The following is a 55,293-nucleotide window of genomic DNA, read 5'->3' on the forward strand; positions in this document are numbered from 1 at the left end:
CGGCCGCCGCCCCCGGCCGGCGCGCGGCCCGCACGGCGTTCCAGAGCCGGGCGTTAGATCTGTCCAACGGGTTGACCGGCGCCCCCGCTCGCGGGGCCGCCGATCAACCATATGGACAGGGGTCAGTCCTGGTTGCCGATGCGGAGCCAGACCTCGTGCCGTCTGGCGTGCAGCCACCTCGAGTAGACCAGGGCGCCGACGAAGACGGCCACGACGAGTCCGATGGAGACGGTCGCCAGGGTCGCGTTGCCGCCCATCATGACGTTCTTGTTCAGGGTGGCCTGGGTGATCACGTAGGCGAAGCCGAGCGTCGCGAGGCCGGGGGCGATCAGCGCCTTCCACACCGACGGTTCGAGCCCGGTGTTGCGGCGGAAGGACCGGACCACCGACAGCGCGGTCCCGCCCATCAGTGTGATCAGGGTCCACAGGCCGAGACCGGAAGTCGCCAGGTAGGTCAGCACGGGATCGAGCCGCAAGGCCAAAACGGCCAGAGTGAAGACCCCGAGGGACGCGCCGATGGCGCCCGCGGCCCGGGTCGGCGCGTGGAATCGAGCGTCGACCTTGCCGAGCCAGGCCGGCAGCACACCGTCCCGGCCGAGGGCGAAGACGTAGCGTGCCGAGATGTTCTGCATGGCGAGCAGTGAGGCGAGTGCGCTGGTCACCATGATGACCACGGCGAGGTCGGCGATCGTCCTCCCGGCGTAGTGGGCCAGGCTTTCGGTGAAGCCGCCCGCCGGATCGGCGGCGGTCGCGATCGCGGCGTCCGTCCCGAAGGCGACCAGGTACGCCCACGAGCTGAGGGCGTAGAAGGCCGCGAGCAGGGCCACGGTGGCGTAGCTGGCCCGGGGAATGGTCCGCAGCGGGTCGTGGGTCTCGGTACGGAAGACCTGCAAGGACTCGAAACCGGCCAGGCTGGCGACGCCGAAGAGGAACGCCATGCCGGCCGACCCCGTGCCCAGCTGCGCGGTCACGTCCAGGCCCCGGCCCTCGGGGCCGCCGTCGAGGAAGACGCGCAGGTTCCAGAGCAGGACGATGGCGACCTCGACGCACAGGAAGACACCCAGCACCTTGGTGGACACGTCGATGTTGAAGAGGCTGATCGCCGTGACCAGGACCCACATCCCGAGGGCGCCCACCCACCAGTCGAGGTGGATGCCGGGGACGTAGGCGGCGACCAGCTTCTGGATCAGGATGCCGGTGAACACGTACGAGCCACCGGCCAGCAGTATGTAGCCGACGAGCGCGCACAAGCCGGCCCCGAGACCGGCGGATCGTCCGAGCCCCGCCGTGATGTACGTGTAGAAGGCTCCTGGCTGGCGCATGTGCCGGGCCATGGCCAGCACACCGACGGCGAACACGAGCATGAGCGCCATCACCAGAACGAACACGAGCGGCGTCGCCGCCCCGAGCCCGAGCCCGATGTCGAACGGGATGTAACCGGCCATCATCGCCAGCGGAGCGTTCAGGGCCAGCGCCGTCAGCACCAGACCGCCCGTTCCCAGGTGGCCCTTCAGGTGCGTCGCTTCCACCTTCGCGTGGCCGGCGGTCGCTTCCGCCGAATCGTTGTGAGGTTGCACGTCGGATCCTCTCTTCCCGCAAGGTCCCACGAAGCTAGAGCGCGTCGCACCGACTCCTCGGGCCGCCGGTGAGCGCTGTCCCCCGGCCGGGGGAGGACGGATTCCCGGGGGAGACCCCCCGGTTGGGCACTCTTCGGGGCCCGGCCCGTTCCGGGGCCGCGTACGGCTCCAGCCTGGTCGCCGGACCCGACGGAACGCACGGGCCAGAACGCAAGGAGAGCCCTCATGGCGCTGACACTCAAGATCGACCTCGACGGATGCACGGGCTGTGCCTGCTGCATGATGGAGTGCCCCGACCTCTTCGACATCGACGACGAGTCCGGGCAGGCCGTTCTCCTGGAGCCGCACCCCGGGGACGACCGCCTGGAGGAGGCGGAGCGCGCCGTGCGCTCGTGCCCCGAGGGCGTCATCGCCCTCGAGCGGGGCTGAGGCCGTGGACCGCGTGGTTGTGGTCGGAGGCTCGGTGGCGGCGGTCAACGCCGTCGACGGGCTCCGGCGTGCGGGACATCAGGGGGACATCACGCTGGTCAGTGCGGAGCACCTGCTGCCGTACGACCGGCCCGCACTGTCGAAGGAGGCGCTGCGGGAAGGCCACCCGCACGACAGCCTGCTGATCAAGAAGCCCGGCTGGTACGAGGAGAACGCCGTCGAGGTCCGTCTCGGCGCGGCGGCGGTCGGGCTCGACGCCGCCGCGAAGACGCTGTTCCTCGCCGGCGGCCGGGAGTTGTCCTACGACGGCCTCGTGGTCGCCACCGGATGCCGGCCCCGCCCGCTGGGGATGCTCGACGGCGTGCCTCAGGTGCACGAGGTGAGGTCGTTCGGCGACGCACAGGTCCTGCACGAGGAGCTGCGGCCCGGCCGCCGACTGGTGATCATCGGGGCCGGCTTCATCGGTCTCGAGGTCGCCGCCACGGCCCGGAAGCTGGGCTTGGACGTCTCGGTCGTGGAGATCGCCCCGGTCCCGCTGACCCGGGTGCTCGGCGCGGAGCTCGGGCACTGGTTCCAGGACCACCACGTCGCACAGGGGGTGGACTTCTACTGCGGCAACGGAATCGACCGGGTCGAGGTCACCTCCGGCGGGAACCGGGTCCGTCTCGCCGACGGCACCGTGCTGACCGCCGACCTCATCGTCGCCGGTGTCGGGGTCCAGCCCGAGTGCGGCTGGCTCGAGGGCAGCGGCGTCGAGGTGGCGAACGGGGTGCTGTGCGACGAGACGCTCAGGACCACGGCCCCCGACGTGGTCGCGGCCGGCGACCTCGTGCGCTGGCCGAACCGGCTGTTCGGCGAGACCATGCGGGTCGAGCAGTGGCTGAACGCGGTCGAGCAGGGCAACCACGCGGCCCGCACGCTCCTCGGCGAGAACGAGCCGTACGCGCCCGTCCCGTACTTCTGGTCGGACCAGTTCGACGCCAAGATCAAGTTCGTCGGCCAGGTGGACGGCCGGGACCAGGTCAAGATCGTCCAGGCGGACGACACCTCGCTGGTCGCCCTGTTCGGCCGCGGGGAACGCCTGCGCGGCGCGCTGTGCATCAACGCGCCGCGTCAACTGGCGCTGAGCAAGCGGGACATCCTGAACGGCGTGTCCTGGGCCGAGGCCGCATCGCGCGCCTGATCCGCGAGCACAGAAAGGCATCGGCCGGTGTGAGCGACGAGCTCACACCGGCCGATACGTTCGCGGGCTGACGGGTCACTGAGTGGAGTAGCCACCGTCCACGACGAGCACCTGACCCGTCATGAAGTCCGACGCCGAGGACGCGAGGAAGACCGTCGGACCGGCGTACTCCTCGGGCTGCGCGGCGCGGCCCATCGGGGTCTTCTTCTTGACGTACGCCTGGAGGGCCTCGTTCTCCTTGAGGTTGCCGATCATCGCGGTGTCCACGAAGCCCGGCGCGATGGCGTTCACCTGGACCCCGGCACGGGCCCACTCCAGAGCCACCGCCTTGGTGAGGCCGATGAGACCGTGCTTGGCGGCGATGTACACGCTGTCGTCGAGCATGCCGACCAGACCGAGTACCGAGGCGATGTTGATGACCTTGCCGCCCCCGTCCTTGAGGTACGGCGACGCCGCCTTGGTCATCACCCAGCAGGACTGGAGATTGAGGTCCATGACCCGCTGGTACACCGCGAGGTCGGTCTTCTCGATGGGTGAATCGTGGTCGTCGGCGGCGTTGTTGACGAGGATGTCGAGCCCGCCGAGGATCTCCGCGGCGGAGTGGATCGCTGCCTCCGCGGACTCCGGGGTCCGCAGGTCCGTGGCGAGGATGTCGATCCGGCCCGGTGCGCCGGAGGCCAGTGCGGCGGTTTCCTGGAGGGCCTTCTCGGTGCGGGCCGCGGCGACCACGTGGGCGCCCGCGCCGGCGAGGGCGACGGCTATGGCGCGGCCGATGCCGCGGCTGGCTCCCGTGACGAGCGCGCGCTTGCCGGTGACGTCGAAGAGCTGGGTGGGTGCTGAAGTCATGCGCCGACCATGCACGCAGTGGGTCATGAGCCACCGTGAACGGCAGGCGAGGACTGCCCGGTTGGGTGATGTCGCGAGGGGTGGCGGCCGACGGCGACGGGCCCTTTGTCGTCCTGGACGGCCCTCCCAGGTGGGTGTACCTCGCCGCACGTTGTACCGACGCCTGAGCTTCGAGGCCACCATGGTCCGCCCGACCGATCGACGAACAGGAGTGGGAATGGCACACGTCCCGGCCGATGAGCGGCGCGAGCAGTTCATCACCGCGGCGGTCGCGGTGATCGCCGAGGTCGGCGTCGAGGGCGCCGGCCAGGACTGGATCCGCGAGATCGTCGTCACGGTCCTCGACCGCCTCGATGCCGCGGAGACCTGCGACCTGGTGAGCGCCGTCTCCCAGCCGGTCGTCGCGCGGGTCGTCCACCGCTTCCTCGGCATCCCGGAGGAGGAGGACGTCAAGTGGGCGAACTACATGAAGCGCTACATGGGCCGCGACGACCCGGACCTGAACCCGGGCGGCATCGACGCCTACGTCAATGAGCTCCTGCCGACCCTGATGCAGGAGGTCACCCACATGATCGACGCGCGCCGGGCGAACCCCACCGACGACCTGATCAGTGTCCTCGTGCACGCCGAGATCGACGGGCAGACGTTCTCGGCCGAGGAGATCATGTACGGCACGCTGCTCCTCATCGGTGCCGGCAACGACAGCGCGATGGCGACGTACGTGAGCGCGATGAAGGCGCTGATGGAAAATCCCGACCAGCGCCGCCTGGTCCTCGACGACATGTCGCTCGTGCCGAACGTCGTCGAGGAGGCCCTGCGGATGTACCCGGCGTTCTCGATGATGCGGCGCACGGCGACCAAGGACGTCGAGATCGGCGGCCGGCTGATCAAGGAGGACGACAAGGTCGTCATGTGGTATCCGTCGTCCAACCGGGACGAGGACAGGTACGAAGGCCCGCACTGCTTCGACGTGACCCGCAACCCCGAGCTCCAGGCGTTCGGAGCCGGCGGCCGTCACTTCTGCCTCGGCAACGCGCTGGCCCGGCTCGAGCTGCGGCTGATGATCGAGGAGACGCTGAAGCGCTATCCGGAGATGGAGATCGCCGGCGAGGCGCCGCATGCCGAGTCGTTCTTCATCAACCAGGTCAAGGCGCTGCCGGTGAAGCTGGGCCGCCGCACCTTCGGCGCAGGTAGCCGAAACAGGTAGTTTCACGGGTGCTCGCGCGCGCGTCGGCGACGACTGTGCACATAGCAGGCGAACGCCTGGCGAACGAGACGTCGAACGAGGTGCTGCGATGACGATGGCCGCGACGCGATGTTCCGAAGCCACGGACCGGCGAGTGGAGGACGGGACGGACGGCCTGCGCCCGCAACGGGTGCTCGTGGTCGACGAGCACGAGTTGCTGTCGGCGGGGCTGCGCGCGGTCCTCACCGACGCGTCGTGGGTCGACACCTGCCTGGTGGCGAGCTCGGCGGACACGGCCCTGCGGGTGGTGCGTCGTCACCTGCCGCAGATCGTGCTGGTCAGTACGTCGCTGGGGGACTGGTCCGCACCCGAGCTGTGCCGGATCCTGCGGGAGCAGATGCCGCACGTGAAGGTGGTGCTGATGTTCGCCGAGGGCCGGGTCCCGGCAGCGCCCGCGGCGGCGCTGGGCGCGGTGGCGGCGCTGTCGAAGCGGATGGTGCCGGGCGCCCTCGTGCGGGCGCTGCGGCATGTCGCCGAGGGCGGCCGGATCTTCCCGAAGGCACTGGTGTCGGCCCCGAAGGTCCAGCTGTCCCGGCGGGAGCTCGACGTCCTGCGGCACCTGGCGTCAGGGTTGAGCAACCCGGAGACCGCCGCCACCCTCCATCTGTCCCGCCACACGGTGAAGCAGCACACGAGCGCGGTGTACCGAAAGCTCGGCGTGCGCAACCGCGCCGAGGCCGCGAGCCGCGCGCAGGAACTCGGCCTGCTCGGCCGCGCCGGCACCGGCCTGCCGGGGACGCCGGTGACGCGGCCCGGGGCACCGGCGACCGCTCCGGCATGGGCAGGTGCCCGGTGAATCCGCGATGGACGACCGAGCTCGAACTGCGCGAGGAGTACGTCGACTACCTCGGGCACGTGACCGCCGCCGCCCACCTCACGCTCTTCGAACTCGCGCACGGGCACTGGCTCGCCGAGCTGATGGCCGACCCGGCGCCCGCGTTCGTTCTCGTACGCCTCGAACTGGACTACCGGCGCGAGCTGCTCCTGGCGGACGGCCCCGTCATCGCCTCCCTCGCGCCCGTGCGCCTCACCCGCAGCACCGTCGTGATCCAGGAGGAACTGCGCACGGCGGCACGCGGTGTGCACACCGAGGCGACGGCGACCCTGGTCAGATGGGACCGGGTACGCCGTCGGTCGATGCCCTTCCCCGCGTCGGAACGCGCCGGGATCGAGGCGTGGCTCGCGCGGTGACCGCTGCGGGGGCAGGGGAGCGGGAAGTCCGCCTCCCCCGACCGGGCGGGCGGGGCAACGACGGGAGCCCGGTATCGCAGAGTTGGCGGGGACGATTCCGTCATGCCTTCCCAGGACAGCATCCTCTCCGTCATCCGTACCGCAGCCGCCGAGGACCCTGACCGCGAGTTCCTGCGGATCGGCGGCCGGTCCTTCACCCGTCAGGAGACCCTCGACCACGTCGAGCGCGTGGCGCGAGGCCTGCGCGCCCTCGGTGTCGCACCCGGGGACCGCGTCGGCGTGATGTGCGGCAACCGGCCCGAGTCCCTCTTCGCCTGGCTCGGAGCGAACGCGGCCGGGGCGATCGACGTGCCCTTCAACATCGAGGCCCGCGGCCGGCTCCTGGACCACTTCGTGCACGACGCCCGACCTCGGGTGCTGGTCGGCACTGCGGACTGCCTGCGGATCCTGGCCGACACGATCACCGACGATCCCGTGTACGTCGTCTGCGTCGGGGAGGCCGCCGGGACCCCGTTCGGTGACCGCGCCCGGCAGCTCGGATTCGACGAACTGCTCGCGCTCGGCGCGGACTTCGCGCAGGAGCTGCCCGCGCCGCGGGCGAGCGGCACGGCGACCATCATGTACACCTCCGGGACCACCGGACCCTCCAAGGGCGTGATGCTGCCGCAGCGTTACTACCCGGCCCAGGGCGAACACGCGGTGCGCCTGACGGGCCTGCGGGCGGACGACGTCGTGCTCTGCGTCCAGCCGCTGTTCCACATCGACGCCCGCGCCTTCGTCGCCACGACCTGGGTCGCCGGCGGAGTCGTGGTGATCGGCCACCGGTTCAGCGTCACCGGATTCTGGGACGAGGTCCGCGAACACGGCGCGAGCGTCTTCTCGACCATCGGCACCATGCTGTGGATGCTCTTCAAACAGGCGCCGCGCGCGGACGACGCCGCCCTGCCGGCGAGGCTGGCGATCTGCTCATCCACCCCGGGCGAGATCCTGCGCGACTTCGAGCGCCGCTTCGGTGTGGACCTCATCGAGGCGTACGGCATGACAGAGTGCGTGCTCATCACCTCGGCGCCCGCGGGCTCCACGGTGCCGGGCCGCATCGGCGACGCCGTCCCCGAACTCGACGTGCGGCTGGTCGACGACACCGACATGCCGGTCGCGCCCGGCGAGGTGGGGGAGCTGGTCTGCCGCCCGCGTGAGCCCTTCTCGATGATGCAGGGCTACTGGGGCAGGCCCGAGGCGACGCTCGAAGCATGGCGCAACCTCTGGTTCCACACCGGGGACCTGATGCGGCGGCACCCGGACGGGCTCGAGTACGTCGGCCGCCGGAAGGACTCCATCCGCCGACGCGGCGAGAACGTGTCCGCCTGGGAGGTGGAGGAGGCCGTCGTGGCCCACCCCAAGGTCCTGGAGGCCGCCGCGATCGGAGTGCCGTCCGAAGTCGGTGAGGAGGACGTGGCCGTCCTGGTCGTGCCGCTGCCGGGCCAGGACCTCGAGGCACGGGAGCTGGTCGCGTTCGTCGCCGAGGACCTGCCGCGGTTCGCGGTTCCGCGCTACGTCGAGTTCGTCGGCAGCCTCCCGAAGACACCCTCGGAGCGCATCGAGAAGGCGAAGGTGCGCGAGCGCGGCATCACGGCCGCCGCCTGGGACGCGAACGTCGAGCTCGGCCGTAGGTGAGGAGATGTGTGGGGCGTGCACCACGGGTGCGCGCCCCACAGCCGACGTGTCGGTGGAGCTTCAGGCGCCGGTCCGGATGAGCTTGCGGTTGACGAACTCCTCGGCGCCGAACCGGCCCAGCTCGCGGCCGAAGCCGGACAGCTTGACGCCGCCGAACGGGAGGCCGGGCTCCTCGGCGCCGACGACGTTCACGTAGACCATGCCGGCCTCGATCCGGTCGGCGACACGGCGCGCCTGCTCGGGGTCGGTCGTGAACACGTACGAGCCGAGACCGAACGGGGTGTCGTTCGCGACCTCGATCGCCTCTTCCTCCGAGTGCACCCGGTACACGTGCGCGAACGGCCCGAAGAACTCCTCCTTGGCCGCCTCGTTGGCGGGGTCGATGTCGACCAGGACGGTGGGGTCGACGAAGGCTCCGTCGCGCGTGCCGCCCAGCGCGATCCTGGCGCCGCCCTCGACCGCACGGTTCAGCAGCTTCTCGAGCCCTTCGGCCGCGCCGACCGAGGAGACCGGGCCGAGTACGGTGTCCTCGGAGTCAGGTGCTCCCGGCCGGAGTCCGGCCAGTGTGGCGACCACCTTCTCGACGAAGGCGTCGTAGAGCTCGTCGATGACGATGTAGCGCTTCGCGCCGTTGCAGGCCTGGCCGGCGTTGTCGTAGAAGCGGGCGCCGAGCGCGGCCTCCACGGCCGCGTCGAGGTCGTCGGTGCTCAGCAGGACGAACGGGTCCGAGCCGCCGAGTTCCAGGACTGCCTTCTTGAGGTGACGTCCGGCGCTCTGCGCGACCGTCGCACCGGCCTTCTCCGAGCCTGTGACCGAGACACCGGCGACCCGTGGGTCCGCGATGACGGTGTCGATCTGGGCGTAGGTGGCGTAGACGTTCTCGTAGGCGCCGGCGGGGAAACCGGCGTCCAGCAGCAGCTGTTCGATGGCCGCCGCGGACTGCGGGCACTGCGAGGCGTGCTTGAGCAGGATGGTGTTGCCCGCCATCAGGTTGGGCGCGGCGAAACGCGCGACCTGGTAGTAGGGGTAGTTCCACGGCATGACACCCAGCAGGACGCCCAGCGGCTGGCGCCGGACCACCGCGGTGCCCTCGCCCCACGCCAGCGGAACCGGCTCGTCGGCCAGGAACTCCTCGGCCCGGTCCGCGTAGTACTCGAAGATCGCGGCCGCGAAGTCCACCTCCAGGACACCCTGGTTGGTCGGCTTGCCCATCTCGCGGCTGATGACGGACGCCAGTTCCTCCCGGCGCTCGACGAACAGCGCCGCGGCGTTGCGCAGCAGCGTCGCACGGTCCGTGACCGACGAGGTACGCCCCCAGGTGCGGTACGCGGCGCCGGCGCGGTCCAGCTTCGCGGCAAGCTCCTCGTCCGACAGTGCGGCGTACTCCTTGACGGTCTCCCCGGTGGTGGGGTCGACAACCGCGTAGGTACTCACGGCATCCCTCTTTCTCGATGGCTGAGCGCTTGCCACCCACCTTCGGCGCCCCGGCGCGGCACCGGCCGGTGCCGGCCGAAAGGACCCCCTAGTCGGGGGAGGGAGGGTGCGGAAACCGGCGCGGGAGGGGCGTCAGCCCTGCGCGGCCTGCTGGGTCAGCCAGATCGCGATCTGCGCGCGTGAGGTGAAGCCCTGCTTGGACAGGATCCGCTCGACGTGCCCCTCGGCGGTCCGCAGGGAGATCACCAGCCGGGCGGCGATCTCCTTGTTCGACAGGCCCTCGGCCACGAGACGCGCCACCTGCTGTTCGCGCGGGGTGAGCCGGGTCGCAGGTGCGGGCGGTTCCGGCGACTCGTCGTCGGCCGACTCGCGCAGAGCCACCGCGATCACCTCGTCGACACCGAGGCGGCTGCCGCGCTCGCGGGCCACCTCGAACCGGGCGTCTCCCACCCGCTCACGCGCCATCGCCTCGTAGCGCTTGCGGAACGCGCGCATCTGGCGTGCGCCGAGCGTGCGCCAGATCTCGTCGGTGGCCCCGAAGAGCAGCGCCGCCCGCTCCGCCTCACCCCGGACCGCGGCGGTCCAGGCGACGCTCTCCAGGGTCAGCCCGAGCCCCAGCGTGTCGCGGAAGACCTGCTTGATCCGCAGCGCCTCGAACAGCTCCTGCTCGGCCCGCTCGGGGTCCCCGTCGAACAGTGTCAGGATGCCGCGCAGCCAGTGGGCGTAGGACAGGTTCCACCGCTCGCCGCGCGCGGCGCAGCGTTCTCGCAGCTCGTCGGCGACCGAGCGGGCGTGCTCGTGGTCGCCCAACATGAGGAGGGAGGCGCCGAGTTCGACCATCAGGCTCTCGGCGTACTGGGCCTCCATGCCGCTGGCGGTGTACTCGGCCAGCGCCTCGGTCAGGAGCGGCACCGCGCTCGCCAGGTCCGCCGTGCCGCCGAGCGAGCGGCGGAATCCGCGCACGTGATCGGCGTAGGCGCGGGCCCGGTCGTCGAGGCCGGCGGCCAGTTCGTGGGCCAGGTCCGCGTGGGTGGCCGAGGCGTCGTCGTCACCTTGGAACCCGGCGATGTACGCGGTGGTCGCCAGGGCCCAGACGCGTTCGTGGGTCGGCTCCCGGTGCAGGGCCAGACCGCGGTCCAGCCACAGGCGCGCCTCGGTGAGGTGGTCCATCGCACCCCAGAACCAGGGCACCGCCGCCATCCGGAGGCCGGTCGCGGCCTCGCCGGGCACGGACATGCAGTACTCGAGCGCCTGCCGGATGTTGGCGTGCTCCAGTTGGAGACAGGTCGCCCACTCCTCCTGCAGGGGGCCGGCCCACTCACGTCCGGCCGTGGCGATCAGCTCGGCGTAGCGGTCGCGGTGGCGCCGTGCGGTGTCGGCGGCCTCCGCGGCCTCCGCCAGCCGGGCCCGCCCGTACTCGCGCAGCGTCTCCAGCATCCCGAACCGTGTGTGGCCCGCGTGCTCCCCGCGGATGAGGATCGACTTGTCGACCAGGCGAGCCACCGTGTCGAGGACGGCGGCGACAGGCAGGCGTTCGTCGGTGCACACCCCCTCGAGCGCGTCCGTGGTGAAGCCGCCCGCGAAGACCGATGCGCGGGCCCACAGGAGCTGCTCGACCGGCGTGCAGAGGTCGTAGCTCCAGTCGATGAGGGCGCGTAGCGTCTGGTGCCGCTCCGGGAGGTTCCGGCTGCCCTCGCGAAGCAGCTCGAACCGGTCGTCGAGCCGGCTCGCGAGCTCGTCGACGGTCAGCGCGCGCAGGCGCACACAGGCCAGCTCGATCGCCAGCGGGATGCCCTCCAGCCGGCGGCAGAGCCGGACGACCGCCGCCTCGTTCCGCTCGGTGATCGTGAAGCCCGGCAGGACCGCGGCGGCCCGGTCGGCGAACAGCGCGACCGCCGGGTACCGCTTGGCGGTGCCTGACTGAAGAGCGTCGGGCTCAGGCGTCCGCAAAGGCGCGACCGGATAGATGTGCTCGCCGACGGTCCGCAGTGCCTGGCGGCTGGTGACCAGGACCTTCACCTCGGGTGCGGCGCGCAGCACCCGGTCCACCAGATCGGCGGTCGCGTCGACGAGGTGCTCGCAGTTGTCCAGGACGAGCAGCAGGCGGCGCTTGCCCAGGAAGTCCTCCAGCGCGCCGAGCGGATCCACGGCGGGCTGTTCGCGCAGCCCGATGGCGTCCCTGACCGTCTGAGGCAGCAGATCGGGATCGGTCAGCGAGGCGAGCTCCACGAGGTAGACCCCGTCGGGGAACGCGCGGCGCATGGTGTGACCCGCCTGGAGCGCGAGACGTGTCTTGCCGACCCCGCCCATGCCGGTCAGCGTCACGAGCCGGCTCGCCGAGAACAGCTGCCGCACGGCGGCCAGATCGTCCCGTCGTCCCACGAAGCTCGTGAGGTCGGCGGGCACGGCCCGCGGGGAACTCGCCGACGGTGATGCCAAGGTGTTCCTTCGTGGTGCGGCTGCGGTACGGCTGGCGAACCTACCAGCGCATTCGCGCCACCGGAAGTGATCGCGCGGGTCCTAGTTCGCCGCCGCGACCAGCGGTTTCGCGCCCCGCCGCCGTTGCAGGACCTCGTCCGCCGCCCGCTCGCCCGAGCGCAGCGCGCCGTCCATGCCGGTGGCCCACATCTCGGCCGTGTGCTCACCCGCGAAGTGGACCGGGCCGACGCTCTGGGCCAGCAGGCTGGGGAGCCTCGGGAAGTCACCCATCAGGGTCGACACGACGCCGCCGGCGTACGGCTCCCGCGTCCAGTCCTGCACCAGTCCCGCGAGGCGCCGAGGCCGCAGCCCGGTGGCGGCCTCGACCAGCCGGTCCAGGGCGCCCAGGGCCCGAGCCTCATCGCGGAGCACGCCGTCGGCGCGGTCGGCGAGCAGGCCGAGCACGACCACCGAGTCCCGCGGCCCGACCGGCCGGGCCCAGATCAGCGAGATCGGGCCGTCGCTCAGCGCCGACCGGCCGAGGCGGCGGACGAGCTCCGCGCCGTCGGCGTACTGGCCGATCACCTTGCCGCCCTGGGTCATCGGGGTGCTGAGCAGCGCGTCGGTCTTCCATTCGGGCAGCACGGGGGCGAACCCGATCCGCAGCGTGGGCGTGACCGGCGTCGCGACGACCACGTCCTGGCCGGTGAACCGGTCCGTGTCCGTCTCGACGACCAGCCCGCCGCGGCCCCGGCGCACCAGCCGCACCGGCTGCTCCAGTCTGATGTCGACCCCCTCGGCCATCGCCCGCGCGAGCGAGTCGGTGCCGTCGGCCAGCATCCAGCAGACCCGTCCGACGTGCGGTGGTTCGAGCATCGACATCCGGATCTGGGACGCCTCGTGCACCGGGTTGTATCCGGTCTGCCCGCAGAACAGCCGGCGGGCGACGGGGGAGAGGCCGGCACGGGCCGCCCAGGCCGGGATCGTCTCGGTCGGCGACGGCGGGGCGCTGTCGAGAGCGGCGCGGACTTCGTCGGCGATCCGGTCTCGCGCGTCGTCGGCGAGCCGCAGCCCGTCGACGACGACGGTCTCGCGCAGCGGCGAGGCCGCGGTCAGCCGGCCGTCCGGATCCGTGGGGAACAGCGCGACCTGCGGGGTGATGGCCACCTTGAGGTCGGCGCAGTACTCGAGGATCTTGTCCTGGCCGATGTCGATGAACGAGGCGCCCAGGTCCGCCGGCTGCCCGTGGCACAGGCGGTCACGCACCGTACGGGTGCGGCCGCCGACGTACGGCTGCGCCTCGAGGACGACGACCTCCTCCCCGTGACGGGCCAGTCTCCGCTCGGCCGCGAGCCCGGCGAGGCCCGCGCCGATGACGATCGTGCTCATGCGCGCACCAACCTCTCGTTGATCTCGGCGAGTGACATGCGGGTGGGCAGCCGGAGCACCTCGTCGGCCGCCCGAGCGCCGGACCGCACGGCGGCCTCCAGGGTGCCGCCCAGGTGGGCGTCGGTGTGGTCACCGGCGAAGTGGACCCGCCGGTCCGGTGTCGCGAACTGGGCGGCAAGGGCGCCCCGGGCGGTGTGCCGGGCCGTCGCACCCATACCGAGCGCGAACGGGTCCGCCGTCCAGTTCTTGCGGGCGCTCGCGATCCGGGTGACCGGTGCGCCGATGGCGACGCCCACGAGGGCGTCGAGGGCGTCGAGCGCCGTGCGATCGCTCTCGATCACGTGCCGTTGCGTGCCGGAGACGAACCCGCTGACCACGGCGGGACCGTCCGTGACATGGGGATTGCCGACCCACGCGGTGTTCACCGGCCCGTCACTGAAGACGCCGCGGGTGAGCGCGGCGCGGACCGCGTCGCCCTCCGCGTACTGGGCGATCACCTTGCCACCGGCCGCGCGCTGCAACGAGGTGAGCGCCCCCGTGAGCGTCGCGGGGAGCGGCGGATCGAAACCGATCGTCGGCAGCACGAACGCCGGTACGGCCATCACGACCTGGCGCGCGAGCAGCCGCTCACAGCTCTCCAACTCGACCTCGACCCGGCCGCCGGACTGCCGGACGCCCCGTACCGGGGCTTCGAGGCGTACGTCGAGATCGTGGGCGAGTCGGTCGGCCAGCGCCTGCGCACCACCCAGAATGCGCCGGACCGGGCCGAGATGAGGGCCGAGCAGGTACTGCGTGTCGGTCTGGAAGGGGTCGTACTGCACCGGCATCCGGGCGATCCCGGCCAGCGCCCCGCGGGCGAGCGCGGAGAGCCCCGCGCGACGGATCCACTGCTCGGCGACCTCGTGCGGCTCCGGGGGTGTGGCGAGCAGCGCGACCCGGATCTCGTCGTCGACCGCCGCGAATCGCGGCCCGGTCAGCAGCTCGGAGCCCACGACGATCCGTTCGTCGGCGAGCAGGCCCTCCAGCGGCGTCTCGTCGGGCCGGGTGTCCGGGCGCTCGATCCACACGGGGTCGGACAGTTCGACGCCGACCTCCGCGCACAGGCGGATCAGCGCGTGCGCGCCGGTGCCCACCAGCTCCGCGCCCAGGTCGCCGTACTGCCCTGCGGCGAAGCACTCCCGCACCGTGCAGGTGCGCCCGCCGACCCGGTCGCGGGCTTCGAGCACGGTCACTTCGGTACCGGCCGCGGCGAGTGCCCGTGCGGCGGTGAGGCCGGCCGGCCCCGCCCCCACCACGAGGACCCGGGCCGGGTCGTGGTTGCTCAACGTCATGGCGTCATGATCGGTGCCGCGGCCGGTTCCCGGACCGGCTCGGGGCGCCGATACCGCCCGGCTGGGGGAGAACGGCAGCGGTGGTCAGACCAGCAGGCCCAGTTGCTGGGCGCGGCTCGCGGCCTGAGCCCGGTTGCGCACCCCGAGCTTGCGGTAGACCGCGCTCGTGTGCTGCTTGACCGTGTGCCGGGAGAGGTTCAGGGAGGCGGCGACCTCGGGGTTGCTGAGCCCTGAGGCGACGTGCTGCAGGATGTCCAGCTCGCGCGGGGACAGCCGCACGGCCGGCGGCCGGGCGTCCACCGGGAAGACCCGGGCGCCTTCGGCGACGCGGCGCAGAGCGGCCGCGATCGCCGCGCGCGGCATGTGCTTCGACAGAGACGCGACCGCGCCGTGCTGGAGCGCCATGGACGCGGACATGCGCCCTTCGCCGGACATGAGCACGACGCGGACGTGCGACATGTGCTCCTTGAACATCCGGCACAGTTCGAGGCCCGACCGGCCGCCGAGGGAGGAGCTCACGAGGACCAGTTGCGGACGGTGCCGCTGGGCCACGTGCCAGGCCGTCTCGGCCGACGGCGCGACCAGGCACGACGCGACCCACGGCTCGTCCGTGAGGATCGAGCGCAGCCCGGCCTGGACGAGTTCGTTCTCGTCCACACAGAGGATCCGCTGGGATCGACATCGGTCCTCGGGGGCCGGTCCGGCCGGCATGACGCCGATGGCGCTCCGTGAACGGGTCTGCAGGAGAACTTCACTCATCGTTCCTCCTCGGGGGCGGCTCTGTTTCCCACGTGTTCGTGCCTCCGAGACTGCTTCCGGGCCGCCCCCCGGAGCACCGGGGGAACTACCTGCACCAGTACCTGTTCGTGTGAGCGGGGTCACTCGCGGGTCACTCCAGGGGCAGCCCCCGAAGCCGTTCCGGCCGGGAAACGGAACGGCGCGGTGCGACCGTGTGGGGCCGCACCGCGCCGGACTGTGAGGGAGGAGTACCTCAGTGTTCGTGGATGATCACGCCTCGGATGTTCTTGCCGTCCACCAGGTCCTGGTAGCCCTGGTTGATCTCGTCGAGCCGGTAGCGCCGGGTGACCAGCTCGTCGAGCTTGAGCCGCCCCGCCTGGTAGAGATCGAGGAGCTTGACGATGTCGTACTGGGGGTTGCAGCCGCCGAACAGGGACCCGGTGATCGTCTTCTCCCAGAGCGTCAGCTCCGCGCCGGAGACCCGCACATTGAGCGCCTCCATGCTGCCCAGGCCGGTCACCACGACGACGCCGCCCTTGCCGATAGCCGAGAAGGCGGACTGCACCACGGTCTCTTCGAGGGTGCCGACGAGGACGAGCGCCTGGTCGGCCATCTTGCCCCGGGTGAGCTCCCGGATCGTCTCCAGCGCCGGCTCGGCGTCAGCGAAGACGTGCGTGGCACCGAACTTCAGCGCCGTCTCCCGCTTGAACTCCTGCGGATCCACCACGACGACGTGCTTCGCGCCCGCCTGGACCGACGCCTGCACCGAGTTCATGCCGAGACCGCCGGCGCCGTAGATCACCGTGGTGTCGCCGGCCCGTACGTTGCCGCTGTTGACGGCGGTGCCCCAGCCGGTCGGGACGCCGCAGCCGACCAGGACGGCGGTCTCCAGCGGGATCGACGGGTCGATCTTGACCACCGAGTACTGGGACACCGTCGCGTACTGCGAGAAGGAGCCGAGGGAGCACATGCCGCCGACGTCGGTGCCCTCGTGGTGGAAGCGGAAGGTGCCGTCCAGCATCTGTCCGTCCAGCAGGAACTCGCCGAGATCGCACAGGTTCTGCCGGCCCGTGGAGCAGTAGCGGCAGATTCCGCAGCTCGGGATGAAGCTGCACACGACATGGTCGCCGGGCTTGACCTTGGTGACGCCGGGGCCGACCTCCTCGACGACGCCGGCTCCCTCGTGCCCGGCGACGATCGGCAGGCGGGAAGGGAGATCGCCGCTCGGCAGATGGAGATCGGAGTGGCACAGACCGGCCGCGACGAAGCGGATCAGGACCTCGCCCGCACGCGGCCCGTCCAGGTCGAGCTCAAGGATCTCGAACGGCTGGTCGAGGCCGGTCAGGACGGCGGCTTTCGTCTTCATGGGTGTCTTCCTCAGTCTGGACGGTGAGCAGATCGCGGTGCGGTGGGACGCAGGGCGAACGAAGCCCCTGAAGTAAGCAGCGCGCGTCGCGGCCGTTCCCGCCGAGCGGGGAAAGACCGCCCACCTGGGGGACCGGCCACCGTGCGCGGGCTGGTCCCCCAACCGGGTGCGGGATACGGCGGCGCCGATCACCGCACCGCGCTGGCACGCTTTGCTGCCCCCTGAGCCGGGGCGGCGGAGTCGCGCCGCCCGATCCCTTGCCGAAGGAAACCCGCATGTTCCGCACCGTGTACGACGAAGACCACGAGTCCTTCCGCCAGACCCTCCGCTCCTTCATCGAGGCGGAGGTGCTGCCCGTCTACGACGAGTGGTACGAGGCGGGCCAGGTGCCCCGCGACTTCTATCGCCGACTGGGCGAGCTGGGCATCTTCGGCATCAGCGTGCCCGAGGAGTTCGGCGGCGCGGGCGTGGACACCCACAAGTTCGAAGCGGTGCTGACCGAGGAGACGGCCCGTGCCGGCGTCCTGTTCGGCTGCACCGGCGCACATGTGCTGCTCTCCCTGCCGTACATCAAGATGCTCGCCACCGACGAGCAGAAGAAGCGCTTCCTGCCGAAGTTCGTGACCGGCGAGGAGATGTGGGCGCTCGCGATGACCGAGCCGGGCACCGGTTCCGACGTCGCCGGGGTGCGGACCACCGCGAAGCTGTCCGAGGACGGCACCCACTACCTCCTCAACGGCGCCAAGACCTTCATCACCGGTGGCGTGCACGCCGACCGCGTCATCGTCTGCGCCCGGACCGCCCCGGCGCCCGAGGACGACCGCCGCCACGGACTCTCGCTCTTCGCCGTCGACACCAAGTCGGAGGGTTATTCGATCGGCCGCAAGCTCGACAAGCTGGGCCTGCGCACCTCCGACACGGCCGAGCTGGCGTTCGTCGATGTGAAGGTGCCGGTCGAGGATCTGCTGGGCGAGGAGCACCAGGGCTTCTCCTACCTCGGCCGGAACCTGCCCTCCGAGCGCTGGGGCATCGCGCACAGCGCCTACGCGCAGGCCGCCGCCGCGGTGCGCTTCGCGCAGGAGTACGTGGAGCAGCGCACCGTCTTCGGCAAGCCGGTCGCCTCCTTCCAGAACACCCGGTTCGAACTGGCCGCCTGCCGCGCGGAGGTGGACGCCGCGCAGGCCGTCACCGACCGAGCCCTGGAGGCCCTGGACGCGGGTGAGCTGACGCCGGACGAGGCCGCGAGCGTCAAGCTGTTCTGCACGGAGACGGCGGACCGGGTCATCGACCGCTGCCTGCAACTGCACGGAGGCTACGGCTACATCAACGAGTATCCGATCGCCCGCCTGTACGCGGACAGCCGGGTCAACCGCATCTACGGCGGCACCAGCGAGGTCATGAAGATGATCATCGCCAAGGCCATGGGGCTCTGACGCACTGCGTGCGTGTTCCCGTTGACCCGATCTGAGCGACCGCTTAGTATCCCGGCTCGCCGACCGTTCCGCCCGCCCTTCCGATCGGATGCCCGACCATGGACTCACTGATCCTCTCGCGCCGCGACCTCGACTTCCTGCTGTACGACTGGCTGGACGTCTCGGCGCTGACCCGACGCCCCCGTTATGCCGACCACGACCGGGACACCTTCGACGCGGTCCTGGATCTCAGCGAGGCCATCGCCACCCGGCACTTCGCCCCGCACAACAAGAAGAGCGACGCCGAGGAGCCCCGCTTCGACGGCGAGCGCGTGCACGTCATCCCGGAGGTCAAGGAGGCCCTGAAGGTCTTCGCGGACTCCGGACTGATCGGCGCCGCCATGGACTACGACATCGGCGGACAGCAGCTGCCCGCCGTGGTCGCCAATGCCTGCACGGCCTGGTTCCAGGCGGCCAACGTCGGCACCTCCGCGTACCCGTTCCTCACCGTCGGCAACGCCAACCTGCTTCAGGCGCACGGCAGCAAGGAGCAGATCGACACCTTCGTGCGGCCCATGGTCGAGGGCCGCTTCTTCGGGACCATGTGCCTCTCGGAGCCCCAAGCCGGCTCCTCACTGGCCGACATCACGACCCGCGCGGTGCCGCAGGACGACGGGACGTACCGCGTCTCCGGCACCAAGATGTGGATCTCCGGCGGCGACCACGAGCTGAGCGAGAACATCGTCCATCTGGTGCTGGCGAAGATCCCCGGCGGCCCGGCGGGCGTCAAGGGCATCTCGCTGTTCATCGTGCCCAAGTTCCTCGTCGGACCGGACGGCAGCCTCGGGGAGCGCAACGACGTGGTGCTCGCCGGCCTCAACCACAAGATGGGCTATCGCGGCACCACGAACACCCTGCTCAACTTCGGCGAGGGCAGGCACACCCCGGGCGGCGCGCCCGGCGCCGTGGGATACCTGGTGGGCGAGCCGCACCAGGGGCTCGCGTACATGTTCCACATGATGAACGAGGCCCGCATCGGCGTCGGCCAGGGCGCCGCCGCGCTCGGCTACACCGGCTATCTGCACGCCCTCGACTACGCCCGCACGCGTCCCCAGGGCCGACCGCTGACGGACAAGGACCCCGGTGCCCCGCAGGTGCCGATCATCGAACACTCCGACGTGCGACGGATGTTGCTCGCGCAGAAGAGCTACGCGGAAGGCGCCCTGGCCCTCGTCCTCTACTGCAGCCGGCTCCTCGACGACGAGCGCACCGCCGAGAGGGAGTCCGTGCGTGCCCGAGCCCGGTTGCTGCTCGACGTCCTGACGCCGATCGCCAAGAGCTGGCCGTCGCAGTGGTGCCTGGCCGCCAACGACCTCGCCATCCAGGTGCACGGCGGCTACGGCTACACCCGCGAGTACAACGTCGAGCAGTTCTACCGCGACAACCGGCTCAACCCCATCCACGAGGGCACCCACGGGGTCCACGGCCTCGACCTGCTCGGCCGCAAGGTCGTCATGGGCGGCGGAGCCGGGTTGAGGCTGCTCCTGGACACGCTCGCGGCGACGGCCGCCCGGGCCGCGGCCGCCGGCGGCGAAGCGGCCGAAATGGGCGCACGGCTGGAAGCGGCGGCGGCCCGCGTCGAGCGGACGACCGCCACGCTGTGGTCGACGGCCGACCCCGAGACCGCCCTGGCCAACGCCTCCGTCTACCTGGAGGCCGTCGGCCACGTGGTGCTGGCCTGGATCTGGCTGGAGCAGTTCCTCGCGCTCGGAGACGCCACGGACGACTTCCGCGCGGGCAAGAGGCAGGCGGCCCGGTACTTCTACCGCTGGGAACTGCCGCGCACGGGACCGCAGTTCGACCTGCTCGACAGCCTGGACGGGACGACCCGGCACTGCGCCCCCGAGTGGTTCTGATCCACCCGCCGGCTCCGTGAGGGGTGCGGGAGCGGGCCGCCGCCTCAGTCGCCGGCCTGTCCCGGCCCCCTCACGAGCAGTTTCATCGACTCCTTCATCGCCTCGCCCGCGGCGTCCAGCGACCCCCCGGTCCGCAGCACACGATCGGTCAGCTCCGACAGGCCCCCGACCAGGATGACGGCCTTTTCCCAGGACAGCGGCTGCACGCCCGCGCGGCGCATCATCGGCCCCCGCGACAGCTCCATGTAGAACGCGGCGTAGAACTCGATGTCCTTCTCGAACAGTGCGAAGTACTGCCTGCCGAGCGCAGGCAGCTCCCGCGGGATGGCCGCCGACAGCGCGGGGTCGTGCGCGATCGCGGCGAGGAAGGAATCCACTGCCGTGTCGATCTGCGCGTCCCAGGAGGCGCTGCGGTCGACCGCCGTGACCACGGCCTGGCGCAGCCCGTCGGCCCACGCGTCGGCCAGTTCCGCGAGGCAGGCCTCCTTGTCGGCGAAGCACTCGTAGAACGTCCGCTTCGACGTGCGCGCGTTGCGGACGATGTCGGAGACCTTGGTGTTCTGCACGCCCTTCTCGCGGATCGCCTCCGCCAGGCCGTCGAGCAAGCGCTGACGGCGGGCCTCGAGACCCTCGGACGTGGGGGGTTGCTGCGCGGACTGCTGCTGCTCGCTCATGTCGATTCGGTCGTTCCCGATCATTGACGGCGTTGCGGTACTCGTGGTTACCATACCGTGCAAAGTTTGGTACCCACGGGTACCACGATGGTGCGGACACCAGCACCACGATCTCGAGGGCCCCTGTCGAACCCGCACCCAGAGGCGGCCGAGTCGCGCCCCGTCACGCCTTTCGTGCCGCCGCGCGCCCTCGGGGCGAAGCCTCTTCATCAACGGCCATGACCACGACGTGCACTCCGTGGGGCCTTGTGCGACGCGAACGAGGAGAAGATGCCATGCCGTTGGAACCATCGTCCCTAGCTCTCCTGGCGGAACTCGCCGAGGCCGGAGGTCCGGCTCTGCACGAGTCGACACCCGCGATCGCCCGGCTCGGCGACATGATCGCCGCCGGCCTGAGTGGGGCCGGACCGGAGGTGGACTCGGTCCGGAACCTCGAACTGGACGGCAAGGGAGGTACGTTCCGCACCCGCGTGCTGCGGCCGTCCGACCCGCCGCAGGCGATCATTGTCTACTTCCACGGCGGCGGATGGGTGCTGGGCGACATCGACCTCCAGTACGACCACGTCGGGCGCCGCCTGGCCAACGAGACCCGCTCGACCGTCGTGCTCGTCAACTACCGCAAGGCGCCCGAGTATCCGTTCCCCACGGCGCTGGAGGACAGCTACACCGCGCTGTGCTGGGTCGCCGACCACGCTACGGAGCTCGCGCCCGAGGGCGTGCCGCTGATCGTCGCGGGCGACAGCGCCGGCGGCAACATCGCCGCCGTGATGACCCATTGGGCCCGGGACAAGGCCGGGCCGCGCATCGACCAGCAGGTGCTTGTCTATCCGGTCACCGACTGCGCCACCGACACCGAGTCCTACCTCGCGCCCGAGAACCAGCTGATGCTCGACCGGGACAGCATGCTCTGGTTCTGGGGCCACTACCTCCCGGACGAGGCCGCGCGCACCCACCCCGACGCGTCTCCACTGCGCGCCGAGAGCCTGGCAGGCCTCCCACCGGCCCTGGTCTACGTCGCCGAGTACGACCCCTTGCGCGACGAGGGAGTCGCCTACGCACATGCCCTGCGCGCGTCCGGGGTGCCGGTCACGCTCCGCGAGGCCGAGGGGCAGATGCACGCCTTCTTCCAGATGGCCGGCGTGCTGCCCGGCCACGAGGAGGGCCTGCGGCTCGTGGCCGACCACATCAACGACTTCGCTTCTTCCTACGACAGCAAGGAGATCCGCCGTGTCTGACCACGACGTGCTCGTCATCGGCGCCGGATTCTCCGGCCTGTACCAACTGCACAGCCTGCGCGCGCTGGGCTTCGACACGCACGTCGTCGAGGCGGGCGACGACGTCGGCGGCACCTGGTACTGGAACCGCTACCCCGGCGCCCGCTGCGACATCGAGTCGATCGAGTACTCCTACTCCTTCGACGCCGATCTGGAACAGGAGTGGAACTGGAGCGAGCGCTACGCCGCACAGCCGGAACTGCTGTCCTACGCACGCCACGTCGCCGACCGGTACGACCTGCGCAAGGACATCACCTTCGGCACCCGCGTCGAGAAGCTGGAATGGGACGAAGCCGCCACGCACTGGCGGGTGTCCACCGACGACGGCTCCTCGCGGACGGCCCGCCACGTGATCGCCGCCACGGGGTGTCTCTCCAAGCCCTCCCGGCCCGACTTCGCCGGGCTCGACGACTTCCGCGGCGAGATCTTCTGGACGTCGAGCTGGCCTCATGAGGGCGTCGGCCTGGCAGGCAAGCGGGTCGCGGTGGTCGGTACCGGCTCCTCGGGGCTGCAGACCATCACCGCCATCGCGCCCGTCGTCGGGGAGCTGACCGTTTTCCAGCGCACGCCCTGCTTCGCCGTGCCGGCGCACAACGGGCCGATCACCGAGCGCCTGGCCGCGGCCAAGCAGCGCTATCCGGAGATCCGGCAGCACAACCGCACCTCGCCCGACGGGTTCCAGTGCAACGGCGGATCCGCGTCCCTGCTGGACACCGAACCCGGCACCGTACAGAAGGAGTTCGACAAGCGCTGGGCCGAAGGAGGCCTCTGTTTCGACCGCTCCTTCCCGGACATCCTGACCGACATCCGGGCCAACGAGGTCGCGGCCGAGTACGTACGGAGCCGGATCCGGGCCAAGGTCCATGACCAGGAGGTGGCCGAGAAGCTGTCACCGCGCAGCTACCCGATCGCCACCAAGCGCATGTGCGTCGACACCGGCTATTACGAGGTCTACAACCAGAGCAACGTGTCGCTGATCGACATCAACGAACAGCCCATCCACCGCTTCACCGAGCACGGCATCCTGGCCGGCGAGACCCTGCACGAGTTCGACGTGATCGTGCTCGCGACCGGCTTCGACGCGATGACCGGCGCCCTCGACGCCATGGAGATCCGCAACGGCGACCGGACCTTGAAGGACAAGTGGGCGCACGGGCCGCGCACCTATCTCGGCCTGATGTCGGCCGGCTTCCCGAACCTCTTCACCGTCTGCGGCCCGCAGAGCCCGTCGGTGCTCTCCAACATGCTCACCTCCATCGAGTACCACGTCGAATGGATCAAGGCGGCGCTACGGCACCTCCGCGATCGCGGCCTGAGCCGTATGGAGGCGGTGCCGGAGAACGAGGACAACTGGGTCGCCGCCACGAACGACCTGGCCGATCTGACCCTCATGCCCCGCGCCGCGTCGTGGTACATGGGCGCCAACATCCCCGGCAAGCAACGTGTCTTCATGCCGTTCGCCGGCGGTGTCGGCCTCTACCGGCAGATCGCGGACGGCGTCGCCGTGGCGCGCTACCACGGATTCGAGCTGGCATGAGCGACCACCTGAACGCACCCGAGCTCGCGAAGGAGTTCACGGGCAGGACCGCGCTCGTCACCGGCGCCGCCTCCGGGATCGGTCTGGCGGTGGCCGAGCGGTTGGCGGCGGGCGGCGCCGCCGTGGTCCTCGCCGACCACAACGCCGAGGGGGCCCGCGCCGCCGCCGACAAGCTGGTCGCCGACGGCGCCCGGGCTGCCGCGACTCCGCGTGTCGATGTCACCGATCCGACGAGTGTCGAATCGGCGGTGAGCTTCACGGTCGACACCTTCGGCAGCCTCGATCTGGCGGTGAACAACGCCGGTATCGCCGGGCCCACGCAGCCCACCGGCGAACACGACATCGACGCGTGGAACGAGGTGATCGCCACCAACCTCAGCGGCGTCTTCCACTGTCTGCGCCACGAGCTGCCCGTCATGGTCGCCCAGGGCACGGGAGCGATCGTCAATGTCGCGTCGATCCTGGGCACCAACGGGTTCGTCGGCTCGCCCGCCTACGTGGCCGCCAAGCACGGCGTCGTCGGACTGACCAAGACGGCCGCCCTGGAGTACGCGACGCAGGGCGTCCGGATCAACGCGGTCGGGCCGGGATTCATCGACACGCCGTTGCTGGCCGATGCCTCCGACGCTGAGCGCGACCAGTTGGTCGCGCTCCACCCGCAGGGACGCTTCGGATCGTCCCGGGAAGTCGCTGAGCTGATCGTCTTCCTGCTCTCGGACCGCGCCTCATTCATCCAAGGCAGCTACCACCTTGTCGATGGCGGCTACTCGGCCCAGTAGCGCCGACGTTCCCGCCGGCAGAAGGAGATACCGCTCATGAAGGCTCTGCAATATCGGGCGATCGGCGCCTCTCCCGAGGTCGTCACGGTGCCTGACCCCGAGCCCGGCCCGGGACAGGTGCTGCTGAAAGTGACCGCGGCAGGCGTCTGCCACTCCGATCTCGCGGTGATGTCCGACCCGGATGTGCCGACCGAGTTGCTCCCGTTGACGCTCGGCCACGAGGGCGCCGGCACCGTGGCCGCGCTCGGTGAGGGTGTCACGGGTCTCGGCATCGGAGACCCGGTGGTGATGTACGGCGCCTGGGGGTGTGGGGCGTGCCCGGCCTGCACCGTCGGAAAGGAGAACTACTGCCCGCACGCGAGGGATCTCGGCATCCATCCACCGGGTCTCGGCGCCCCGGGTGCCCTAGCCGAGTACGTGATCGTCGATGATCCGCGCCACCTGGTCCTGTTGGACGGCCTGGACCCGGTGACCTCGGTGCCGCTCACCGACGCCGGACTGACGCCCTATCACGCCATCAAGAAGTCGCTGCCGAAGTTGGTCCCTGGGACGACCGCCGTGGTCATAGGTGTGGGCGGGCTGGGTCACCTGGGCATCCAGTTGTTGCGTGCGCTCACGTGTGCGCGCGTGATCGCGCTCGATGTCGGAGAGGACAAGCTCGAGCTGGCGCGGTCCGTCGGCGCCCACGAGACGGTGATCTCCGATGAGCACGCTGCCGGCCGCGTGCGGGAGTCGACCGGCGGGCGCGGCGCCACCGCCGTCTTCGACTTCGTCGGCGCACCCCCGACCGTGGCCACCGCCGGGGCCTGCGTGGCGATCGAGGGAGATGTCACCATCGTCGGTCTCGGCGGGGGCACCCTGCCGGTCGGGTTCGAAGCGGTGCCGTACGGGGTGAACGTGATGTCGCCGTACTGGGGCAGCCGTGGCGAACTCGTCGAAGTACTGGATCTCGCCCGAGCAGGCTCGATCGAGGTGCACGTCGAGACGTACTCGCTCGACGAGGCGCCGCTGGTCTATGAGCGTCTGCACGCGGGAAAGATCAGCGGACGGGCGGTGATTCTCCCCAACGGCACTGCTGCAGCCCTGGGTTCTGGTGTCGAGGGTGAAGTCCGTCAGCGGCACTCCTTCAGCGCACCGAGCCCGGTGTCGAGCAGCGGCTCCACGGCGGCACCGACCAGCTCGAAGCCGGCGCCGACAGTCTGACCGCGCAGGTGGCGGTGGTGGATGCCCTCGGAGACGGCGGCCAGCTTGAACGCCGCCAGCCCGAGATAGAACCCGAAACGGGACAGGTCGCGCCGGCTTCGGGCGGCGTACCGGTCGACGATCTCGTCCTCGGTGAGAAATCCCGGTGCCGAGGACGCGTCCGGGGCCACGGCACTCTCGCCGAGCAGCGTGCCGAGCCGCTGGTAGAGCACCAGCAGCGCCACGTCGGTCAGCGGATCGCCCAAGGCGGCCATCTCCCAGTCGATGACCGCGGCAGGCCGGTCCAGTTCGTCCGTCAGCACGTTGTCGAGCCGGTAGTCGCCGTGCACGATGCCGGGTGCGGACTGAGGGGGCACGCCTGCGGCGAGCCGGTCGTACAGCTCGTCCGCGGCAGGCAGGTCTCGGCAGTACGAGGCATCCAACTGGGTTTTCCAGCGCCGGAGTTGGCGGGGGAGGAATCCCTCGGGGCGGCCGAAGTCGGCGAGTCCGACCGCGGCGGGTTCGACCTCGTGCAGTGCGGCCAGGGTGTCGACAAGTCCGGTCGAGATCACCCGGGTGCGCACCGGGCCGAGCCGCGCCAGCTCGAAGGCGCTGCGGTACGGCGTACCGGTGATGCGCTCCATCACGTAGAACGGGGCGCCCAGCACCCCGCCGTCGGAGCACAGAGCGTGCGTCCTGGGGACCGGCACCGCGGTGTCCCGCAAAGCAGACATCACCCGGAACTCGCGGGCCATGTCGTGGGCCGTCGCGAGGACGTGACCCAGCGGGGGCCGGCGGACGATCCACGTCGAGATCCCGTCGGTGACCTCGTACGTGAGATTGGACCTGCCGCCGGCGAGCAGCCGGGCGGTGAGGTCCTGCCCGGCCCCCGGCACCGCCTCGGCCAGCCACCGGCCGAGGCGGGGCAGATCCAGGCCCGGCAGGTCGTGCTGTGTCGTCGGCATCAGGCCACCACGCTCAGCGTCTCGGCCACGCAGGCGGGCCTGCTCGCGCCCTGGCGCTCGACGGTGACCCGCGTCGTGACGCGGTAGCCACCGCCGCCGGGCTCCACCGACACGAGCTCGACCCCGGCGCGCACCTTGGAGTCGACCGGTACGGGAGAGATGAAACGAACCTTGTTCGCACCGTAGTTGACGCCCATCGAGACGCCCTCGACCTCGTAGACCTGCCAGGCCAGCATCGGCACGAGTGACAACGTCAGATAGCCGTGCGCGATGGTGCTGCCGAAGGGCCCGGCCGCCGCCCGCTCCACGTCGACGTGGATCCACTGGTGGTCGCCGGTGGCGTCGGCGAAGGTGTCGATCTGCTGCTGGGTGACGGTGTGCCAGTCCGAGTGCCCGAGGTGGGTGCCGACCGCCTTCTCCAACTCCGCGATGCTCTTGAACACCTTCATCCCTGCGGCCCTCCGGCGACGTAGAGCACCTGGCCGGAGACGAATCCGGCGCCCTCGCCGGCGAAGAACGACACGGCGTTGGCGATGTCCTCGGGCAGGCCGCTGCGCGCCACCGGGATCTGCGCGGTCACGGCCTTCCTGAAGTCGTCGAACGACACCCCCATCCGCTCCGCGGTGGCGGCGGTCATCTCCGTCTCGATGAACCCGGGTGCGATCGCGTTGGCGGTCACGCCGAACTTCCCCAGCTCCAGCGCGAGCGTCTTGGTGAAGCCCTGCAGCCCGGCCTTGGCGGCGGCGTAGTTGGCCTGGCCCTTGTTGCCGAGAGCCGACGTGCTGGAGAGGTTCACGATGCGGCCCCAGCCGGCCTGGGTCATGTAGCCCTGCACCGCGCGGGACATCAGGAACGAGCCGCGCAGGTGCACGTTCATCACCGCGTCCCAGTCGGCGACGCTCATCTTGAACAGCATGTTGTCGCGGATGATCCCGGCGTTGTTGACGAGCACGGTCGGTTCGCCCAGTTCTTCGGCGATCCGCTGCACGGCTGCCTGTACGCCCGGCTCGTCGCTCACGTCGACGCCGACCGCGAGCGCCCGGCCTCCGGCGGCCTCGATCCGCTCGACGACCGGCTTGCAGGCGCTCTCTTCGAGGTCGAGGACCGCTACGGCGAGGCCGTCGGCGGCGAGCCGTTGGGCGACACCGGCCCCGATGCCTCGGGCCGCGCCGGTGACGACGGCGGTACGGGTGGTGGTCATCAGTTTCGCTCCTGTCGAAAGAGGGGTGGGGCGCCGTCAGCCGGCGCCGGTGAGGGTCACGCCGCCGTCGACGACCAGGACCTGCCCGGTGATCCAGGCGGCGTCGTCGGAGAGCAGGAATGCCACGGCGCCGCCGATGTCGTCCGGGACGCCGAGCCGCTTGAGCGGGTAGGCCGCGGCGGCCTCGTCCTCGCGGCCGTCGTAGAGCGCGGTGGCGAACTTCGTTTTGACCACGGCCGGGGCCACCGCGTTGACCCGGATGTCCGGGCCGAGCTCGACGGCGAGTTCCTCGGTGAGGTGGGTGAGCATCGCCTTGCTGGCGCCGTACAGGCCGATGCCGGGCGCGGGCCGGATGGCGGCGACCGAGGAGACGTTGACGACGGCGCCGCCGTGCGCGGACATCCACGCCTGGTGCACCGCTTGCGTCCACGACAGCGCGGCGAGGCAGTTGACTTCGACGATCTTGCGGGCGGCCTCGAGGTCCAGCTTCATGAGCGGGCCGTACACCGGGTTGATGCCGGTGTTGTTGACGAGCAGATCGGCGCTGCCGAACGAGTCGACCGCGCGCTCGACGACCTCGGTCTGGTGGTCGAGGTCGGCCGTGTGCCCGGCCACGCCGATCGCGTGCTCCGGCCCGCCGAGCCGCGCGACCGCCTCGTCGAGCGCCTCCTGCTTGCGAGCGGTGATGACGACCTTCGCGCCTTCGGACACCAGCCGCTCGGCGATAGCGAGCCCGATCCCGCGGCTGGCCCCTGTCAGGATCGCCGTCCTGCCGTCGAAGCGCCGGGTCACGACAGCCGCTCCAGCACCATGGCCATGCCCTGACCGCCGCCGACGCACATGGTCTCCAGGCCGAACTGCTTGTCGTGGTACCGGAGGGAGTTGATCAGGGTGCTGGTGATGCGGGCGCCGGTCATGCCGAACGGGTGGCCGACGGCGATCGCGCCGCCGTTCACGTTGAGCCGGTCGAAGTCGATGCTCAGCTCCCGGGCCGAGGGGATCACCTGGGCGGCGAACGCCTCGTTGATCTCCACCAGGTCGATGTCGCCGATGGTCAGCCCGGCCCGGCGCAGCGCCTGCCGGGAGGCCTCGATCGGTCCGAGTCCCATGATCTCCGGGGACAGACCGGTGACCCCGGTGCTGACGATGCGCGCCAGGGGCGTGATGCCGAGCTGCTTCGCCTTCGTGTCGGACATGATCACGAGTGCAGCGGCGCCGTCGTTGAGGGAGCAGCAGTTGCCGGCGGTCACGGTGCCGTCGGGGCGGAAGACCGGCTTGAGCGCGGAGACCGCCTCCAGGGTGACGCCGGGGCGCGGGCCGTCGTCATGGGTGACCTGACTGCCGTCGGGCAGCGTCACCGGGGTGATGTCACGCGCCCAGAAGCCGTCGGCGATGGCCCGCTCCGCCAGGTTCTGCGAACGCACGGCGAAGGCGTCCTGGTCCGCCCGGGTCACCCCCATGGACTGCGCGACGTTCTCGGCGGTCTGTCCCATGGCGATGTAGGCGTCGGGCAGGGAGCCCTCGACGCGCGGGTCGACCCAGGTGCCTCCGTCGGCGGCGAGCTTCTCCGTACGGGCCTGCGCTTCGGCGAAGACCGGGTTCTCGGTGTCCGGCAGACCGTCCGCGCTGCCCTTGACGAACCTGCTGACGGTTTCGACCCCGGCGGAGATGAAGACGTCGCCCTCACCGGCCTTGATGGCGTGCAGGGCCATCCGGGTGCTCTGCAGGCTGGACGAGCAGTAGCGGTTGACGGTGGTTCCGGGAACCGAGTCCAGACCGGCCAGTACCGCGACGATCCGGGCCATGTTGAAGCCGGACTCGCCACCTGGCTGTCCGCACCCCAGGACCAGGTCGTCGATCTCGGCGGGGACGAGTTGCGGCACCTGTGCCAGTGCCGCCCGCACCATCTGCACGGTCAGATCGTCCGGACGCATCTCCCGGAGCGAGCCCTTGCCGGCCCGGCCGATGGGCGAGCGGGCGGTGGCGACGATGACGGCCTCGGGCATGAGCACTCCCTGAATGACTAAGCGCTTGCTTGTGGTGGGGGGAACGTACGTGAGAGCGGACGGCGCGACCGGGGCGTGGCGGGAACCTTGCCCGCCTGGGGGATGGCTGTGTCCCCATCCGCCGTGGGGAAGAAGAGGCGGAGGGGGCCGGCCCCGGTGGCCGACCCCCTTCGCATCACCGACGGCCGGCAGGGAAGCTCCCGGCGGGCGACTCGCTACGCGGCCGCGGACTCGGCCGTCAGCTCGCCGCGATGACGAAGCCGGGAGATGAGCGTGACGACCAGGACGAGCAGCGCGAGCCCGACGGTGACCTCGTAGCCGGCCGTGTAGAGGTATTCCTTCGGCAAGCCGATCTTGGGGATGGTGTCGAGGGTGAGCAGCGTGGTGACCACCGCAGATCCGAGCGCGAAGCCGATGGCCATGGTGGTGCCCGCCATGCCGGCGGCCATCCCGGCCTTGTCCTCGGGGACGACCAACTGCGGCACGGCGAACGCGCCGCTGTACCCGATGCGGCTGCCGAGGCCGACGAAGGCCGCGCCGACGAGGTACTGCCACTTCTGCTCGTGGGCGAAGACGAGCCAGCCGAGTCCGACGATGGAGACCGCTGTGCCGATGACGAGGACGGTCGCCGGACGACCCTTCTGGACGGCCTTCTCGGCGGCCTTGCCACCGACGAACATCATCAGCGCGAAGGGCAGCATGAGCAGGCCCGTGCCGAGAGCGTCGACGCCCAGTCCGTAGCCGACCTCCGCGGGGGTCTCGGCGTAGTAGGCCACCAGCAGCAGGAACGCGGCGTCGATGGCGCCGAACATCCCTGCGGCGAAGCACGCCGGTGAGACCAAGGGCTTCTTCAACAGCTTGATGTCGAAGACCGCCGTGGCGGAACCGCGCTGGACCAGGGCCCACAGAACGCCGCCGACGACCCCCGCGCCCAGGACCGCGACGATCGCCGTGTCGCTCCAGGTGAGGCCCTGGGTCAGGGCGAGCAGGACGGCGGTGACCCAGGCGATGAGCCACACGGTTCCGAGGATGCCGATACGTCCGGACGACGTCGGGCGGGACGAGGGGACGATGAGGAGCAGGGCCACGGTGGTCGCCGCGAACGCCGCCGCCAGGATGTAGAAGAAGCTCGTGAGCGAGAGGTACTTCACCGTCAGCCCGCCGCCGACCATGCCGAGGACCGTTCCGGAGCCCGTGGCCATGATCAGCACGCTGACCGCCGTCGCCACCGCGCCGTCGGCGAGGTGCCGGCGCAGGAAGCTGAGCGGCAGCAGCTGCGCGGCGCCGCCGAACCCGAGGAGCACGGACCCGGCCAGAAGCGTCGGGTAGGAGTCGCCGACGGCCGGCACGAGCGCACCCGTGATCAGGAAGCCACCGGACAACAGCGACGTGGTGCGGTCGTCCAGCACGTCGGTGAGCCGTGGAAGCAGGACGAAGCCCGCTCCGCCGCCCAGGGTGAGAGCCGTGAAGATCCAGGCCGACGCCGCCACCCCCAGGCCGAACTGCGCCTGCATCAGCGGCAGCAGCGGCGGCATCATGAAGGCGACCGCGTTGGTCACGGTGGCCAGGACCGCCGCGACGGCGATCAACGCGCCACGACGGGGCGTGGCGCCGGGTGGAGCTGCTCTGGGTATGTCAACCGACTCGGTGAATTCAGTCATGCCCGTCTCCCATGGTCGATCGCCGCATCTGCGGACAGGAACCAGCCGAAGCCGGGCGAACGTACGGCGACTTCAGGCCATACCCTGATGCGATTGACCGGAACCCGCCCGGGTGGGGGATGCCCCTCGGCCCGGAGCATGGCGGCGGGACGGCTTCAGGCGGCGAGCGGCAGGTCGGCCCAGTGAGTGGCTCCTTCCCCGCAGGCGCGCGTGCCCCGGGCGGTGGCCAGGAAGCCGACGATGGCGCTTCCGCGACCGTGCTCGTCGAGTTCGCGGTCGGCGCCGGGGGCGCCGGCCTCGTGTGCCGGACCGCCGTCCGTGACCGCGACGTGGATCGTGTGGTGATCGCCGGGCGGCACGAGTTCCAGGGCGACCGGGGGCAGCGCGTGTTCGACGGCGTTGGTGACCAGTTCGGAGACCGCGAGGACGACCTGGTCCGCCTCGTCGCCCAGGACTCCCCAGCCCTTCAGCGTGTCGAAGGCGAGGCGGCGTGCGATGCCGGCCGCCTGCGGCGCGTGGGGCAGATCCCACCGGAAGGCTTCGCGGCGCGGGACAGGAAGGGTGACCGTGATGCCGGAAGGCGCCATGGCGCCGAAGCCGCTGTCATGGGGAGGGGGAGTGACGTACATGGCCATCGTCTCCGATTACCTGCGTTACGAGTGGAACTGCCTCCAATCTGCCGTGCGGGCAGCGATCCGCTGAGAGTAGAACTACCTGTTCCGATACCTGCCCGACGGCCGCCGGGGCGGTTCACGCACGCCCGGACTGCTGCTGCGCGATCCAATTCGCCACCTGTGTGCGGGTGTTGAAGCCGAGCTTGGTGAGGATCTTCTCGACGTGTCCTTCCGCGGTCCGCAGGGAGATGACCAGCCGTGCGGCGATCTCCTTGTTCGACAGACCCTGTGCCACCAGTTCCGCCACCTCGCGCTCACGCCGGGTCAGCGTCGAAGCAGGGCGTGACGCCGCACTCGCGGGCTGTGCGCGCTCTCGCAGGGCGAGGGCGAGTGTTTCCGCGACCGTCAGGGCGCTGCCCCGCTCGAAAGCCGCGTCGAACTCGGCGTCCCCGATCTTCGTGCGCGCCATCGTCTCGAACCTGGCTCGCTGTGCGAGCAGGAGCGTCCAGCCGAACAGCGGGGCCCCCAGGCCCTGCCACAGGGGATTCGCCCCGCCGAACAGAGTGGCGGCCCGCTGGGCATTGCCCTGCGCCGCCGTGATCCACGCGAGGACATCGAGAGCGAGCGCCATGCCCAGGGTGTCGTGGAAGAACCGCTTGATCTTGAGCGCCTCGCACAGGTCAGCCTCCGCCCCGTCGAGGTCGCCGTGGATCAGCCGCAGGAACCCGCGCCCCCACAGGGCCCAGGACAGCACCCACTGCTCGCCGGCCTCCGTGCAGCGCCGGAACAGCTCGTCGATGATGTCGGATGCCTTGTCGAGTTCGCCCAGGAGGATGAGGGCCGCCGCCAACTCCGTCTGCAGGTTGTTGGGATAGTGGGCCGGTGCCTCGGTCTCGGCGTACCGCTTGAGTGCCTCGGTGAACAGAGGGATCGCGCCGGACAGATCCGTACTGAGGAACTTGCTCAGTCCGCGCACATGTGTGGCGTAGGCGAGCGAGGGAGGGTCGTCCAGCTGGACGGCGACCGTCCAGGCATCCTCGGCCGACGCCGCTGCCGCCGCCTCGTCTCCCTGACACGCGGCGATGTAGGAGACCGTGGCCAGCGCCCAGGCCCGCTCGCGGCTGGGCTCCGCGTCGAGCGCCAGGGCCCGGGAGAGCCAGAGCCTCGCCTCGGTGGGGTGCCCCATCGCAAGCCACAGCCAGGGTGCCGCCGCCATGCTCAGCCCGACGCGGGCCTCGCCCGGTTGGGACAGGCAGTACTCCAGCGCGTGCCGGAGGTTCGGGTGCTCCGTCTGGAGCCTTCGGGCCCACTCCTGCTGGTTCGGGCCGCTCCACTCGTCTCCCGCCGTCTCCATGAGGTGGCGGTACCAGTCGCGGTGCCGCCGGCGGAGGTCCGGTTCCTTCCCCGACTCCCCGAGGCGGGCCTGGCCGTATGCGCGGATGGTCTCCAGCATGCGGAAGCGGACGTGTTCTCCCTGTTCCTCGCGAACGAAGACCGACTTCTCGACAAGTCCGGCGACGGTGTCGAGGACCATCGGCCGGGGCAGCGCCGCATCGGTGCACACGGCTTCGAGCGCGTCGGCGTCGAATCCGCCGACGAAGACGGATGCCCGGGCCCACAGCGTCTGTTCGGCCGGGGTGCACAGGTCGTAGCTCCAGTCGATGAGCGCCTGGAGCGTCTGGTGCCGTTCCGGCAGGTTGCGGTTGCCTTCGCGCAGCAGCTGGAACCGGTCGTCGAGGCGACTCGCCAGATCATGGACGGTGAGGACCCGCAACCGCACCGAAGCCAGCTCGATGGCGAGGGGAATGCCTTCCAGACGACGGCACAGACGGACGACCGCCGCCTCGTTGTCGGGCGAGACCGAGAAACCGGGAACGACCGCAGCCGACCGGTCGGCGAACAGCGTGACCGACGGGTACTGGGTCGCCGTACCGGGCTCGACGGAGTCGCCCGGAGGGGGAGTCGGCAACGGTGGAACGGGGTAGATGTGCTCCCCGGCGATGCGCAGCGCCTGCCGGCTGGTGGCCAGAATCCTGACCTCGGGCGCTGCGCGCAGTACCTGGTTCGCGAGGTCTGCGGCTGCTTCCACCAAGTGCTCACAGTTGTCCAGGACCAGCAGCATGTGCCGTTGCTCCAGGTGATCGCGGAGAACGGTCATCGGGGAGCGGGCCGACTGCTCTTTGATCCCGAGGGCGTCGACCACGCTGTGGGGGAGCAGAGCCGGGTCCTTCAACGACGCCAGCTCGACCAGGCAGACACCGTCCGGGAAGGCCCGCTGCATCTCCGCGGCGACGCGGAGCGCGAGCCGTGTCTTGCCCACGCCTCCGATGCCGGTCAGTGTCACGAGACGGGTCGTGGCGAAGAGCTGCCGGACCGCGGAGACATCCTTGCGCCGCCCCACGAAGCTGGTGAGATCCGCCGGCACGGCGTTCTGCTTAGGCATCGAGTCCCCACGTGCGGAGGTTGGGAGCGGTGATCCGATCGTACCGCCGCACACGTCCCCGGCCGAGGCTCCGGGAGACCCCCGGCGGGTACGTGTGCGCGTGGTTCCCGTCGACCCTGCTCAAGAGACGGTGTCGGTGCGCGGTCGATGCCGGGCCACCAGATCCACGAGTTCGGCCACGGCTTGCCGGAGGAGCCGTCGGCCCTCGTCCGCGCTCGCGCCGGCGGGGTCTCCCAGCACGCCGTTGGCGGTGACGGCCGCCAGACCGGACTCCTGCAGGCGCGGCAGGAGCGTGTGGACCGGGGCGGTGTTCCCGGCCCGCGCCGACTCCAGACGCACCGCGTGCGGGGCCAGCTCCAGCATGACGGACGTCTCGGTGCGGCCCGCGTGGGCGTCACCGTCCCAGTGTGGACCCCAGGCCAGCACATGCCGACCCTCGGCACGCAGCCGGCGCACGGACCGGGTGACAGGCTGTGCGTTGCCGCCGTGGGCGGAGACCAGAACGACCAGCGAGAACGTCTCGGTCGCCGAGCGCACCAGCTCGGTCAGGAGCAGTTCGACAGCCTCCTGGCCGATGGACAGCGTGCCGGGGAACCCCTGGTGCTCCCCGCTGGAGCCGAACGCCACGGCCGGGCTCACCACCGCGGGCACCTGCTCGGCAAGGCGCTCGGCCAGGGCGACGGCGATGTCGGTGTCGGTGGACATCGGCAGGTGTGGCCCGTGCTGCTCCGTGGCGCCCACCGGCACCGCCAGGACGGTCGACCGCCGCACCCGCTCGGCGACATCGGTCCAGGTCAGCGACGCCAGCGCGGTCATCAGACGGACCGGGTCCGCCGCGGAGCCCCGAGGGACCGTGCGAAGCCCTGGGGCAGCACCACGTCGTCGGGGGTGAGGTCGTGGACGGACGAGCGCCCGAGCCCGAGGAGCGCGGAGTCGATGCCACCGCGCAGGACGTCGAGCACGTTCTCCACGCCCGCCTGACCGTTCGCGGCCAGACCCCACAGGTAGGCCCGCCCGATCATCACGGCGCGGGCGCCGAGCGCGAGGGCCTTGACCACGTCGCTGCCGCGCCGCACCCCGCCGTCCAGGAGCACCTCGATCTGGTCGCCCACCGCTTCGGCCACGGCGGGCAGCGCACGGATGGTCGCAGGGGTGCCGTCGAGGTTGTTCCCGCCGTGGTTGGAGACCGAGACGGCCTGGGCGCCGATGTCCACGGCGCGCTTGGCGTCGTCGACGCGGATGATGCCTTTGACGAGGAACGGCCCGCCCCACTGCTCGCGCATCCACCGCACGTCGTCCCAGGTGGGAGGGGGCGTCTGCATCCATTCTCCGTAAGCGCCGAAGAAGGTCGGCGCCTGCCGGCCCACAGCGGTGACGTTCGGGGTGGTGAGGTCGGGCAGCCGGCGGGTCCGGGCGAACGCGAGCAGCCAGCGCGGGTGGGTGATCCCCTCCGGCGCGAAGCGCGCCATCGCCTTGAGGTCGAGGCGCTCGGGGATGTGGGGGCTGCCCCAGTCCCGGCCGTGCGAGAACGACCAGTCCAACGTCACGATCAGCCCCTTGGCGCCGGCCTCCCGGGCTCGCTCCATCTGGGCGACCATGGAGTCCTTGCTGCCCATCCAGTACATCTGGAAGAACGTCTGCGGATTGGCCGCGACGACCTCCTCGACGGGCTTGCTCGCGAAGGAGCTCAGACCCATCGCTGTTCCCCGGGCCGCCGCCGCGCGGGCCACGGCCACCTCCCCGTCCGGGTGCACGGCCTGCACACCGGTCGGGGAGATGATCACCGGGAGGGAGACCGACTGGCCCAGGACGGTCGTGGCCTGATCACGCTTGTCCGGCAGATCCGCGACGTGCGGAGCGAAGCCGGCCTCGGCGAAGGCGGCCATGTTGTCCCGGTAGGTCGTGCCGCGCTCGGAACCGGCGAGCAGGGCGCCGTACACGGAGGCAGGCAGGCGTCGCTTCGCTCGGCGCTGCGCCTCGGCGACGGTTTCGAACCATGCGTTGGGCATGACGCCCCTCTCTTCTTTCGTGGACAGCCGTTCGGGACCGGGCGGCCTTCGGCTTCTCTCGTGAACCAGGCGGTCATCCCGCTAGGCCAGCGGACTTTCGTCGCACAGGCGCGCGGGCCGGCTCTCCCGCCGGACCGGCAGGCCGAGCAGGACGGGCTGCCCGCGTACCGGACCCCGGTGGGAGTGGTCCTCGCCGGGCCGGGGAGCGGACGACCGGTCGCCGGCCAGCGCCGCCTCCGCGTGCCCCTGGACGCACTCCGGATCGGGGCCGTCCAGCGGCAGCCCCGTGAAGAACTTGGCGGCCATGCACCCGCCGCGGCAGGCGTCGAAAGCCGAACACCGCGTACAGGCACCGGCCGATTGAGGCTGCCGCAACTCCTGGAAGAGCGACGAGGAGCGCCACACCCGAGTGAAGCCGCCTTCGTCGCGCACGTTCCCGGCCTTGAACGTGTCATGGATGGCGAACGGGCAGGCGTACACGTCACCGACCGGGTCGATCAGGCACACCACGCGCCCGGCGCCGCACAGATTGAGCCCGGGCAACGCCTCGCCGTAGGCGGAGAGATGGAAGAAGGAGTCCCCGGTGAGGACGTGGTCGCCGTGCTCGACCAGCCAGTCGTACAGCTGCCGTTGCTGCGCCGCCGTGGGGTGCAGTTCGTCCCACACGTCGGCGCCCCGGCCGGAGGGCCGCAGCCGTGTCAGCCGCAACTGTGCCCCGTACCGGTCGGCGAGTTCCTTGAAGGCGTCCAGCTGCCCGATGTTGTGGCGGGTGGCCACGACCGAGATCTTGAACCCGGTGAAGCCCGCCGCGGCGAGGTTGTCCATGGCCCGCAGCACAGTTGCGTACGAACCGATGCCGCGCACCGCGTCGTTGACCTCGGCCGTCGCCCCGTCCAGGGACAGCTGGACGTCCACGTAGTCACTGGCGGCCAGCCGCCGCGCGACCTCCGGGGTGATCCTGACGCCGTTGGTGGAGAACTTGACGCCCACCTGGTGGGCGGTGGCGTAGTCGACCAGCTCCCAGAAGTCGGGGCGCACGGTGGGCTCGCCGCCGCCGATGTTGACGTAGAAGACCTGCATGCGCTGCAACTCGTCGATGACGGCCTTGCACTCGTCGGTGCTCAACTCGCGCGGGTCGCGCCGGCCCGAGCTGGACAGGCAGTGCACGCAGGCCAGATTGCAGGCGTACGTGAGCTCCCAGGTGAGACAGATCGGCGCGTCGAGGCCGTGCTCGAAGTGGTCGATGAGGCGGCCCGATCGGGCCGGCCTCGGCGGTGCTGCGGAAGGCACGGTCATGGCGCCTCCTCTCCTTGCGCATGAGCGTCACCACGGTCGTCCCGACCGGTGCGCTCGGTGATCATCCGGGACTCCGCCAGCCGCGCCAGGGCGTCCCGGTAGCGCCGCGCCTCGGCGGGTTCGACGCCTGCCGCCCGGCAGGCTTCCGCCGCGCTCGGACAGTGGGCCAGTTCTTGTACGACGGTGAGCAGCCGGCGGTCCTTGAGGAAGGACAGCTGGCGGGTCCCGAAGTGATAGAGCAGTGCTCCGAAGGGCTCCGGGCGAACGGCGACCTGGGGATGCACGGTCCAGGCCGCCTCCAGGTCGAACCGCGCGGTCCCGTTCCTGTGCGTGGGCATGGTGTCCATGCCTCAGTACACGCCGCACATGCCGTCGATGGACACGTCCTCGACGAGCAGGTCCTCCTCGACCAGCTGGTCGTCCTCGGTGAGAGGACGGTCTGCGGCCGAGGTCTGGGCGTCGTCGGTCGGTGAGTCGTCGGTCATGGAGGTTCCCTTCGTCATCCGCGGCGCGGCCGGGCGCCGCGTCGCAAGGTGACCGTAGGGAGCACCGGTGCCGTGTATGGGCCTGCGCCGCACATGCTGCCCACCTGGGGGATCGACCGGGCCGGGGCACCGGGTGAAGGCTGGTCGTCCGGCTGTACCGACGCTCGAGGACACCTTCTGATGGACGTTCCCCCTCTCCCCGCGGCCTTCCGGCTGCGCCCCGACCCCGGCCTGCGCCTGCTGCGGGGCGGACGGGTTCTGCTGGGCGGCTCCCCGTACCGGCTGATGCGGCTGACGGCACGCGCCGTGCCGGTCGTGAGCGCGTGGTTGGACGGGAAGCCGGTCGGGGGAGGGCGAGCGGCCGGACTGCTGGCCCGTCGGCTGGTCCAGGCGGGCATGATGCATCCCGGTCCGCCGTCCGAGGCTCCGCGTCCGACCGTGACGTTCGTCGTGCCCGTCCGGGACCGGTCCGAGGACCTCGCCCGCTGCCTGGCCGGTCTGAGCGGCGGACCGGACGTGATCGTCGTGGACGACGCCTCGACCGACCCCGGCGCGGTGGCGGAGGTCGTGAGGGCCGCCGGCGCCACGCTGGTCCGCCGCCCGGTCAACGGCGGCCCCGCGGCCGCGCGGAACACCGGACTCGCCCGTGCCGCCGGCGACTTGGTGGCCTTCGTGGACTCCGACTGCCTGCCGGAATCCGGGTGGGCCGACGCCCTGCTGCCGCACTTCGCCGATCCCGCGGTGGCCGCGGTGGCGCCGCGCATCGTGGCGGCGGGATCAGGCAAAGGCTTCCTCGCGGCCTACGAACGCGCGCGCTCGGCCTTGGACATGGGTCCCCGCGAATCGCTCGTACGCCCCGGCGCACACGTGCCCTATGTGCCCAGCGCGGCGCTGGTCGTGCGGCGCGCCGCGGTGGCCAGAGGATTCGACGAGGGCATGCGCGTGGGAGAGGACGTCGACCTCGTGTGGCGGCTCGCGGCCGACGGTCACCACGTCCGCTACGCCCCTACGGCGACCGTCGCCCACCGGCACCGGACGCGCCCGCGCCAGTGGCTGGCCCAGCGCGTGCAGTACGGCAGCTCCGCCGCACCGCTGGCCGCCCGGCACCCGGGCCTGCTCCCGGCCACGTCGATGTCCGGCTGGAGCGCGCTCGCCTGGGGACTCGTCCTGGCGCGGCGGCCGCTCGCCGGTGCGCTGGTCACCGCAGGAGCGACCGGCCTGCTGGCCCGCAAACTCGCGGGCTGGTCGGACCGGCCGTGGACCACCGCCGCCAAGCTGGCAGGAGGCGGCACCCTGACCGCGGGCGAGCAGCTCGGCCGAGCCGTGACACGTACCTGGTGGCCGCTGGCCCTGCCGCTGGCCGCCGCCGTACCCCGGCTGAGGATCCCCCTCGCCGCGGCCGCCCTGCTGCCACCGCTCCTGGAGCACCGCCGCAGCCGCCCCCCTCTTCCGGTTCTGCCCTGGACCCTGGTGCGCCTGGCCGACGACGCCGCCTACGGCCTCGGCGTCTGGAAGGGCTGCGTCCGCGAGCGCACCACCCGGCCGCTCCGCCCGAGACTGTGGTGGCGCTCCGCCGACGGCGTCACACCTCCGTCCGGACGTGACCGTGCGTAAGGCCCCGGACCGGAGATCCGCCGATGTGATCGTGGTGGGAGCAGGGGCTTCCGGCGCCGCGCTGGCGGCCCGCCTGAGCGAGGACGCCGGACGCACCGTGCTCCTCCTCGAGGCGGGGCCGTTCCCGCGCCGTCTGCGTGAGTTCACGTCCGAACTGCTCGACGCGCGGCTGATTCCCGGAGCCCGGCCGGACCACCCGGCCGTCCAACGGTACGCCGCACACCTCACGCCGCAACGGCCCTACACGGTGGTCCGTGGGCGCCACCTCGGGGGCTCTACCACCGTCAACGGCGGCTACTTCGTCCGCGCGCGACGCGAGGACTTCGACCGCTGGGCGGCAGCGGGCAACCCCGCCTGGACCTACGACCGCATCCTTCCCCTGCTGCGCGCCCTGGAGACGGACCTCGACCACGGCGCAGACGCACTGCACGGGGGCCGCGGACCGGTGCGCGTACGCCGTGCATCCCTCGATCACCCGGCGGCGGATGCCTTCCGCGCCGCGGCGGACCACCTCGGCCACCCGTCCGAACCCGACAAGAACGACCAGGCGCCGCCGGGCTTCGGCCCCGTCCCCTGCAACGCCGTCGACGGCGTGCGACTGAACACCGGTCTCAGCTATGTCCTGCCGGCACTGCACCGCCCCAACCTCACCGCGATCGGTGACTGCCACGTCAGAAGGGTCGTCTTCAGCGGCGGCCGCGCCACAGGAGTCGTCGTACGACGACACGGCCGGGAGGTGTTCCTGGGCGGCGGCGAAGTCGTCCTGTGCGCCGGTTCCCTCGCCACTCCGCACCTGCTCCAGCTGTCCGGAATCGGCCCGCGTGCCGTCCTGGAGCGGCTCGGCATCCCCGTCGTCGTGGACTCCCGAGCCGTCGGCACCCGGTTCAGCGACCACCCCCAACTCGTTCTGGAGTGGACCCCACGGCAGGAACTGCCCGCACCGCGCGACTCCTGGCTGGGGGGCTGCCTGCACCTGTCGTCCTCGGACGGGCCCCATCCGGGCGACCTGGAGATCCTGCAGTCGCTGGTCCCCTTGGCGGGACTCGTCGGCGGCACGACGACCGTTCCGGGCGCGCCGCTGCCCTTCCTCGTCTCGGTGCAGTCACCCTCCAGGACAGGCCGCCTGTCCCTGAGGTCCGCGGATCCCGAGACACCCCCGAGCATCGAGTACGGCTATCTCACCGACCCCCAGGCCCGCCGTCGCCTGCGCGAAGCGGTGCGAGCCACCGCGGAGATCGTCACCACACCGGCATTCGACGGCATCTCACACGGGCTGCTCCAGCCGGTGCAAGCGGCACTCGACCACGATCACGTGCTGGACGCGTGGATCGACCGGAACATCGGCACCGCTCACCATACCTGCGGGACCGCACCGATGGGCCCGGACGGCACGGACGCGGTGGTCGACCAGTACGGAAGGGTCCACGGCGTGCACGGTCTCCGCGTCGCCGACACCTCGATCCTGCCCACCGCCCCGCTTCGCGGCCCAGCGGCAACGGCCGTGCTCATCGGCGAGTTCATCGCGCACGCCATGCGCGATGAACGTCCCCATGGGCCGAACCCGCTTGGCCGTCCGGCGGGCGTCAGGAACTGCTGACGGCGGAGACGACGCTCGCGACAGTGACGGTGTTGAAGACGAAGGCGATGATGGCATTGGCCGTCACGGTGCGCCTCATCTCCCGTGACAGCACTTCGACATCGGTCGTACCGAAGGTCGTCATGACGGAGACGGCGAAGTAGACGTAGTCGGACCAGCAAGGTTCCCGGTCACCGGGGATGTCCAGACCGGGTTCGTCGTTGACGAGATCGTCGGCTTGGAAGGTGACGGCGAACGACACGGCGACACAGATCCAGGCGACGACGACCAGAGCGAGCGCCACCGCTGTGCGGGGCGCTTCGTCGAACGCGGAGGTGACGTGCCCGGGCAGCCAGACCGTGGCGATCAGGAGCGCGGCGGCGGCGATCGGAATTCCGACGCCGGGGCCTGGTGCCGTGCCGAGGACGTAGCGCTGGAGCACGGTGCCGCGCGCTTCACGGTGGGCCCAGGCGCGCACGGCGTCCCTGGACGCGGACGAGAAGGCCACCGACGTGATCAGCAGGTAGGGCAGGAGATAGGCGAGCAGCACGAGAGCGCCGGTGTCCGCCACGGAGATCTCTGCCCAGGTCTGGTCGACGGCCAGCAGAGTGCCCGCTGTGGCGGCCGCGATGAGCATGCTCGTGGTCGAGCGCCGGCGTTCGGAGAGCCATGGGTACACGGGACGAAACTCCTGTTGTCGACGGAACGACCCTCGACCGCGCCTTCTCCGCGCGCGACTTGACTGCGCTCATGCTGGGGGTTTGCCGGCAGAGCAATGAGATCGACACCGTTCGATCCTTCGATCCGGTCTGATCGACTTGCGGGAGGCTGGTCTGACGAATGGTCTATTGAGGTACGGGATCGCCTCTGGCCAAGCTTCTCAGGCCAGGAGGGCCGTTCGCTGTGGAAAGAGTGGCCGTGTCTGCGGATATCGGAACGTGTCTATTGACCGTCGCAAGGACCGCGTACCTTGTCAGATCGTTGTCCACTACGAGTTGGGGCGGCTGGTCGATGGTCACGGGCGACCTGGGCAGGGCCGCCGGAGAGGTGACCGTCATGCCGAATCTGGACAGCCAGATTCCCTACTGGGACGCTGCCGCGGCCACGAAGACGTTCACTCATCCGCTCCACCTGCCGTGGCTGGACGGAATCGACAGGCACGCGGCCGTCCTCGACTATGGGTGCGGCTACGGCCGCACCCTGCAGGAACTCGCGCGGCATGGCTTCGACAACCTCAGAGGCGTGGACGCTTCGCCAGGAATGATCGACCGGGCGCGTCTCGTCCACCCCGCCCTGCATTTCACCGTGCTGGACGAGCCACCGCGCTCGCCATGCCCGGATGCCTCCTTCGACATGGTCGTGCTCTTCGCAGTGCTGACCTGCATTCCTGGGGAAGAAGCTCAGCATCGACTGATCACTGAGCTTCATAGGGTCCTCAAACCCGGCGGAATTCTGTATGTCAGCGACTACTTGCTGCAGAACGACGAACGTAACCGCATGCGCTATGACCGCTGTGCCGCCCAGTACGACAACTACGGTGTGTTCGAAACCGCCGACGGCGCGGTCTTCCGCCATCACCCCAGTTCGTGGTTCCCCCACCTGCTCTCGGCCTTCGAAGCCGTCGACTCCCGGAAGATCACGGTCAACTCCATGGGCGGGCACGAGTCGACGGCGATCCAGTACCTCGTCCGCAAGTAGCTGGGCGCCAGCGACCGGATTTCGACCATGTGCTTTTCCTGAGCGCAACGCCGCCGAAACACCGTCTTCCTACCGTCACCCCCACACCGGTCATGGCTGCAACGGCCGGTGGGTGTCCGGGTGCGGGGCTTGCCCGGGCGCTAACCAGCCGTCTTCCGCCGAGCTGTGAGGAGGAACGATGGCTGTTGTCGAGCATGCCGTCGCGCCCACGCACCAAGGACCCCACCCCGTCGACGTACGGCCGCCGTGGCGGCGCCTCGTGCCGCTGAGCCTGCAGCATCTGCTCGTCGCGTACGCGGGCATGGCCACGATGCCGCTGCTCGTGGGAACCGCGCTCCATCTGCCCGAGGACCGGATACGACTGCTCATCAGTGCGAACCTGCTGGTCAGCGGGGTCGCCACCGTGTTGCAGTCGCTGGGTCTGAAGTGGTTCGGGGCGCGGCTGCCGATCGTGATGGGTTCCACGTTTACCGCGATCACCCCCGCCATCCTCATCGGGCAGGAGCACGGGCTCGCCGCCGTGTTCGGGGCGACCGTCGTGTCCGGCCTGGTGACGCTGGCCGTCGCGCCGTGGTTCGGGCGCTGTCTGCATCTGTTTCCGCCGCTGGTCACCGGGACGGTCATCGCGGTCATCGGGTTCTCGCTGGTGCCTTCGGCGGCCGGTCTCATCGCCGGGGAAGGGGCCGGCGGCGGTGGCCGCGGGCTCGCGCTCGCCGCCGGGACCGTGCTGCTCGTGGTGGTCGTGGAGCGCGTCGCGCCGCCCGCGCTCGCCCGGTTCTCGGTGCTCCTCGCCATGGCCGTGGGCACCGTGGCCGCACTGCCGCTGGGACTGTTCGACGGGTCGGGGGTCGCGGACGCGCGCGTCGTCACGGCGCCCGATCCGACGGCTTTCGGGGCGCCCACGTTCGTGGTGCCGGCCATCGCGGCGATGCTTGTCGTGCAGCTCGTGAACATGGTGGAGTCCGTCGGCGACACCCTGGCGGTCGGCCAGATCGTCGGCCGCGGCGACGACGCGCCCACCGTCGTACGGGCACTGCGCGCGGACGGAGCTGCCACCGTGCTGTCGGGGGCGCTCGCCTCCTTCCCCATCGTGACGTTCGGGCAATCGGTGGGCCTGGTGAGCGTGACGCGCGTGAAGAGCCGTCACGTGGTGGCCCTGTCTGGTGTGCTGATGGTGGTGCTGGCGTTCGTGCCCGTGCTCGGGGCCGCCGTCGCCGCAGTGCCGGGACCGGTCCTCGGCGGGGTGTCGATCGTCATGTTCGGGACCGTGGGCGCCGTCGGGCTGCGCATCCTCGCGCGAGCCGATCTGACCGAGCCGCGGAATCTGCTGACCGTCGCCCTCGCCTTCGCGCTCGGCATGATCCCCCTCGGCGCGCCGGACTTCTACGCGCCGCTCCCCTCGTACCTGCGCACCGTCCTGGACAGCGGTATCGCCGTCACAGGGATCGTGGCGTTCCTGCTCAATCTGCTGTTCCACCACACGGGCGCGGCCCGTCCCCGGAAGGAGCCCGCCCGATGACTCTCGGGACGATCACGGACGTCACCGTCCACAGCGGGGGCCGCTGGCTGCCCGGGATGGATGTGCACATCGCCGACGGACGGGTCACGGCGCTCGCGACGCACGGCGAACTCCCGTGCAGCGGTGAGGTATTGGCCGGACACGGCGGACACCTGACGCCCGGCCTGGTCAACACCCACACCCACCTCTTCCAGGCGGGACTGCGCGGCATCGGCGAGGGACTCGGGCTGCTCGCGTGGCTGAGCGCCGTCGGCGAGGAGGCGACGCTCCTCACACCCGAGCGGGCCTACGCGACCGCTGCCGCCGCCGCGGCCGAAGCACTGCGCAGCGGCACCACCACGCTCGTCGAGCACATGTGGCCGCACCCGTCGCCCGGGGTGCACGACGCGGTACTGCGGGCCCTGAAGGACAGCGGCGTACGGGCCGTGCTGTGCCGGGGCGTCGCGGACCGGGCCGACCCGAGCCGCAAGTGGGGCTTCGATCCGCGGCTGATGCAGCCGTTGAAGGAGGCCCTCGCGCACACCGACGAGCTGATCGCGCAGGCGCGCGGCAGCCGGGTGGACGTCGGCGTGGCCGTGCCCAATCCGCGGTGTCTGACGCCGGAGGGCATGGGCGCCGTGCGCGCGTACGCCGAGGAGCGCGGGCTGCCCGTCTCGCTGCACCTGCTGGAGACCACGACGGACGACGCGATGTGCCGTGACCGTACGGGGGTCGGCGCCGTCGAGTATCTGGAGCGGGCCGGATTCCTGTGGGAGCGGCTGCTCGCAGTGCACTGTGTGGAGCTCGACGCCGAGGGGCGGGCCACCCTCGCCCGGCACGGCGTCGGTGTCTCGTACAACCCGCTGAGCAACATGCGGCTCGGCAGCGGGATCGCGCCGGTGCCCGAGATGCTGGAAGCCGGCCTGAGCGTCGGTCTCGGCGTCGACGGGGCCGCCAGCAACGACACACAGGACATCCTGGAGGCGCTGCGCATCGGCGCGTATCTGCAGCGGGCGGCGCACCGCCAGGCGGATCTGTTCGGGTTCCCCGAGATGTTCGCCATGGCGGCGGGCGGCGCGAACCGCGTGCTCGGGATCGAGGAGAACCCGGACGGCGGGGTGCGGGTGGGAATGCGCGCGGACCTCGTCCTGCACCGCTTCGACCGCGACTACGCCTGCCTCCCGGTCCGCGATCCGGGCGCGACGCTGTTGACGTGTGCGGGCAGCAGGACGGTGGCGGCCGTGCTGGTCGGGGGCGAGGTGCTGGTGCGCGACGGGGAGCATGTCCGGCTTCCGTCGCGGGAGCTGGCGGCGAACCTCGGCTTTACGGCCGCGTAACGCCGGGATCCTCACCGGTAACACACGCCATGCAGGCTGAACGCATCGCGTGCGGGCCCCGGCGAGCGGGGCCCGCGCCAGCCCACGGCGCCGGGCCCACGAAGGGGTCCGCCGTGACCGTGCACGCGGGCGTCTGAGTGCCCGTGCTGGGGATCGCAGGGGCGGTGACTGCATCCCGTACGCAACTCCGTGTCAGAGGAGCGACAGCCGCGATGACGAACACCACGTACACGCTCGACGAGTTGGCCAAGGAGACCCGCATGGGCGGGGCCGGGACGGAGACGTCCGCCCGGGAGATCCGGCGCATCGACCTCACCGACTTCGAGCGCCGCAAGGCGGAGATCACCGAGGAACTGTGGGCCGCCGCCACCGACATCGGCTTCTTCCAGCTGGTCAACCACGGCATCGAACCCGAGGCCGTGGACGGCGCGTTCGCCGATGCCGAGGCCTTCTTCGCCCTGCCGGAGCGGACCAAGGCGCGGCACGGCCTGAAGAAGGGGCTCAACTCCGGCTGGGAGTCGATGACCCAGGTGCGTCCCTCGATCGGGACGCCCGACCAGAAGGAGTCGTACCAGCTGACCCGTCCGCACATGGAGGGGCTGTGGCCGGACGACGTGCTGCCCGGGTTCCAGGAGCGTGTGCTGGCGTTCGAGGCGCGCTGCCGGGACCTGGCGATGCGGGTGCTGTCCTGCTTCGCGGACCGGCTGGGGCTGCCCGCGGGGTTCTTCGCGCGCGCCCACGACCCGGCGAGCCCGCGGTACCAGTCGACGCTGCGGATGCTGCACTACTTCGCCGTGCCCGACGACGCCGTGATCCCCGCGAACGTGTGGCGGGCCGGGGCGCACACCGACTTCGACTGCCTGACGCTGCTGTTCCAGCGAGAGGGGCAGGGCGGGCTGCAGGTGTGCCCGGGCAAGGAGGCCGAGGCGCAGGAGTGGACGCCGGTCGAGCCGGCGGACTCCGTGATCACCTGCAACATCGGGGACATGCTGATGCGGTGGAGCGACGACCGGCTCCCGTCGAACTTCCACCGGGTCAGGTCACCGGGACCTGACGAGGACCGGTCGGCCCGGCACAGCATCGCGTTCTTCGCGCAGGCCGACCGTGACGTGGTGATCGAGGGTCCGGAGGGCCGGTACCCGCCGATCACCGCGGCCGACTACATCCAGCAGCGGATCGCTGCCAACTTCGCCCGATAGACCCGATAGACCCGATAGAACGGTGGTTGATGTGACGATGCCTGCGAAGGGCGGACAGCGGGCCGGTTTCGGGCGGCTCGCGGTGCTGGGGCTCCAGCACGTGCTCGTGATGTACACGGGGTGTGTGACCGTGCCGCTGGTGTTCGGTGCCGCGGCCGGGCTCGATGCCGCGACGATCGCCGTCCTGATCAACGCCGATCTGCTCGTCGCGGGCGTCGTCACGATGATCCAGGGCGCCGGCGTGGGCCGCGTCCTCGGTGTGCGGATGCCGGTGATGGCCGGGGCCGCGTTCACCGCGGTGACGCCGATGATCCTGATCGCCGGGGAGTACGGGCTACAGGCGGTGTACGGGTCGATGCTCGCGGCCGGAGTGTTCGGGCTGCTGATCGCGTATCCGTTCGCGAAGGCGGTCCGCTTCTTCCCGCCGCTGGTGAGCGGCGTGGTGATCACGGTGGTGGGGCTCGCGCTGATCGGCGTGGGCGTGAACCTGGTCGTCGGGAACGACCCGAAGGCCGCCGATCACGCGGCGCCTTCGCGGCTCGCGCTCGCCGCGTTCGTCGTCCTCGTGATCCTGCTGGTGGCACGGTTCGGGCGCGGGTTCCTCGCTCAGACCGGTGTACTGCTGGGCCTGTTGGCCGGGACGGCGGTCGCCGTACCGCTCGGCCTGGTCGACTTCTCGGCGGCACGGACGGCGGACTGGATCGGGGTCAGTGCCCCGTTCCACTTCGGCGCCCCGGAATTCCCCGCGGTCGCCGTGCTGTCGATGTGCGTGGTGATGCTGGTTCTGTTCGCCGAGTCGACGGCAGATCTGATCGCGGTGGCGGAGCTGACCGGGAAGCGGCTGACCACCGCCGACATGGCGCGCGGGCTGGCGGCGGACGGGCTCTCCGGGGTACTGGGCGGCGTCATGAACGCATTCCTCGACACGGTCTTCGCGCAGAACGTGGGCCTGGTGACGATGACGAAGGTGCGCAGCCGGCACGTCGCGACGATCGCGGGCGGCATCCTCGTGGTCCTCGGCCTGGTGCCCAAACTCGGGGCGCTGGTCGCCGGGTTGCCGCAGCCGGTGGTCGGCGCGGCGGGGCTCGTGATGTTCGCGACGGTCGCCGCGGTCGGTATCGGCACGCTGCGCAAGGTCGACTTCGACGGCACGCACAACCTGCTGATCATCGCGGTGTCGATCGGCGTCGGCATGGCACCCGAGGTGGCCCCCGACCTGTACTCGCGCTTCCCCGACGGCGTCGGCATCGTCCTCGGTTCACCGGTGACCAGCGCGACGCTGCTGGCGTTCTGTCTGAACCTGGCGTTCAACGGCGGGGGTTCACGACGTGACGCCGGGCTCGTGCGGGCGCCGGTGGCAGAGGCGCGGCGCGAGGCGCCGGCGGGGCAGGCCGGAGTGTGATGACAGGCCCTGGGTCACGCGGCTACGGGGTTGTGTCCTTGTGGCTGACGGTGAGCCCCGCGCTGTTGGTTGATCTGCCGGACCGGCGGCCCATGCGACGGCGGCCGGCAGGCCGCCTCAGGCGGGAAGGATCTCCTCCAGCGCCTCTACGACTTCGTAGGAGTCCGGGGTGGTCTGGGGGGAGAAGCGGGCGGCGACGGTGCCGTCGGGGGCGATGAGGAACTTCTCGAAGTTCCAGCGGATGTCGCCCTTGTGCCCGTCCAGGTCCGCGGCACGCACGAGCTTCGCGTACAGGGGGTGCCGCCGAGGACCGTTCACCTCGACCTTTTCGGTCAGTGGGAAGGTGACGCCGTATGTGGACGAGCAGAACGCGGCGATCTCCTCGGGGGTTCCGGGCTCCTCCTCCGCGAACTGGTTGCAGGGGACGCCGAGGACGGTGAATCCCCGTGCCGCGTACTTCTTCTGGAGCTGCTCCAGCTCGGTGTACTGCCGGGTGAGGCCGCACTTGGAGGCGACGTTGACGACGAGGAGCGCCTTCCCGCGGTACTGGGAGAGGTTCGCGGGGCCGCCTTGGAGAGCGTCGATCCGGACTTCGTAGATGGACATGCCGGAGATGCTAGACGTCGCCCGGAATCCCCGGCTCACCGCGCCCGGTGGGCCGCCGGTGGTGCCGCCCGCATTACGGCCTCGCGGGAGGGGGTTCGGACCGGGCCGGGCGGCGCCGTGGCTGCCGGAGTTCGCCGCCCGACCCGGAGTCTTCAGAGGGTTGCCAGGGGTTCGGCGTGCTCGTGTACGCAGGTGTCGCCGATGCCGGAGGTGTCCCAGGCGGGGAACGGGTCGACGGGGGAGGGGCTCTCGCCCGGCGCCATGAGGCAGGCATTCAGGGCCGCATGCGGGGCGTCTCGGTCCAAGTCCGTCCCGATGAAGACCAGTTCCTGGGCATCGGTGGCGTCGGTGTCGCGGGCGGCGGACGGTTCGAACCGGGCGAGGGAGACCACGTCCCGGAGACCGAGGAGTACGGCAAATCGCCTCCACCGTCTTCCGCTCCCCACTCCCCTTCCAATCGGAGCGGTTGTGGACCTTCGTCACCCAGCAACGCCATTGAGTTCACGGACCCAGCCGGGCGCGGTCGAGATCGAAGAGGCGGGTGCCGATGACGTCGGCGGTGCGCACCTTGCCGTGGACGGCGGGGACGATGCGGGCGGAGGGGTTGAGCCGGGAGAGGGCGGCCCGGAGCCGGTCGGCCGTGGGTTCGTCGACGAGGTCGAGCTTGTTGACGACGATGACGTCCGCGAACTCGATCAGGTCCATCAGCAGGCCGCTGACGGTGCGCTCGTCGTCCTCGTACGGTGCGAGGCCGCGCTCGACGAGTTCGTCGCCGCTCGTCAGCTCCGGCAGGAAGTTCGCCGCGTCGACGACCGTGACCATGGTGTCCAGACGGGCGACGTCGCCGAGGGTGGCACCGTTGTCGCGGTCGAAGGCGAAGGTGGCCGCCACCGGCACCTGACCGGAGGAGTCGGCTCACCGGCCAACGCCACCGCCCTGCGCTGAGTAAGGGTGGGCCGACGGCCGAGCCCGCGAACTCGGCTCCCACCTTGCCTGTGGAGACACACGCCGCGTTACCGAATGTGTCCGACCGAGGGCAGCTACCGTGCTCGTCATGAGCAGTCATGAATCCGACAGCGCGGCCCGTGCCTCGGAGCCGGAGCTGGTGAATCTGGTCCCGGTGACGACCGCCGTCGTTCGCGGCGTCGTCCAGCCGGCCGATCTGCGGGACTTCTTCGACGCCTCCTTCGGGACCCTGGCCCGGACTCTGCACGCGCAGCAGGTCACCGTGTCGAGCCCCGCCTTCGGTCTCTACCGCGGAACGCCGGGGGAGAAGCTGGACCTGGAGGTCGGGTTCGTCACGGACCGGGCCGTGCGGCCGGAGGCGGGTGTGGTGGTTGGTTCGCTGCCCGGAGGCAGGGTCGCGCGGCTGACGCACTGCGGGGCGTTCGACGGTCTCCAGGCCTCCTGGGGGCGGCTGCACGACTGGATGTCGGCGCAGGGACTCTCCGGTGGACCGGACCGATGGGAGGTCTACGTCACGCAGCCTTCCCCGGACATGGACCCGCGCGATCTGCGTACCGAGCTCAACTGGCCCGTGCTGGACTGACGTCGTACTCCCCGGATTCCGCACGGGTGGGAGCGGCGGCTGGCGGTGGCGCGTTCGGAACAGGCCAGGAAAGCCGGGAGAGTTGTGTGCGGAGCGACCGGAGCGCGGCCCTGTAGGTCAGGATGAGGGAGGTGCGCCGGACGAAGGGGGAGAGCTGTGCGTCGGAGATCCATGGGTGTACTCGCCGTGATCGCGGGGGTGTTGGTCGGCTGCTCGGGTTCCGGCTCCGGTGAGCTCGATCCGGTCGTCGGTGAGTGGACAGCGGACGGTGCACAACCGGCGGGATACGACGACTTCGGGGACGCCGCTTCGATCGAGGTGGGCAAGGACGGCAAGGCCACCCTCGGTACGGCGCCCATGCGGCTGTGCGGGGCCGCCGAGGTGACGAGAAGGAAAGATCCTGGCGGTGGCGGCAAGCGTTTCCGCATCGCGTTTCCTCAGGGCTCGCAGTGCATCTCCGTCACGGTGCCGTCCAGCCTCGATGTCACGGTCGACGGGGATGCCTTGACCGCCACCCTCACCGGGTCGGCCGGCTCCCCGTACAGGTTCCGGCGCAGTGGATAGAACTGCGCCGGAATCGACTGCCGTCTGCCCCCTGGTGTCCCGTAAGCCGGGGCAGACTTCAGCGCGGCGTTCGCTGGACGCGATCAGCGGTTGGAAGACCGCGCCCTGTTGAGACGCGGGCGGGGGGGGGGGGGGGGGGGCGGGCCCCCCCCCCCCCGCCCCGCCCCCCCCCCGGCCCGGGGGGGGGGGGGGCGGCGCCCGCCCCCCCCCCCCCCCCCCCCCCCCCCCCCCCCCGCCTCGCACGCGACTTCAGCTTGAGGCGTTCGCACGGACGGGCCGGTCGGCGGGCGAAGCGTCTCGGTGGAGCGCGCCCTCGGCCTGGTCTCGGGGGGGGGGGGGGGGGGGGGGGGGGGGGGGGGGCGGCGCCCCCCCCCCCCCGCGCGCAACGAGGGCGACGGCGGGTTCGCCGGGCTCCTCACTCAGATCGCCCGCAGCACGGGCGTGGCCGGCTACCCGGGTGACGGCACCCAGCGCTGGCCCGCTGTGCACGCGCTCGACGCCGCCGTGCTGTTCCGGCTCGCCCTGGAGAAGGCCCCGGCCGGCACCGCCTGGCACGCCGTCGCCGACGAGGGCGACGCCGTACGGGACATCACCGCGGTCATCGGGCGGCGCCTCGGCATCCCCTCGGAGTCGGTGTCCGAGGAAAGCTTCGGCGCGCTCGGGCCGATCTTCGCGGCCGACCAGCCGGCGAGCAGCGCACACACCCGCGCAGCCCTCGGCTGGCAGCCGACCCGCCCGAGCCTCCTGGAGGACCTGGAGAAGGTTCAGCCCTGAGGCCCGGCCGACTCCGTTAGCCCCGTGTGCCGTGGGACTCGGCGGCGATCGCGCGCAGCCCCCGTAGGCCGTACTCGATGACGGGCTCGGGCTGCGGGGCGAAGTGTGGGGGAGCGGTTGCCCGGGGTTGCTGGGGCGCGGCTGCGTCGGGTCCTCGCCCTCGTACAGCTTGGGGTCGAAGCTGTTCCGCATCGAGAACACGGAGGGGCAGTCGAGGCCGCGCCCAAGATACCGAAGTACTCGCTGCCGGAGAGCGGGCGGGCCGTGTGCTGCACGCCGTTTCCCGTAGACGCCGCGCAGGGTGGTGCGGGCGTGTTCGGTGCCACAGAGTGGCCACCGCTCATGAGAATTGCCCACGGAGTCTGAGATCCCAAAAGGGGCTCGGGACTGACGGTGGAAGACCCCCGTTGGAGGCGATCACGACCGAGACCGGGGGAGATCGTTGGTAATCCCAAATCACCAGCTACCTAGATCAGAGGCCCTCTTTAGTCGCCTTGGAGGTGGAGTTCAAGGCTTGCGGATTCCGTGCAACGCTCGGCGAGCGCGCGGATCTTCTCCAGGATGTCCCTCTCGCGCTGCTCCTTCGCGAGGTCACGGGTGGTGTCGACCTCGGAAATGAACTGAGGCATATCCGCCGAGGTAAGGATCTGGGTGCGGTACGGGTCGACGCGGTTGAGTGTCGGCAGACTGCTGTTCACGCACAGGGCGGAGAACAGGTCCGCCCCGTCCTGTACGAAGTCCACCGTGGTCAGCCGTCGCTTCTTGGGGCTCGTCCCCTGACGCGTGACCTGCATCAGCACTACGTCAACACCCATTACCCATGCCACTTCCAGGATCTGGGACCCTCACCCGGGACGCCGGTTGTGGCACCAGGATTCTGTCCACGATCAGGACGGCGTTCGCCCTGACACCCCGGGATCGTTTCACCTGTGACCAGTGGTCACAACACGGTCCTTAGGGGAGTTGATCAGGGCCTTCTCGGGGGCGACCCCCGATGCGGGTGGCGCTGCCCCGACCATACGGTCACATCATGATCACTCCGAAAGGTCACCACCTCAGCAGGTTGCTCGCCCCCGCCGTATGGGCCGCCGTCGTCCTGGCCGTGAGCGCGGCCCTGTGGGCACCTTCGGACACGGATCCGAACCTCAGCCCGTTCTCCCAGACCGTCAGCGACTTCGCCGCCCTGGACCGGGGCGGTCCGATCGAGACCACCATGGCGCTGCTCGGTCTGGTGTCGCTCCTGCTGCTGGGAGTGGCATGGCGGCGGTTCTCAGCCGTACGCGGACTGCCCTCCGTCCTGCTTGCCGTCTGGGGTCTGGGGCTGCTGCTCGCCGCCGTGGTGGAGACCGATCCGCTGACCACGCAGCTGAGCGGATCGGCGTATGTGCACCGCTATGCCTCCGTCGCGGCGTTCGCCGCGCTGCCGGTCGCCGGGCTGATCCTGGCCCGGCGTCTCGGTACCGAACCGCAGGCGAGCGGAACGGTGCGATGGTTGCGGGTGCTGTCGTGGGCCGCGCTGGCCGGCGCCGCGGTGATGGCGTATTCGGCGGGTCCGGGCGGCCGGGAACTGATCGGTCTGGTGGAACGGCTGTTGCTCGGCTGCGAGGTGGCCATGCTCGGTGTGTTCGGCCGGTATGTGCAGGCTCGCACGCCGACCGCTCGCGCCGAGCAGGAAACCACGCTCTGAGCGAGCAATGCTCGGGCCGGGCTGCGGCGTTCCGCGTTCAGCCCCGTCCCTGTGACTGTGGGGTCTGGTCTGCCTGGCGGAGGCAGGGGATTTCCGGGGCGGGCCCCGGCGCCACCAGGGGGCAAGAGGCGCTCCTCAGGCCGCCGTTGCGGCGTGGGGGTAGGGGCTGTGCATGGTGAGGAAGCGGATGTCAAGGTCGGTCTCCAGGTAGTCCATGCGTTGCTCCCAGAAGGCCCGCATGTGCGGGAGGGTCAGGTGGGCATCGAGATCGGCCTGGGAGCGCCACGCCTCGTAGAAGACGAAGACACCGGGTTCGCCCTGGTCTTCGTGGAAGTGGTACTCCAGGCATCCGGGTTCCTGCCGGGTCGGCTCGACGAATGAGAGCAGGAGCTGTTTCAACTCTTCGGCGCGCTCCGGCTTGGGTCGGGCGGTTCCTACGAGCGTGAACGGCTGGGGCATGGAGTTCGCCTCTCGGGTAGGTATGAAGAAGGTCGTACCTTCGGCACGCTAGTAGGCGCACGAGGTACGATGCAAGCCGTACCTAGCGGAGGTGAGTCCGATGCCCGACGAGGAAGGCCACCCGGCCGTCGAGGAGATGAAGCTCGGCCGCGTACTCTCCGCGCTGGCCGACCCGTTGCGCCGCCAAGTGGTGCGAGAGCTGGCCGCCGAGCCCGACGGCACGGCGCGGAAGTGCAGCTCCTTCGGGCTGCCGGTCTCCAAGGCGACACTCACGCACCACTTCCGAGCCCTCCGCGAGGCCGGGCTGATCCGGCAGGTCGCCCGGGGCAACAGCCGGATGGCCACCCTGCGCCGGGTCGAGCTGGAGCAACGGTTTCCCGGACTGCTGGCCCTCATGACGGCCGAGTCGGAGGAGCACGTCTGAGTGCGGCAGTTCCGCGATGCCCGGTGCCCTCACGATCAGCCACTCCGGCCCGCAACGCCGAAGTGAAGCTCCGTAAGGCGCCTTCCGTCCGCGCCTCGTCCTCGTCGAGTGGCATGTCCCCACCGTGGGGCCGCAACGGGGAGATCTCCAGAGCCGAATCGCCCACCGCAAACTGGCACCACGCGCACCGCGCGTTGGCGTGCACCAGCCTCACCGGCTCCCTCGCCAACCGCCTCGGACCGGACACGCAGCATGTTGCCGGCCTCTGGGCCGCGGCTCTGCTGCCCGACGGCGTACGCGGCGCCCGCCCGGTGCCGGAGAACCGTGGTGGCGGGAGGTCGCCCGTGAGGACTGGCGCCGCCCGGCAGGCCCCGGATCGGACATCGTCGACCCTATGGACTACCCGGTGGTCCATGTCGCCTGGCGTGACGCCCGCGAGCCTGGCGGGACGCACCGGATGAACGTCTGGCAGGGCGAGTTCCCCTTCCGCGGGGACCGCAAGGTGATGCGCGGTGGCTCCTACCTCTGCCACGACAACTACTGCTTCCGCTACCGCGTGGACGCCCGCAGCTCCGACACCCCCGACAGCAGCGGCGGCAACATCGGCTTCCGCTGCGTCGCGGAAACAGG

50 protein-coding genes and 3 pseudogenes (1 of these 53 running past the window's edge) are annotated in these 55,293 nt (G+C 70.8%); 26 read left to right on the forward strand and 27 right to left on the reverse strand.

Features of this window, described 5'->3' with window-relative positions:
• Positions 1 to 122: 122 nt before the first annotated feature.
• Positions 123 to 1,577, reverse strand: coding sequence for an APC family permease (locus ACIBTU_RS08575; RefSeq protein WP_399125214.1), 1,455 nt, complete (start codon positions 1,575 to 1,577; stop codon positions 123 to 125).
• Between the two features lie 225 nt (positions 1,578 to 1,802).
• On the opposite strand from ACIBTU_RS08575, the gene ACIBTU_RS08580 reads away from it, so the two are divergent.
• Both ACIBTU_RS08580 and ACIBTU_RS08585 read left to right on the forward strand, forming a co-directional pair.
• A complete protein-coding gene (locus tag ACIBTU_RS08580; RefSeq protein ID WP_399125215.1) occupies positions 1,803 to 2,006 on the forward strand; it encodes a ferredoxin in 204 nt (67 codons plus the stop codon).
• A 4-nt stretch (positions 2,007 to 2,010) separates the two neighbouring features.
• Entirely contained in the window at positions 2,011 to 3,189 is a 1,179-nt protein-coding gene (locus ACIBTU_RS08585) for an NAD(P)/FAD-dependent oxidoreductase (RefSeq protein WP_399125216.1), read from the forward strand.
• A gap of 75 nt (positions 3,190 to 3,264) precedes the next feature.
• Here ACIBTU_RS08585 and ACIBTU_RS08590 read toward each other — a convergent pair whose 3' ends face one another.
• Entirely contained in the window at positions 3,265 to 4,035 is a 771-nt protein-coding gene (locus ACIBTU_RS08590) for an SDR family NAD(P)-dependent oxidoreductase (protein ID WP_399125218.1), read from the reverse strand.
• Between the two features lie 217 nt (positions 4,036 to 4,252).
• Here ACIBTU_RS08590 and ACIBTU_RS08595 point away from each other — a divergent pair, with 217 nt between their 5' ends.
• The 4 genes from ACIBTU_RS08595 (at position 4,253) to ACIBTU_RS08610 (ending at position 8,146) form a co-directional block, all read left to right on the forward strand.
• Entirely contained in the window at positions 4,253 to 5,242 is a 990-nt protein-coding gene (locus ACIBTU_RS08595) for a cytochrome P450 (protein ID WP_399125219.1), read from the forward strand.
• Between the two features lie 88 nt (positions 5,243 to 5,330).
• On the forward strand, positions 5,331 to 6,077 hold the full coding sequence (locus tag ACIBTU_RS08600; RefSeq protein ID WP_399125220.1) for a response regulator transcription factor: 747 nt from the start codon (positions 5,331 to 5,333) through the stop codon (positions 6,075 to 6,077).
• Entirely contained in the window at positions 6,074 to 6,472 is a 399-nt protein-coding gene (locus tag ACIBTU_RS08605; RefSeq protein ID WP_399125221.1) for an acyl-CoA thioesterase, read from the forward strand. Before ACIBTU_RS08600 ends, ACIBTU_RS08605 begins: the two co-directional genes overlap by 4 nt.
• A gap of 102 nt (positions 6,473 to 6,574) precedes the next feature.
• Positions 6,575 to 8,146, forward strand: a complete 1,572-nt coding sequence (locus ACIBTU_RS08610; RefSeq protein ID WP_399125222.1) for an AMP-binding protein — start codon at positions 6,575 to 6,577, stop codon at positions 8,144 to 8,146.
• A gap of 60 nt (positions 8,147 to 8,206) precedes the next feature.
• Here ACIBTU_RS08610 and ACIBTU_RS08615 read toward each other — a convergent pair whose 3' ends face one another.
• The 6 genes from ACIBTU_RS08615 to ACIBTU_RS08640 form a co-directional block, all read right to left on the reverse strand.
• Entirely contained in the window at positions 8,207 to 9,580 is a 1,374-nt protein-coding gene (locus ACIBTU_RS08615; RefSeq protein WP_399125224.1) for an NAD-dependent succinate-semialdehyde dehydrogenase, read from the reverse strand.
• A 132-nt stretch (positions 9,581 to 9,712) separates the two neighbouring features.
• Positions 9,713 to 12,019, reverse strand: a complete 2,307-nt coding sequence (locus ACIBTU_RS08620) for a LuxR C-terminal-related transcriptional regulator (protein WP_399125225.1) — start codon at positions 12,017 to 12,019, stop codon at positions 9,713 to 9,715.
• A gap of 81 nt (positions 12,020 to 12,100) precedes the next feature.
• Positions 12,101 to 13,387 (reverse strand): flavin monoamine oxidase family protein, encoded by a 1,287-nt coding sequence (locus ACIBTU_RS08625; RefSeq protein WP_399125226.1) that lies wholly within the window; start codon positions 13,385 to 13,387, stop codon positions 12,101 to 12,103.
• Positions 13,384 to 14,718, reverse strand: a complete 1,335-nt coding sequence (locus tag ACIBTU_RS08630; RefSeq protein WP_399125227.1) for a flavin monoamine oxidase family protein — start codon at positions 14,716 to 14,718, stop codon at positions 13,384 to 13,386. Before ACIBTU_RS08630 ends, ACIBTU_RS08625 begins: the two co-directional genes overlap by 4 nt.
• An 84-nt stretch (positions 14,719 to 14,802) precedes the next feature.
• Complete coding sequence (locus ACIBTU_RS08635; protein ID WP_399125229.1) at positions 14,803 to 15,477, reverse strand: LuxR C-terminal-related transcriptional regulator; 675 nt, start codon at positions 15,475 to 15,477, stop codon at positions 14,803 to 14,805.
• Between the two features lie 232 nt (positions 15,478 to 15,709).
• A complete protein-coding gene (locus ACIBTU_RS08640; RefSeq protein ID WP_399125230.1) occupies positions 15,710 to 16,822 on the reverse strand; it encodes an NDMA-dependent alcohol dehydrogenase in 1,113 nt (370 codons plus the stop codon).
• A 275-nt stretch (positions 16,823 to 17,097) separates the two neighbouring features.
• Here ACIBTU_RS08640 and ACIBTU_RS08645 point away from each other — a divergent pair, with 275 nt between their 5' ends.
• Positions 17,098 to 18,255: an acyl-CoA dehydrogenase family protein gene (locus ACIBTU_RS08645; RefSeq protein WP_399125231.1), complete on the forward strand. Its 1,158-nt coding sequence runs from the start codon at positions 17,098 to 17,100 to the stop codon at positions 18,253 to 18,255.
• A gap of 98 nt (positions 18,256 to 18,353) precedes the next feature.
• Positions 18,354 to 20,150, forward strand: coding sequence for an acyl-CoA dehydrogenase (locus ACIBTU_RS08650; protein ID WP_399125232.1), 1,797 nt, complete (start codon positions 18,354 to 18,356; stop codon positions 20,148 to 20,150).
• A gap of 44 nt (positions 20,151 to 20,194) precedes the next feature.
• Here ACIBTU_RS08650 and ACIBTU_RS08655 read toward each other — a convergent pair whose 3' ends face one another.
• Positions 20,195 to 20,824, reverse strand: a complete 630-nt coding sequence (locus tag ACIBTU_RS08655) for a TetR/AcrR family transcriptional regulator (protein WP_399125233.1) — start codon at positions 20,822 to 20,824, stop codon at positions 20,195 to 20,197.
• A 275-nt stretch (positions 20,825 to 21,099) separates the two neighbouring features.
• Between ACIBTU_RS08655 and ACIBTU_RS08660 the strand changes: the two genes are divergently transcribed.
• From ACIBTU_RS08660 to ACIBTU_RS08675, 4 genes are read left to right on the forward strand one after another with little or no spacing between them, the layout of a single operon-like run.
• Complete coding sequence (locus ACIBTU_RS08660) at positions 21,100 to 22,059, forward strand: alpha/beta hydrolase (protein ID WP_399125234.1); 960 nt, start codon at positions 21,100 to 21,102, stop codon at positions 22,057 to 22,059.
• Positions 22,052 to 23,635 (forward strand): flavin-containing monooxygenase, encoded by a 1,584-nt coding sequence (locus tag ACIBTU_RS08665; RefSeq protein ID WP_399125235.1) that lies wholly within the window; start codon positions 22,052 to 22,054, stop codon positions 23,633 to 23,635. The genes ACIBTU_RS08660 and ACIBTU_RS08665 overlap by 8 nt, the downstream gene beginning before the upstream one ends.
• A complete protein-coding gene (locus ACIBTU_RS08670; protein WP_399125236.1) occupies positions 23,632 to 24,414 on the forward strand; it encodes an SDR family NAD(P)-dependent oxidoreductase in 783 nt (260 codons plus the stop codon). The genes ACIBTU_RS08665 and ACIBTU_RS08670 overlap by 4 nt, the downstream gene beginning before the upstream one ends.
• Positions 24,415 to 24,450: 36 nt before the next feature.
• Positions 24,451 to 25,617, forward strand: coding sequence for an NAD(P)-dependent alcohol dehydrogenase (locus ACIBTU_RS08675; protein ID WP_399125237.1), 1,167 nt, complete (start codon positions 24,451 to 24,453; stop codon positions 25,615 to 25,617).
• Here the strand turns inward: ACIBTU_RS08675 and ACIBTU_RS08680 are convergent.
• From ACIBTU_RS08680 to mftA, 13 genes are all read right to left on the reverse strand, one after another.
• Entirely contained in the window at positions 25,527 to 26,561 is a 1,035-nt protein-coding gene (locus ACIBTU_RS08680) for a phosphotransferase family protein (protein ID WP_399125238.1), read from the reverse strand. The genes ACIBTU_RS08675 and ACIBTU_RS08680 overlap by 91 nt on opposite strands.
• Positions 26,561 to 27,010 (reverse strand): MaoC family dehydratase, encoded by a 450-nt coding sequence (locus tag ACIBTU_RS08685; RefSeq protein WP_399125239.1) that lies wholly within the window; start codon positions 27,008 to 27,010, stop codon positions 26,561 to 26,563. The genes ACIBTU_RS08680 and ACIBTU_RS08685 overlap by 1 nt, the downstream gene beginning before the upstream one ends.
• Positions 27,007 to 27,762: a 3-oxoacyl-ACP reductase FabG gene (gene fabG / locus ACIBTU_RS08690; protein WP_399125240.1), complete on the reverse strand. Its 756-nt coding sequence runs from the start codon at positions 27,760 to 27,762 to the stop codon at positions 27,007 to 27,009. The genes ACIBTU_RS08685 and fabG overlap by 4 nt, the downstream gene beginning before the upstream one ends.
• Before the next feature lie 36 nt (positions 27,763 to 27,798).
• Complete coding sequence (locus ACIBTU_RS08695; protein ID WP_399125242.1) at positions 27,799 to 28,554, reverse strand: SDR family oxidoreductase; 756 nt, start codon at positions 28,552 to 28,554, stop codon at positions 27,799 to 27,801.
• Entirely contained in the window at positions 28,551 to 29,768 is a 1,218-nt protein-coding gene (locus tag ACIBTU_RS08700) for an acetyl-CoA C-acetyltransferase (RefSeq protein WP_399125243.1), read from the reverse strand. The genes ACIBTU_RS08695 and ACIBTU_RS08700 overlap by 4 nt, the downstream gene beginning before the upstream one ends.
• 215 nt (positions 29,769 to 29,983) lie before the next feature.
• Positions 29,984 to 31,429 carry an MFS transporter gene (locus ACIBTU_RS08705; RefSeq protein ID WP_399125244.1) on the reverse strand — a complete coding sequence of 482 codons (1,446 nt, stop codon included), beginning with the start codon at positions 31,427 to 31,429 and terminating at the stop codon, positions 29,984 to 29,986.
• 155 nt (positions 31,430 to 31,584) lie between these two features.
• Complete coding sequence (locus ACIBTU_RS08710) at positions 31,585 to 32,058, reverse strand: ATP-binding protein (protein WP_399125245.1); 474 nt, start codon at positions 32,056 to 32,058, stop codon at positions 31,585 to 31,587.
• Between the two features lie 121 nt (positions 32,059 to 32,179).
• Positions 32,180 to 34,486 carry an ATP-binding protein gene (locus ACIBTU_RS08715; protein WP_399125246.1) on the reverse strand — a complete coding sequence of 769 codons (2,307 nt, stop codon included), beginning with the start codon at positions 34,484 to 34,486 and terminating at the stop codon, positions 32,180 to 32,182.
• A 120-nt stretch (positions 34,487 to 34,606) separates the two neighbouring features.
• On the reverse strand, positions 34,607 to 35,302 hold the full coding sequence (gene mftE, locus ACIBTU_RS08720; protein WP_399125247.1) for a mycofactocin biosynthesis peptidyl-dipeptidase MftE: 696 nt from the start codon (positions 35,300 to 35,302) through the stop codon (positions 34,607 to 34,609).
• Complete coding sequence (gene mftD, locus ACIBTU_RS08725; RefSeq protein ID WP_399125248.1) at positions 35,302 to 36,495, reverse strand: pre-mycofactocin synthase MftD; 1,194 nt, start codon at positions 36,493 to 36,495, stop codon at positions 35,302 to 35,304. The genes mftE and mftD overlap by 1 nt, the downstream gene beginning before the upstream one ends.
• An 81-nt stretch (positions 36,496 to 36,576) precedes the next feature.
• A complete protein-coding gene (gene mftC / locus ACIBTU_RS08730) occupies positions 36,577 to 37,791 on the reverse strand; it encodes a mycofactocin radical SAM maturase (RefSeq protein WP_399125249.1) in 1,215 nt (404 codons plus the stop codon).
• A complete protein-coding gene (gene mftB, locus ACIBTU_RS08735; protein WP_399125251.1) occupies positions 37,788 to 38,129 on the reverse strand; it encodes a mycofactocin biosynthesis chaperone MftB in 342 nt (113 codons plus the stop codon). The genes mftC and mftB overlap by 4 nt, the downstream gene beginning before the upstream one ends.
• A 12-nt stretch (positions 38,130 to 38,141) precedes the next feature.
• Complete coding sequence (gene mftA, locus ACIBTU_RS08740; protein ID WP_399125252.1) at positions 38,142 to 38,276, reverse strand: mycofactocin precursor MftA; 135 nt, start codon at positions 38,274 to 38,276, stop codon at positions 38,142 to 38,144.
• Between the two features lie 180 nt (positions 38,277 to 38,456).
• Between mftA and mftF the strand changes: the two genes are divergently transcribed.
• Complete coding sequence (gene mftF / locus ACIBTU_RS08745; protein ID WP_399125253.1) at positions 38,457 to 39,890, forward strand: mycofactocin biosynthesis glycosyltransferase MftF; 1,434 nt, start codon at positions 38,457 to 38,459, stop codon at positions 39,888 to 39,890.
• The gene (mftG, locus tag ACIBTU_RS08750) at positions 39,877 to 41,487 is read left to right on the forward strand and encodes a mycofactocin system GMC family oxidoreductase MftG (protein WP_399125254.1); all 1,611 of its coding nucleotides are present in this window, start codon (positions 39,877 to 39,879) and stop codon (positions 41,485 to 41,487) included. The genes mftF and mftG overlap by 14 nt, the downstream gene beginning before the upstream one ends.
• On the opposite strand, the gene ACIBTU_RS08755 is transcribed toward mftG, so the two are convergent.
• Positions 41,474 to 42,103, reverse strand: a complete 630-nt coding sequence (locus ACIBTU_RS08755; protein ID WP_399125380.1) for a DUF1345 domain-containing protein — start codon at positions 42,101 to 42,103, stop codon at positions 41,474 to 41,476. The genes mftG and ACIBTU_RS08755 overlap by 14 nt on opposite strands.
• 419 nt (positions 42,104 to 42,522) lie before the next feature.
• On the opposite strand from ACIBTU_RS08755, the gene ACIBTU_RS08760 reads away from it, so the two are divergent.
• The 5 genes from ACIBTU_RS08760 to ACIBTU_RS08780 all read left to right on the forward strand — a co-directional run bounded on the left by ACIBTU_RS08760 (position 42,523) and on the right by ACIBTU_RS08780 (position 48,600).
• Positions 42,523 to 43,164: a class I SAM-dependent methyltransferase gene (locus ACIBTU_RS08760; RefSeq protein ID WP_399125255.1), complete on the forward strand. Its 642-nt coding sequence runs from the start codon at positions 42,523 to 42,525 to the stop codon at positions 43,162 to 43,164.
• Positions 43,165 to 43,342: 178 nt separating this feature from the next.
• Positions 43,343 to 44,683 carry a uracil-xanthine permease family protein gene (locus ACIBTU_RS08765; protein ID WP_399125256.1) on the forward strand — a complete coding sequence of 447 codons (1,341 nt, stop codon included), beginning with the start codon at positions 43,343 to 43,345 and terminating at the stop codon, positions 44,681 to 44,683.
• Positions 44,680 to 45,999, forward strand: a complete 1,320-nt coding sequence (locus ACIBTU_RS08770) for an amidohydrolase family protein (RefSeq protein WP_399125257.1) — start codon at positions 44,680 to 44,682, stop codon at positions 45,997 to 45,999. Before ACIBTU_RS08765 ends, ACIBTU_RS08770 begins: the two co-directional genes overlap by 4 nt.
• Positions 46,000 to 46,211: 212 nt before the next feature.
• Complete coding sequence (locus ACIBTU_RS08775; RefSeq protein ID WP_399125258.1) at positions 46,212 to 47,198, forward strand: isopenicillin N synthase family dioxygenase; 987 nt, start codon at positions 46,212 to 46,214, stop codon at positions 47,196 to 47,198.
• A 37-nt stretch (positions 47,199 to 47,235) separates the two neighbouring features.
• Positions 47,236 to 48,600, forward strand: coding sequence for a nucleobase:cation symporter-2 family protein (locus ACIBTU_RS08780; RefSeq protein ID WP_399125381.1), 1,365 nt, complete (start codon positions 47,236 to 47,238; stop codon positions 48,598 to 48,600).
• 117 nt (positions 48,601 to 48,717) lie between these two features.
• On the opposite strand, the gene ACIBTU_RS08785 is transcribed toward ACIBTU_RS08780, so the two are convergent.
• Entirely contained in the window at positions 48,718 to 49,206 is a 489-nt protein-coding gene (locus ACIBTU_RS08785; protein WP_399125259.1) for a glutathione peroxidase, read from the reverse strand.
• Between the two features lie 152 nt (positions 49,207 to 49,358).
• Positions 49,359 to 50,112 (reverse strand): annotated as a pseudogene (locus ACIBTU_RS08790) (CobW family GTP-binding protein); the annotation flags it as partial.
• 148 nt (positions 50,113 to 50,260) lie between these two features.
• Here ACIBTU_RS08790 and ACIBTU_RS08795 point away from each other — a divergent pair.
• The 3 genes and pseudogenes from ACIBTU_RS08795 to ACIBTU_RS08805 form a co-directional block, all read left to right on the forward strand.
• Complete coding sequence (locus ACIBTU_RS08795) at positions 50,261 to 50,755, forward strand: GyrI-like domain-containing protein (RefSeq protein WP_399125260.1); 495 nt, start codon at positions 50,261 to 50,263, stop codon at positions 50,753 to 50,755.
• 171 nt (positions 50,756 to 50,926) lie between these two features.
• A complete protein-coding gene (locus tag ACIBTU_RS08800; RefSeq protein ID WP_399125261.1) occupies positions 50,927 to 51,319 on the forward strand; it encodes a hypothetical protein in 393 nt (130 codons plus the stop codon).
• 390 nt (positions 51,320 to 51,709) lie between these two features.
• A pseudogene (locus tag ACIBTU_RS08805) lies at positions 51,710 to 52,093 on the forward strand (3-beta hydroxysteroid dehydrogenase); the annotation flags it as partial.
• A 485-nt stretch (positions 52,094 to 52,578) separates the two neighbouring features.
• On the opposite strand, the gene ACIBTU_RS08810 reads toward ACIBTU_RS08805, so the two are convergent.
• Complete coding sequence (locus ACIBTU_RS08810) at positions 52,579 to 52,893, reverse strand: hypothetical protein (RefSeq protein WP_399125262.1); 315 nt, start codon at positions 52,891 to 52,893, stop codon at positions 52,579 to 52,581.
• 230 nt (positions 52,894 to 53,123) lie between these two features.
• On the opposite strand from ACIBTU_RS08810, the gene ACIBTU_RS08815 reads away from it, so the two are divergent.
• A complete protein-coding gene (locus ACIBTU_RS08815; RefSeq protein WP_399125263.1) occupies positions 53,124 to 53,780 on the forward strand; it encodes a DUF998 domain-containing protein in 657 nt (218 codons plus the stop codon).
• A 135-nt stretch (positions 53,781 to 53,915) separates the two neighbouring features.
• On the opposite strand, the gene ACIBTU_RS08820 is transcribed toward ACIBTU_RS08815, so the two are convergent.
• A complete protein-coding gene (locus tag ACIBTU_RS08820; RefSeq protein WP_399125264.1) occupies positions 53,916 to 54,239 on the reverse strand; it encodes a putative quinol monooxygenase in 324 nt (107 codons plus the stop codon).
• Between the two features lie 100 nt (positions 54,240 to 54,339).
• On the opposite strand from ACIBTU_RS08820, the gene ACIBTU_RS08825 reads away from it, so the two are divergent.
• The 3 genes and pseudogenes from ACIBTU_RS08825 to ACIBTU_RS08835 all read left to right on the forward strand — a co-directional run.
• Positions 54,340 to 54,663, forward strand: coding sequence for an ArsR/SmtB family transcription factor (locus ACIBTU_RS08825; RefSeq protein ID WP_399125265.1), 324 nt, complete (start codon positions 54,340 to 54,342; stop codon positions 54,661 to 54,663).
• A 199-nt stretch (positions 54,664 to 54,862) separates the two neighbouring features.
• Positions 54,863 to 55,039 (forward strand): annotated as a pseudogene (locus tag ACIBTU_RS08830) (hypothetical protein); the annotation flags it as partial.
• Positions 55,040 to 55,057: 18 nt separating this feature from the next.
• Positions 55,058 to 55,293 carry the 5' portion of an SUMF1/EgtB/PvdO family nonheme iron enzyme gene (locus ACIBTU_RS08835; protein ID WP_399125382.1) on the forward strand. Its footprint extends 4 nt past the window's final position, so only the first 236 of its 240 coding nucleotides appear in the window; it begins with the start codon at positions 55,058 to 55,060; the stop codon falls past the right edge of the window.

Origin of the sequence: Streptomyces sp. NPDC050145 (genome assembly GCF_044460245.1) — a bacterium.
Lineage (GTDB): Bacteria > Actinomycetota > Actinomycetes > Streptomycetales > Streptomycetaceae > Streptomyces.

Excerpts from the sequence above, each read along its gene's own strand:
- ACIBTU_RS08680 (WP_399125238.1), bottom strand. The coding sequence starts at position 26,561 with ATGCCGACGACACAGCACGACCTGCCGGGCCTGGATCTGCCCCGCCTC.
- mftE (WP_399125247.1), bottom strand. The coding sequence starts at position 35,302 with ATGACCGCGCTGGCGTCGCTGACCTGGACCGATGTCGCCGAGCGGGTG.
- ACIBTU_RS08645 (WP_399125231.1), top strand. The coding sequence starts at position 17,098 with ATGTTCCGCACCGTGTACGACGAAGACCACGAGTCCTTCCGCCAGACC.
- ACIBTU_RS08770 (WP_399125257.1), top strand. The coding sequence starts at position 44,680 with ATGACTCTCGGGACGATCACGGACGTCACCGTCCACAGCGGGGGCCGC.
- ACIBTU_RS08775 (WP_399125258.1), top strand. The coding sequence starts at position 46,212 with ATGACGAACACCACGTACACGCTCGACGAGTTGGCCAAGGAGACCCGC.
- ACIBTU_RS08700 (WP_399125243.1), bottom strand. The coding sequence starts at position 29,768 with ATGCCCGAGGCCGTCATCGTCGCCACCGCCCGCTCGCCCATCGGCCGG.
- ACIBTU_RS08610 (WP_399125222.1), top strand. The coding sequence starts at position 6,575 with ATGCCTTCCCAGGACAGCATCCTCTCCGTCATCCGTACCGCAGCCGCC.
- ACIBTU_RS08635 (WP_399125229.1), bottom strand. The coding sequence starts at position 15,477 with ATGAGTGAAGTTCTCCTGCAGACCCGTTCACGGAGCGCCATCGGCGTC.
- ACIBTU_RS08600 (WP_399125220.1), top strand. The coding sequence starts at position 5,331 with ATGACGATGGCCGCGACGCGATGTTCCGAAGCCACGGACCGGCGAGTG.
- ACIBTU_RS08660 (WP_399125234.1), top strand. The coding sequence starts at position 21,100 with ATGCCGTTGGAACCATCGTCCCTAGCTCTCCTGGCGGAACTCGCCGAG.
- ACIBTU_RS08630 (WP_399125227.1), bottom strand. The coding sequence starts at position 14,718 with ATGACGTTGAGCAACCACGACCCGGCCCGGGTCCTCGTGGTGGGGGCG.
- ACIBTU_RS08640 (WP_399125230.1), bottom strand. The coding sequence starts at position 16,822 with ATGAAGACGAAAGCCGCCGTCCTGACCGGCCTCGACCAGCCGTTCGAG.
- ACIBTU_RS08820 (WP_399125264.1), bottom strand. The coding sequence starts at position 54,239 with ATGCCCCAGCCGTTCACGCTCGTAGGAACCGCCCGACCCAAGCCGGAG.
- ACIBTU_RS08685 (WP_399125239.1), bottom strand. The coding sequence starts at position 27,010 with ATGAAGGTGTTCAAGAGCATCGCGGAGTTGGAGAAGGCGGTCGGCACC.
- ACIBTU_RS08590 (WP_399125218.1), bottom strand. The coding sequence starts at position 4,035 with ATGACTTCAGCACCCACCCAGCTCTTCGACGTCACCGGCAAGCGCGCG.
- ACIBTU_RS08780 (WP_399125381.1), top strand. The coding sequence starts at position 47,236 with ATGCCTGCGAAGGGCGGACAGCGGGCCGGTTTCGGGCGGCTCGCGGTG.
- ACIBTU_RS08815 (WP_399125263.1), top strand. The coding sequence starts at position 53,124 with ATGATCACTCCGAAAGGTCACCACCTCAGCAGGTTGCTCGCCCCCGCC.
- ACIBTU_RS08650 (WP_399125232.1), top strand. The coding sequence starts at position 18,354 with ATGGACTCACTGATCCTCTCGCGCCGCGACCTCGACTTCCTGCTGTAC.
- ACIBTU_RS08595 (WP_399125219.1), top strand. The coding sequence starts at position 4,253 with ATGGCACACGTCCCGGCCGATGAGCGGCGCGAGCAGTTCATCACCGCG.
- ACIBTU_RS08760 (WP_399125255.1), top strand. The coding sequence starts at position 42,523 with ATGCCGAATCTGGACAGCCAGATTCCCTACTGGGACGCTGCCGCGGCC.
- ACIBTU_RS08765 (WP_399125256.1), top strand. The coding sequence starts at position 43,343 with ATGGCTGTTGTCGAGCATGCCGTCGCGCCCACGCACCAAGGACCCCAC.
- ACIBTU_RS08580 (WP_399125215.1), top strand. The coding sequence starts at position 1,803 with ATGGCGCTGACACTCAAGATCGACCTCGACGGATGCACGGGCTGTGCC.
- ACIBTU_RS08705 (WP_399125244.1), bottom strand. The coding sequence starts at position 31,429 with ATGACTGAATTCACCGAGTCGGTTGACATACCCAGAGCAGCTCCACCC.
- mftB (WP_399125251.1), bottom strand. The coding sequence starts at position 38,129 with ATGCCCACGCACAGGAACGGGACCGCGCGGTTCGACCTGGAGGCGGCC.
- ACIBTU_RS08715 (WP_399125246.1), bottom strand. The coding sequence starts at position 34,486 with ATGCCTAAGCAGAACGCCGTGCCGGCGGATCTCACCAGCTTCGTGGGG.
- mftC (WP_399125249.1), bottom strand. The coding sequence starts at position 37,791 with ATGACCGTGCCTTCCGCAGCACCGCCGAGGCCGGCCCGATCGGGCCGC.
- ACIBTU_RS08785 (WP_399125259.1), bottom strand. The coding sequence starts at position 49,206 with ATGTCCATCTACGAAGTCCGGATCGACGCTCTCCAAGGCGGCCCCGCG.
- ACIBTU_RS08655 (WP_399125233.1), bottom strand. The coding sequence starts at position 20,824 with ATGAGCGAGCAGCAGCAGTCCGCGCAGCAACCCCCCACGTCCGAGGGT.
- fabG (WP_399125240.1), bottom strand. The coding sequence starts at position 27,762 with ATGACCACCACCCGTACCGCCGTCGTCACCGGCGCGGCCCGAGGCATC.
- ACIBTU_RS08625 (WP_399125226.1), bottom strand. The coding sequence starts at position 13,387 with ATGAGCACGATCGTCATCGGCGCGGGCCTCGCCGGGCTCGCGGCCGAG.
- ACIBTU_RS08825 (WP_399125265.1), top strand. The coding sequence starts at position 54,340 with ATGCCCGACGAGGAAGGCCACCCGGCCGTCGAGGAGATGAAGCTCGGC.
- mftF (WP_399125253.1), top strand. The coding sequence starts at position 38,457 with ATGGACGTTCCCCCTCTCCCCGCGGCCTTCCGGCTGCGCCCCGACCCC.
- mftD (WP_399125248.1), bottom strand. The coding sequence starts at position 36,495 with ATGCCCAACGCATGGTTCGAAACCGTCGCCGAGGCGCAGCGCCGAGCG.
- ACIBTU_RS08710 (WP_399125245.1), bottom strand. The coding sequence starts at position 32,058 with ATGTACGTCACTCCCCCTCCCCATGACAGCGGCTTCGGCGCCATGGCG.
- ACIBTU_RS08800 (WP_399125261.1), top strand. The coding sequence starts at position 50,927 with ATGGGTGTACTCGCCGTGATCGCGGGGGTGTTGGTCGGCTGCTCGGGT.
- ACIBTU_RS08675 (WP_399125237.1), top strand. The coding sequence starts at position 24,451 with ATGAAGGCTCTGCAATATCGGGCGATCGGCGCCTCTCCCGAGGTCGTC.
- ACIBTU_RS08670 (WP_399125236.1), top strand. The coding sequence starts at position 23,632 with ATGAGCGACCACCTGAACGCACCCGAGCTCGCGAAGGAGTTCACGGGC.
- ACIBTU_RS08755 (WP_399125380.1), bottom strand. The coding sequence starts at position 42,103 with ATGCTCATCGCGGCCGCCACAGCGGGCACTCTGCTGGCCGTCGACCAG.
- mftA (WP_399125252.1), bottom strand. The coding sequence starts at position 38,276 with ATGACCGACGACTCACCGACCGACGACGCCCAGACCTCGGCCGCAGAC.
- ACIBTU_RS08795 (WP_399125260.1), top strand. The coding sequence starts at position 50,261 with ATGAGCAGTCATGAATCCGACAGCGCGGCCCGTGCCTCGGAGCCGGAG.